The 55691-nt window shown below is 69.0% G+C and carries 62 protein-coding genes; 26 read left to right on the forward strand and 36 right to left on the reverse strand.

Features of this window, described 5'->3' with window-relative positions; translation table 11 throughout:
- Positions 1–112 precede the first annotated feature (112 nt).
- The 3 genes from IE302_RS25115 to IE302_RS25125 all read right to left on the reverse strand — a co-directional run bounded on the left by IE302_RS25115 (position 113) and on the right by IE302_RS25125 (position 2451).
- Positions 113–1393 (reverse strand): DUF418 domain-containing protein, encoded by a 1281-nt coding sequence (locus tag IE302_RS25115; protein WP_191256952.1) that lies wholly within the window; start codon positions 1391–1393, stop codon positions 113–115.
- A gap of 115 nt (positions 1394–1508) precedes the next feature.
- The gene (locus IE302_RS25120; RefSeq protein ID WP_005167610.1) at positions 1509–1739 is read right to left on the reverse strand and encodes a DUF3107 domain-containing protein; all 231 of its coding nucleotides are present in this window, start codon (positions 1737–1739) and stop codon (positions 1509–1511) included.
- A gap of 58 nt (positions 1740–1797) precedes the next feature.
- Entirely contained in the window at positions 1798–2451 is a 654-nt protein-coding gene (locus IE302_RS25125) for a ferritin-like fold-containing protein (protein ID WP_191256953.1), read from the reverse strand.
- A 462-nt stretch (positions 2452–2913) separates the two neighbouring features.
- Here IE302_RS25125 and IE302_RS25130 point away from each other — a divergent pair, with 462 nt between their 5' ends.
- Both IE302_RS25130 and IE302_RS25135 read left to right on the forward strand, forming a co-directional pair.
- Positions 2914–4503, forward strand: a complete 1590-nt coding sequence (locus IE302_RS25130; protein ID WP_191256954.1) for a DEAD/DEAH box helicase — start codon at positions 2914–2916, stop codon at positions 4501–4503.
- Positions 4504–4536: 33 nt separating this feature from the next.
- Positions 4537–5931 carry an Rv3212 family protein gene (locus IE302_RS25135; protein ID WP_191256955.1) on the forward strand — a complete coding sequence of 465 codons (1395 nt, stop codon included), beginning with the start codon at positions 4537–4539 and terminating at the stop codon, positions 5929–5931.
- A gap of 40 nt (positions 5932–5971) precedes the next feature.
- Here the strand turns inward: IE302_RS25135 and IE302_RS25140 are convergent, their stop codons facing one another.
- From IE302_RS25140 to IE302_RS25170, 7 genes are all read right to left on the reverse strand, one after another.
- A complete protein-coding gene (locus tag IE302_RS25140; protein WP_191256956.1) occupies positions 5972–6619 on the reverse strand; it encodes a hypothetical protein in 648 nt (215 codons plus the stop codon).
- 111 nt (positions 6620–6730) lie between these two features.
- Positions 6731–7075 (reverse strand): hypothetical protein, encoded by a 345-nt coding sequence (locus tag IE302_RS25145; RefSeq protein WP_191256957.1) that lies wholly within the window; start codon positions 7073–7075, stop codon positions 6731–6733.
- A gap of 34 nt (positions 7076–7109) precedes the next feature.
- Positions 7110–7970, reverse strand: coding sequence for a RecB family exonuclease (locus IE302_RS25150; RefSeq protein ID WP_191256958.1), 861 nt, complete (start codon positions 7968–7970; stop codon positions 7110–7112).
- Between the two features lie 510 nt (positions 7971–8480).
- Positions 8481–9110 carry a MarC family protein gene (locus IE302_RS25155; protein ID WP_016331481.1) on the reverse strand — a complete coding sequence of 210 codons (630 nt, stop codon included), beginning with the start codon at positions 9108–9110 and terminating at the stop codon, positions 8481–8483.
- Positions 9107–9970, reverse strand: a complete 864-nt coding sequence (locus tag IE302_RS25160; protein WP_191256959.1) for a PHP domain-containing protein — start codon at positions 9968–9970, stop codon at positions 9107–9109. The genes IE302_RS25155 and IE302_RS25160 overlap by 4 nt, the downstream gene beginning before the upstream one ends.
- Before the next feature lie 51 nt (positions 9971–10021).
- Positions 10022–10582, reverse strand: coding sequence for a PH domain-containing protein (locus IE302_RS25165; protein WP_016331479.1), 561 nt, complete (start codon positions 10580–10582; stop codon positions 10022–10024).
- A gap of 23 nt (positions 10583–10605) precedes the next feature.
- Entirely contained in the window at positions 10606–10776 is a 171-nt protein-coding gene (locus tag IE302_RS25170) for a hypothetical protein (RefSeq protein WP_085939772.1), read from the reverse strand.
- 177 nt (positions 10777–10953) lie between these two features.
- On the opposite strand from IE302_RS25170, the gene IE302_RS25175 reads away from it, so the two are divergent.
- Positions 10954–11382, forward strand: a complete 429-nt coding sequence (locus IE302_RS25175; RefSeq protein ID WP_191256960.1) for an NUDIX hydrolase — start codon at positions 10954–10956, stop codon at positions 11380–11382.
- 104 nt (positions 11383–11486) lie between these two features.
- Here the strand turns inward: IE302_RS25175 and IE302_RS25180 are convergent, their stop codons facing one another.
- On the reverse strand, positions 11487–12596 hold the full coding sequence (locus IE302_RS25180) for a DUF2332 domain-containing protein (protein WP_191256961.1): 1110 nt from the start codon (positions 12594–12596) through the stop codon (positions 11487–11489).
- A gap of 34 nt (positions 12597–12630) precedes the next feature.
- The gene (locus IE302_RS25185; RefSeq protein WP_034313413.1) at positions 12631–13134 is read right to left on the reverse strand and encodes a MaoC family dehydratase; all 504 of its coding nucleotides are present in this window, start codon (positions 13132–13134) and stop codon (positions 12631–12633) included.
- A gap of 324 nt (positions 13135–13458) precedes the next feature.
- On the opposite strand from IE302_RS25185, the gene corA reads away from it, so the two are divergent.
- The 3 genes from corA (at position 13459) to IE302_RS25200 (ending at position 16209) form a co-directional block, all read left to right on the forward strand.
- Positions 13459–14547, forward strand: coding sequence for a magnesium/cobalt transporter CorA (gene corA / locus IE302_RS25190; protein WP_005167582.1), 1089 nt, complete (start codon positions 13459–13461; stop codon positions 14545–14547).
- A gap of 178 nt (positions 14548–14725) precedes the next feature.
- A complete protein-coding gene (locus IE302_RS25195) occupies positions 14726–15373 on the forward strand; it encodes a metallophosphoesterase family protein (RefSeq protein ID WP_191256962.1) in 648 nt (215 codons plus the stop codon).
- On the forward strand, positions 15370–16209 hold the full coding sequence (locus IE302_RS25200) for a ParB N-terminal domain-containing protein (protein WP_191256963.1): 840 nt from the start codon (positions 15370–15372) through the stop codon (positions 16207–16209). Before IE302_RS25195 ends, IE302_RS25200 begins: the two co-directional genes overlap by 4 nt.
- 76 nt (positions 16210–16285) lie before the next feature.
- On the opposite strand, the gene IE302_RS25205 is transcribed toward IE302_RS25200, so the two are convergent.
- Positions 16286–17809, reverse strand: coding sequence for an MFS transporter (locus IE302_RS25205; RefSeq protein ID WP_191256964.1), 1524 nt, complete (start codon positions 17807–17809; stop codon positions 16286–16288).
- A 122-nt stretch (positions 17810–17931) separates the two neighbouring features.
- Between IE302_RS25205 and IE302_RS25210 the strand changes: the two genes are divergently transcribed.
- Complete coding sequence (locus IE302_RS25210; protein ID WP_191256965.1) at positions 17932–18609, forward strand: TetR/AcrR family transcriptional regulator; 678 nt, start codon at positions 17932–17934, stop codon at positions 18607–18609.
- Positions 18610–18688: 79 nt separating this feature from the next.
- On the opposite strand, the gene IE302_RS25215 is transcribed toward IE302_RS25210, so the two are convergent.
- Complete coding sequence (locus tag IE302_RS25215) at positions 18689–19615, reverse strand: hypothetical protein (protein WP_191256966.1); 927 nt, start codon at positions 19613–19615, stop codon at positions 18689–18691.
- A 199-nt stretch (positions 19616–19814) separates the two neighbouring features.
- Between IE302_RS25215 and IE302_RS25220 the strand changes: the two genes are divergently transcribed.
- Positions 19815–20015, forward strand: coding sequence for a PspC domain-containing protein (locus IE302_RS25220; protein WP_005155361.1), 201 nt, complete (start codon positions 19815–19817; stop codon positions 20013–20015).
- 22 nt (positions 20016–20037) lie between these two features.
- On the opposite strand, the gene IE302_RS25225 is transcribed toward IE302_RS25220, so the two are convergent.
- From IE302_RS25225 to IE302_RS25250, 6 genes are all read right to left on the reverse strand, one after another.
- Positions 20038–21219: an ABC transporter ATP-binding protein gene (locus tag IE302_RS25225; protein WP_191256967.1), complete on the reverse strand. Its 1182-nt coding sequence runs from the start codon at positions 21217–21219 to the stop codon at positions 20038–20040.
- A gap of 3 nt (positions 21220–21222) precedes the next feature.
- Positions 21223–22065 carry a carbohydrate ABC transporter permease gene (locus IE302_RS25230; RefSeq protein WP_191256968.1) on the reverse strand — a complete coding sequence of 281 codons (843 nt, stop codon included), beginning with the start codon at positions 22063–22065 and terminating at the stop codon, positions 21223–21225.
- Positions 22065–23015 carry a carbohydrate ABC transporter permease gene (locus tag IE302_RS25235; RefSeq protein ID WP_191256969.1) on the reverse strand — a complete coding sequence of 317 codons (951 nt, stop codon included), beginning with the start codon at positions 23013–23015 and terminating at the stop codon, positions 22065–22067. Before IE302_RS25235 ends, IE302_RS25230 begins: the two co-directional genes overlap by 1 nt.
- The gene (locus tag IE302_RS25240) at positions 23012–24334 is read right to left on the reverse strand and encodes an ABC transporter substrate-binding protein (protein ID WP_191256970.1); all 1323 of its coding nucleotides are present in this window, start codon (positions 24332–24334) and stop codon (positions 23012–23014) included. The genes IE302_RS25235 and IE302_RS25240 overlap by 4 nt, the downstream gene beginning before the upstream one ends.
- Positions 24335–24579: 245 nt before the next feature.
- Positions 24580–25095 (reverse strand): YflT domain-containing protein, encoded by a 516-nt coding sequence (locus tag IE302_RS25245; RefSeq protein WP_005155368.1) that lies wholly within the window; start codon positions 25093–25095, stop codon positions 24580–24582.
- A 60-nt stretch (positions 25096–25155) separates the two neighbouring features.
- Positions 25156–26352 (reverse strand): acyl-CoA dehydrogenase family protein, encoded by a 1197-nt coding sequence (locus IE302_RS25250; protein ID WP_191256971.1) that lies wholly within the window; start codon positions 26350–26352, stop codon positions 25156–25158.
- A 157-nt stretch (positions 26353–26509) separates the two neighbouring features.
- On the opposite strand from IE302_RS25250, the gene IE302_RS25255 reads away from it, so the two are divergent.
- Genes IE302_RS25255 through IE302_RS25265 form a run of 3 tightly spaced genes read left to right on the forward strand, consistent with a single transcriptional unit; the run spans position 26510 to position 27992 of the window.
- A complete protein-coding gene (locus tag IE302_RS25255; protein ID WP_191256972.1) occupies positions 26510–26827 on the forward strand; it encodes a DUF4190 domain-containing protein in 318 nt (105 codons plus the stop codon).
- Positions 26828–26860: 33 nt separating this feature from the next.
- Complete coding sequence (locus tag IE302_RS25260; RefSeq protein WP_191256973.1) at positions 26861–27253, forward strand: DUF4190 domain-containing protein; 393 nt, start codon at positions 26861–26863, stop codon at positions 27251–27253.
- Positions 27254–27302: 49 nt separating this feature from the next.
- Positions 27303–27992: a DUF4190 domain-containing protein gene (locus tag IE302_RS25265; protein ID WP_191256974.1), complete on the forward strand. Its 690-nt coding sequence runs from the start codon at positions 27303–27305 to the stop codon at positions 27990–27992.
- Positions 27993–28408: 416 nt separating this feature from the next.
- Here the strand turns inward: IE302_RS25265 and IE302_RS25270 are convergent, their stop codons facing one another.
- Positions 28409–29245, reverse strand: a complete 837-nt coding sequence (locus IE302_RS25270) for a slipin family protein (RefSeq protein ID WP_191256975.1) — start codon at positions 29243–29245, stop codon at positions 28409–28411.
- Positions 29246–29333: 88 nt separating this feature from the next.
- Between IE302_RS25270 and IE302_RS25275 the strand changes: the two genes are divergently transcribed.
- Genes IE302_RS25275 through IE302_RS25290 form a run of 4 tightly spaced genes read left to right on the forward strand, consistent with a single transcriptional unit; the run spans position 29334 to position 33254 of the window.
- On the forward strand, positions 29334–30245 hold the full coding sequence (locus IE302_RS25275; protein WP_191256976.1) for an aminoglycoside phosphotransferase family protein: 912 nt from the start codon (positions 29334–29336) through the stop codon (positions 30243–30245).
- Positions 30246–30289: 44 nt separating this feature from the next.
- Positions 30290–31597 carry a magnesium transporter MgtE N-terminal domain-containing protein gene (locus IE302_RS25280; protein ID WP_191256977.1) on the forward strand — a complete coding sequence of 436 codons (1308 nt, stop codon included), beginning with the start codon at positions 30290–30292 and terminating at the stop codon, positions 31595–31597.
- Complete coding sequence (locus tag IE302_RS25285; RefSeq protein ID WP_191256978.1) at positions 31590–32099, forward strand: DUF1003 domain-containing protein; 510 nt, start codon at positions 31590–31592, stop codon at positions 32097–32099. The genes IE302_RS25280 and IE302_RS25285 overlap by 8 nt, the downstream gene beginning before the upstream one ends.
- Before the next feature lie 9 nt (positions 32100–32108).
- The gene (locus IE302_RS25290; RefSeq protein WP_191256979.1) at positions 32109–33254 is read left to right on the forward strand and encodes an Mrp/NBP35 family ATP-binding protein; all 1146 of its coding nucleotides are present in this window, start codon (positions 32109–32111) and stop codon (positions 33252–33254) included.
- A 97-nt stretch (positions 33255–33351) separates the two neighbouring features.
- Here IE302_RS25290 and tatB read toward each other — a convergent pair whose 3' ends face one another.
- Positions 33352–33771, reverse strand: a complete 420-nt coding sequence (tatB, locus tag IE302_RS25295; RefSeq protein ID WP_191256980.1) for a Sec-independent protein translocase protein TatB — start codon at positions 33769–33771, stop codon at positions 33352–33354.
- 55 nt (positions 33772–33826) lie between these two features.
- Positions 33827–35368 carry a S1C family serine protease gene (locus tag IE302_RS25300; protein WP_191256981.1) on the reverse strand — a complete coding sequence of 514 codons (1542 nt, stop codon included), beginning with the start codon at positions 35366–35368 and terminating at the stop codon, positions 33827–33829.
- A 161-nt stretch (positions 35369–35529) separates the two neighbouring features.
- On the opposite strand from IE302_RS25300, the gene IE302_RS25305 reads away from it, so the two are divergent.
- Positions 35530–36195: an LppU/SCO3897 family protein gene (locus IE302_RS25305; protein ID WP_191256982.1), complete on the forward strand. Its 666-nt coding sequence runs from the start codon at positions 35530–35532 to the stop codon at positions 36193–36195.
- 9 nt (positions 36196–36204) lie between these two features.
- On the opposite strand, the gene IE302_RS25310 is transcribed toward IE302_RS25305, so the two are convergent.
- Both IE302_RS25310 and sigE read right to left on the reverse strand, forming a co-directional pair.
- The gene (locus IE302_RS25310; protein WP_191256983.1) at positions 36205–36882 is read right to left on the reverse strand and encodes a zf-HC2 domain-containing protein; all 678 of its coding nucleotides are present in this window, start codon (positions 36880–36882) and stop codon (positions 36205–36207) included.
- A complete protein-coding gene (gene sigE / locus IE302_RS25315) occupies positions 36879–37499 on the reverse strand; it encodes an RNA polymerase sigma factor SigE (protein ID WP_039917094.1) in 621 nt (206 codons plus the stop codon). Before sigE ends, IE302_RS25310 begins: the two co-directional genes overlap by 4 nt.
- 178 nt (positions 37500–37677) lie before the next feature.
- On the opposite strand from sigE, the gene IE302_RS25320 reads away from it, so the two are divergent.
- Positions 37678–38328 (forward strand): O-methyltransferase, encoded by a 651-nt coding sequence (locus IE302_RS25320; protein ID WP_191256984.1) that lies wholly within the window; start codon positions 37678–37680, stop codon positions 38326–38328.
- Between the two features lie 13 nt (positions 38329–38341).
- Here IE302_RS25320 and IE302_RS25325 read toward each other — a convergent pair whose 3' ends face one another.
- Positions 38342–39601: an MFS transporter gene (locus IE302_RS25325; protein WP_191257377.1), complete on the reverse strand. Its 1260-nt coding sequence runs from the start codon at positions 39599–39601 to the stop codon at positions 38342–38344.
- Positions 39602–39706: 105 nt separating this feature from the next.
- On the opposite strand from IE302_RS25325, the gene IE302_RS25330 reads away from it, so the two are divergent.
- Complete coding sequence (locus IE302_RS25330) at positions 39707–40591, forward strand: LysR family transcriptional regulator (RefSeq protein WP_191256985.1); 885 nt, start codon at positions 39707–39709, stop codon at positions 40589–40591.
- Between the two features lie 70 nt (positions 40592–40661).
- Positions 40662–41273 carry a phosphatase PAP2 family protein gene (locus tag IE302_RS25335; RefSeq protein ID WP_191256986.1) on the forward strand — a complete coding sequence of 204 codons (612 nt, stop codon included), beginning with the start codon at positions 40662–40664 and terminating at the stop codon, positions 41271–41273.
- Positions 41274–41281: 8 nt separating this feature from the next.
- Here the strand turns inward: IE302_RS25335 and IE302_RS25340 are convergent, their stop codons facing one another.
- On the reverse strand, positions 41282–42757 hold the full coding sequence (locus tag IE302_RS25340) for a leucyl aminopeptidase family protein (RefSeq protein WP_191256987.1): 1476 nt from the start codon (positions 42755–42757) through the stop codon (positions 41282–41284).
- 90 nt (positions 42758–42847) lie between these two features.
- Entirely contained in the window at positions 42848–43015 is a 168-nt protein-coding gene (locus tag IE302_RS25345) for a DUF3117 domain-containing protein (protein ID WP_005155393.1), read from the reverse strand.
- A 196-nt stretch (positions 43016–43211) separates the two neighbouring features.
- Here IE302_RS25345 and IE302_RS25350 point away from each other — a divergent pair, with 196 nt between their 5' ends.
- Both IE302_RS25350 and IE302_RS25355 read left to right on the forward strand, forming a co-directional pair.
- A complete protein-coding gene (locus tag IE302_RS25350; RefSeq protein WP_191256988.1) occupies positions 43212–44006 on the forward strand; it encodes an enoyl-CoA hydratase-related protein in 795 nt (264 codons plus the stop codon).
- 111 nt (positions 44007–44117) lie between these two features.
- Positions 44118–44597: a hypothetical protein gene (locus IE302_RS25355; protein WP_191256989.1), complete on the forward strand. Its 480-nt coding sequence runs from the start codon at positions 44118–44120 to the stop codon at positions 44595–44597.
- Here the strand turns inward: IE302_RS25355 and IE302_RS25360 are convergent.
- From IE302_RS25360 to IE302_RS25390, 7 genes are read right to left on the reverse strand one after another with little or no spacing between them, the layout of a single operon-like run.
- Entirely contained in the window at positions 44594–45163 is a 570-nt protein-coding gene (locus IE302_RS25360; RefSeq protein WP_191256990.1) for a DNA-3-methyladenine glycosylase I, read from the reverse strand. The genes IE302_RS25355 and IE302_RS25360 overlap by 4 nt on opposite strands.
- Positions 45156–45605, reverse strand: coding sequence for an SRPBCC family protein (locus IE302_RS25365; protein ID WP_191256991.1), 450 nt, complete (start codon positions 45603–45605; stop codon positions 45156–45158). Before IE302_RS25365 ends, IE302_RS25360 begins: the two co-directional genes overlap by 8 nt.
- On the reverse strand, positions 45602–45904 hold the full coding sequence (locus IE302_RS25370) for a DivIVA domain-containing protein (RefSeq protein WP_039917099.1): 303 nt from the start codon (positions 45902–45904) through the stop codon (positions 45602–45604). Before IE302_RS25370 ends, IE302_RS25365 begins: the two co-directional genes overlap by 4 nt.
- Entirely contained in the window at positions 45901–46572 is a 672-nt protein-coding gene (locus tag IE302_RS25375; RefSeq protein WP_191256992.1) for a permease prefix domain 1-containing protein, read from the reverse strand. Before IE302_RS25375 ends, IE302_RS25370 begins: the two co-directional genes overlap by 4 nt.
- A complete protein-coding gene (locus IE302_RS25380) occupies positions 46569–47225 on the reverse strand; it encodes a permease prefix domain 1-containing protein (RefSeq protein ID WP_191256993.1) in 657 nt (218 codons plus the stop codon). The genes IE302_RS25375 and IE302_RS25380 overlap by 4 nt, the downstream gene beginning before the upstream one ends.
- Positions 47222–47884 carry a permease prefix domain 1-containing protein gene (locus IE302_RS25385; RefSeq protein ID WP_191256994.1) on the reverse strand — a complete coding sequence of 221 codons (663 nt, stop codon included), beginning with the start codon at positions 47882–47884 and terminating at the stop codon, positions 47222–47224. Before IE302_RS25385 ends, IE302_RS25380 begins: the two co-directional genes overlap by 4 nt.
- A 43-nt stretch (positions 47885–47927) precedes the next feature.
- On the reverse strand, positions 47928–48245 hold the full coding sequence (locus tag IE302_RS25390; RefSeq protein WP_007031837.1) for a helix-turn-helix transcriptional regulator: 318 nt from the start codon (positions 48243–48245) through the stop codon (positions 47928–47930).
- Positions 48246–48385: 140 nt separating this feature from the next.
- Here IE302_RS25390 and IE302_RS25395 point away from each other — a divergent pair, with 140 nt between their 5' ends.
- Genes IE302_RS25395 through cydC form a run of 4 tightly spaced genes read left to right on the forward strand, consistent with a single transcriptional unit; the run spans position 48386 to position 53679 of the window.
- Positions 48386–49564, forward strand: coding sequence for a cytochrome ubiquinol oxidase subunit I (locus tag IE302_RS25395; protein WP_191256995.1), 1179 nt, complete (start codon positions 48386–48388; stop codon positions 49562–49564).
- A gap of 3 nt (positions 49565–49567) precedes the next feature.
- Positions 49568–50560, forward strand: coding sequence for a cytochrome d ubiquinol oxidase subunit II (locus IE302_RS25400; RefSeq protein ID WP_191256996.1), 993 nt, complete (start codon positions 49568–49570; stop codon positions 50558–50560).
- Positions 50561–50569: 9 nt separating this feature from the next.
- Entirely contained in the window at positions 50570–52129 is a 1560-nt protein-coding gene (gene cydD, locus IE302_RS25405) for a thiol reductant ABC exporter subunit CydD (RefSeq protein ID WP_191256997.1), read from the forward strand.
- Complete coding sequence (cydC, locus tag IE302_RS25410) at positions 52126–53679, forward strand: thiol reductant ABC exporter subunit CydC (RefSeq protein WP_191256998.1); 1554 nt, start codon at positions 52126–52128, stop codon at positions 53677–53679. Before cydD ends, cydC begins: the two co-directional genes overlap by 4 nt.
- Here the strand turns inward: cydC and IE302_RS25415 are convergent.
- On the reverse strand, positions 53665–54570 hold the full coding sequence (locus tag IE302_RS25415) for a glucosyl-3-phosphoglycerate synthase (protein ID WP_191256999.1): 906 nt from the start codon (positions 54568–54570) through the stop codon (positions 53665–53667). The two genes, cydC and IE302_RS25415, sit on opposite strands and share 15 nt — an antisense overlap.
- 51 nt (positions 54571–54621) lie before the next feature.
- Between IE302_RS25415 and IE302_RS25420 the strand changes: the two genes are divergently transcribed.
- Complete coding sequence (locus tag IE302_RS25420; RefSeq protein WP_191257000.1) at positions 54622–55296, forward strand: lysophospholipid acyltransferase family protein; 675 nt, start codon at positions 54622–54624, stop codon at positions 55294–55296.
- Positions 55297–55691: the final 395 nt, after the last annotated feature.

The raw sequence follows: 55691 nt of genomic DNA on the forward strand, positions 1-55691 counted from the left end.
TGAGGCGACCTGTCCCTGCGGATCTCGAACAACACACAACCCCTGAACAACTCAGGTGTTGCAACCACCGCTAGAACCCAAGGGGAAGGGGGCCTTCACGCGCTACAAAGCTTCAGCCTCGCCGCTGAGCGGGCACCTCAGCGCGCGGCACCAGGTACTTCGGCCAGCTCGACAGCTTGTTCATCGCCCATTCCAGCGGGCCGCGCCCGACGAACTTCCGCCACAGCACCGCGGCGGTCAGCGCCACCACCGAGAACTCGACGAAGTGCAGCACGCTGAAGATCGAGTCGCCGTCGCTCTCGTCCCACAGCAGCGCGATCGCCACGAAATGCAGCACGTACGCGCTCAGCACCCGCCCGCCCAGGTCCGAAAGCGGCCGCAGCACTCTCTCGAACTTCGGCATCAGCAGCTGGCAGCCCCCGATCACCGCCGCCGCGATCCCGATCGAGATCAGCAGGTCGAACGGCGTGTACGAGGTCCCCGTCGGCAGCAGCTCCCAGGCCCAGCTGGTGGTCGGCGGCGTGCCGTGGATCCAGGTCTGGTGCAGCCGGAAGAACTCCTGCGGCGTCATCCCCATCTGCGCGGCGGCCGGTTCCAGTGACCGGTAAACGGCCTGCATGCCACCGAGCGGCCCGGTCGCGATCCAGGACACGAGGTAGCCGCCCACCGCGAGCGCCGAACCGCCGAAGAACAGCCGGCGGCACACGCTGCGCGAAGTCAGGTCCATCCGCCCGATCGCCATCCCCGCGAACACGTACGCCATCAGCGTCAGCGCGGGGAAGGTCCCGGTCAGGACGAGGACGGTCGCGGCCTTCAGCAGCCCCGTCGACGTGACGTCGTCCGCGGTCAGGTCCGGCGCGAAGAAGAGCAGGTCACGGGGCAGCAGCTGGATCCGGATCAGATGCGAGAGCAGCGGGCCCGCCACGGCGACGACGACCGCCGCGATCGCCAGCGCCTTCGCGCCCGCGCGCAGCCAGGGGATCGCGAAGAGGAAACAGGCCCCGTAGTAGGCCAGGATCACCATGTAGCCGGTCTCGAGGCTGGTCAGCCACAGCCCCAGCGCCACCAGCAGCGGGGCGCGGGTCGCCAGCTTGAGCGCGACGCGCGTCCGGTCGCGCCCCACCTTCGGGCGGCGCCCGCCGGACATCAGCGCGATCGAGACACCGGCCAGCACCGCGAACAGCGCCGCGGAGTGGCCTTCGAACGGTTTGAACAGCACCCCGACGCCGCCTTTGGCGGGTTCGGGGCCGACATGCACCGCGTACATGCCGAGTACGGCCAGGCCGCGGGCGACGTCGATGCCGGTCAGCCGCCCCGCGACCCGTTTGCCTTGTCCGGGAACAGTTCGCACGCCGTCGAGCAGCGCGCGGTCCATCACAGTGACGCCGTCCACCTCATTTCTCGGCTAGCCCCCTGACCGTCCCCGCCTTAGCGTGACGATCAAATCTGAGAGCGAGCTGAGACGCAGCGGTGACGCCACTGTGACATGCGACTATGACCCGATCGGGTCAGCCACCGACGGCGAAACCGACCTTGCGGACGTCCGACGGCGCGATCTCCACGTAGGCGATCCGGTCGGTGGGCACGATGTACTTGCGGCCCTTTTCGTCGTCGAGGCGGAAGATCCCGTCGCCGGCCCTCAAGGCGTTCGCGACCAGTTCCTCGACCTCGTCGGGCGACTGGCTGCTGGACACCACGAGCTCTCGCGGCGTGTCCTTGATGCCGATCTTGACCTCCACGTGGGACCTCCGCTTGAAAGTTCGAAATTCACTGGTCCGCCAAGGCTAGCCGAAGGCCTCAGCCGAGCCCCAGCACCTGCATGCGCTTGGTGTGCCCCTGCTGCAACCGGCGGAACAGCGCGGCGATTCCCGAAAGGTCGCCCGAACCTTCGACGATCAGCTCGGCGAGCCCGTCCCGCTCGGCGACGACGTACTGGGCCTGCGTCAGCGCCTCGCCCAGCAGGCGGCGTCCCCACAGCGCGAGCTTGTCCCGCGCCTTCGGGTCGGCCTCGATCCCGGCCGCGACCTCACGCTCGGCGAACGCCGAATGCCCCGTGTCGGCGAGCACGGTGAGCACCAGATCCTTGGTCTCGGGGTCGAGCCAGCTGGCCATCTCGCGGTAGAGGTCCGCCGCGAGCCCGTCGCCGACGTAGGCCTTCACCAGCGACTCGAGCCAGGAGCGCGGCGCCGTGGAGGCGTGCCAGGCGTCGATGTGCCCGACGAACGGCCGCATCGCGTCCTCGATCGCGACGCCGTGCCCCGCGAGGTGCTTGGCGAGCAGGTCGTAGTGCCCGATCTCGGCGGCCGCCATGGACGCCAGCGCGGCCCGTCCGGCCAGCGTCGGCGCGGTGCGCGCGTCCTCGGCCATGCGATCGAATGCGGACAATTCCCCATAGGCGAGTACGCCGAGCAAATCGACTACGCCTTCACTGATCTGCTTTGCCTCCGTCACGGCGGAAAGAGTATCGCCGAACACACCTTCGGGGCGGTGAAGAGACCGATCCCACCCTGCCCGGCGCGGCGGGGACTTTCCTAAAACCGCAGACCAGGTACACTGACGGCCGGATACGACGGATCTTCCGTCCCGGATCGGGGTGCTGCTGCGGCTGAAGGACAGCCGGTGCGGCCCCGGTCAGCACAAGAATGATGTGCGTGCACGCCATCCTGCGGCATTCCCACGAAGGGCCGCTTCAGCGCCAGTAGCGCGGAGCCGAGCGAATTTTCGTGGTCGAGTGTCGATCGGTGACCAGGGCAGTGCGCGCTGGTCACGAGAGAGGCGAGCACCCTGACCACGAACGAAACCACAACCGAACAGAACACCACCACCGGCGTCCCGGCCGCCGTCGCGCTGGAGCACAGCGAGACAGGCCCGGCCGCGCTGGACACGTCGCACCCGCTGCAGGCGGGCGCGCCGGTGGAACCCGAATCCCCCACCTTCGCCTCCTTCGGCGTCAAGCCGGAGATCGTGAAGGCCCTCGGCGAGGCCGGCATCGAGCGGACCTTCGCCATCCAGGCGCTGACGCTGCCGCTGGCCATGGCGGGCGACGACCTGATCGGCCAGGCCCGCACCGGCATGGGCAAGACGCTGGGCTTCGGCGTCCCGCTGCTGCACCGCGTCGAGGTCCCCGGCGACGGCACCCCGCAGGTGCTGGTCGTCGTGCCGACCCGTGAGCTGTGCATCCAGGTCGCGAACGACCTCAAGGGCGCGGGCAAACACCTCGGCATCCGCACGCTGGCCATCTACGGCGGCCGCCCGTACGAGCCGCAGATCGAAGCGCTCCGCAAGGGCGTCGACGTCGTCATCGGCACCCCGGGCCGCCTGCTGGACCTGGCCGAGCAGCAGCACCTGGTGCTCGGCAAGATCCGCGGCCTGGTGCTGGACGAGGCCGACGAGATGCTCGACCTGGGCTTCCTGCCCGACATCGAGCGCATCCTGCGGATGGTCCCGGACGCGCGGCAGACGATGCTGTTCTCGGCGACCATGCCGGGGCCGATCATCACGCTGGCCCGCACGTTCCTGAACCAGCCGACGCACATCCGCGCCGAGGAGAACGACGCCGGCGCCATCCACGAGCGCACCACCCAGTTCGTCTACCGGGCGCACTCGATGGACAAGCCCGAGCTGATCGCCCGCGCGCTGCAGGCCGAGGGCCGCGGCCTGACGATGATCTTCACCCGCACCAAGCGCACCGCACAGAAGGTCGCCGACGACCTCGTCGAGCGGGGCTTCGCGGCCGCCGCCGTGCACGGTGACCTGGGCCAGGGCGCCCGCGAGCAGGCACTGCGCGCGTTCCGCTCCGGCAAGGTCGACGTGCTGGTCGCCACCGACGTCGCCGCCCGCGGCATCGACATCGACGACGTCACGCACGTGATCAACTACCAGACGCCGGAGGACGAGAAGACCTACGTCCACCGCATCGGCCGCACCGGCCGCGCGGGGCGCACCGGTGTCGCGATCACCCTCGTCGACTGGGACGAGGAGCCGCGCTGGAAGCTGATCTCCGACACCCTGGGCCTCGACAAGCCGGAGCCCGTCGAGACGTACTCCTCGTCGAAGCACCTGTTCAGCGACCTGAGCATCCCCGAGGGCACCACCGGGCGCCTCCCGCTGTCGAAGCGGACCCGCGCCGGTCTTTCGGCCGAGGCCGAGGAGGACCTGGGCGGTAAGCGCCGGGGCCGCGGCCAGGGCCCGAAGGACGAAGAGGCTCCCCGCAAGCGCAACCGCGCGCCGCGCAAGCGGACCCGCGGCGGCGCCAACGCGGCCGCCAAGATCGAGGCGGCCGACGCCGCGGCCGCCGCTTCGGCGGAAGGCACCGAGACCGAGGGTGCTTCGGAGGGCCGTACGCGGACCCGTCGCCGCAGCCGTGGTGGCGCGAAGCCGAGCCCGGAGGTCAGCGGTCCGGCGGTCGAGAAGGAGGCAGGCGACAGCGCCGAGCGTCCGGCTCGCCGACGCCGCCGTCGCCGTCCGTCGGCGACTTCTGATACACCTGCGTCGGCAGACTGAGCTTTCATCCGCGGACGTGGGGGTCAAGGGCACGTGAGCGAACGCTGGGACGCCGCGCCGGACGAGGATCCGGCGCGGCCCGTGCCCGCCGAACCCGAGCAGACGTCGAACGGCGTCGAGCCGGACACGACGGCCTCGATCGGCACGGAAGACGTGCTGGACGCCGATCCCGCGCCGGTGGCGGACACCAAGCCGCCGCTGGCCGGGAAACGCGCCCGGCGCTCGCCGTGGAACCGCACACGGGATCGCGTGATCGCCGCGGCGATCGTGGCCCTCGTCGCGGTCACGGGCGTCGTCATCGGTGTGAACAGCGACAGCGCGGCGACGGTCACGCAGGTCGCCGCCACCCTGCCGCCCGCGCTCCCGCCCGCACCGGCGCAGGTCCCCGGCTCGCTGACCGAACTGTGGCAGGCGCCGAGTTCGTCGACGCCCGTCCCGATCGGCGAGGCCAACAGCGTCGTCACCGCCGAGCAGGGCGAGGTCCTCGGCCGCGACCCGAACACCGGCGACGTCCGCTGGCGCTATTCCCGCGATCTCGAGCTGTGCACCGTCGCGCTCGCCGGGGTCAAGGTGGACGCGGTGTACCGCAAGGACACCGGCTGCAGCGAGGTCACCCAGCTCGACGCGGGGACCGGGCGCCGCACCGCGCAGCGCAACGGCGACGCCGAACTCGGCACCCGGCTGGTCGTCGACGGCTCGCACGTCACCACGACCGGCAAGAAGCTGCTCAACACCTGGCGCGACGACCTGGTCAAGAGCATGGAGTACGGCCAGGTCCCGGCCATCGTGAACGCGAACAAGCAGCCGAGGACGGGCTGCACCTACGGCACGGTGGCCGCCGCGGCGGGGAAGATCGGCGTGATCGAACGCTGCCCCGGCGATCCGGCCGACCGGTTCACCGTCTACCGCGCGACCAACGACGAAGCCGACGACCCGAAGGTCGACTACAGCACCGTCCTCGCCGGGAAGAACGCGAAAGTCGTCGCGATGTCCGGCGATCTCGCGCTGATCGTGCTGCCCGAACAGAAACTGCTGGTCATCTACGGCGGCGACGGCACGCAGAAGTCGGCGTACCCGCTCGACGTGCCCGCCGCGGACCTCGCGCAGGATCCGGAAGGCGGCATCATGACGACTTCGTGGACCGCGCAGGGCGTCTACTGGTTCACCGGCTCGAAGACCATGGCGTTCTCGCGGGACGACCTCACTCCGCGCTGGACGCTGAACAGCTCCGCCGGTCCTGGTGTGACCTTCGGGGAACAGCTGGTCGTGCCGATCCAGGGCGGGCTCGCCGTGCTCGACGAGCAGTCCGGCACCACGATCCGCACCGTCGGCATCGACCGTCGCGGTTACCGCGGCCCGGTGCAGCTCTCGTCGGTCGGGCCGGTGCTGCTGGAGCAGCGCGGTCCCACCCTGGTCGCCCTCAAGTGACCGGCAGGCGATAGCAAAGGTCCCTTGCTATCGCCGGACGTCAGCGCGTCGTCGAGGTCGAGGTCTTCGTGCTGCGAAGGCGGCCGATTTCCTTCCAGCACCAGTTGCCGCCCTCGCTGGCGAGGGTGCCGGAGGCGGTGCGGGATCGTCCTTCGACGCTCACCGTGACGCCCACCGTGTACTCGGTCTCGGAGACCTTCGTGATCTCGCCGAGCGTGGCGCTCGATACCTCGCCGACCTGCTCGATGGCCTGCGTGACGTCCTTCTCCGCAGTGCTGCATTTGAGCGCCGTCAACGCGGTCCGGTCGTGGGCGTTGATGCCGTCGACGATCGCCTGCGCGGTCGCTTCGGGGCCGGACGCCTTGTCGGCCTTGTCGTCACCGAGGAAGAAGCCAGGAGCGGCGAACCCGGTGATGGCCAGCGTCACCAGCACCACGACAGCGGCGGCGATGCCCACCAGCAGACCGGTGTTGCTCTTCTTCGGCGGCGCGGGCGGCCCGCCGAAACCCTGTCCGTACTGCTGGTACTGACCGGGGTACTGCTGGCCATAGCCGGGATACTGCTGCTGAGGCTGCTGGGAGTACGCGCCGCTCTGGTCGTAACCGGCCTGCGGGTACTGCTGCTGCTCCGGGTGTTGCTGCCCGCCTTGGCCGTACTGGGGCTGTTCTGGCTGGGGTGGGTAAGTCATCAGCGGCGCCTTTCGTCCTCGCTGTGCGGCGACGTGCTTGAGACGCGCCCAGTGAGTTCAAAGTTTCGCCGGACCGGGGCCCTTTTCCGGTCGTTTGGCAGTTTGCTGCCGTCAGTTCCACCAGAAAAGGCTCAGAGCCGCTGTCACGCTCGCGACGACCAGAACTCCCGCGTAGCCCGCGACGCGGCCGTTGCGGGTATCGGCGACCCGCTGGGCCAGCAAGGCGACCACCGCCGCGATCGGATGCCCGATCAGCATCAGCGGCCCGGGCCCGGGGGCATCGGTGAACAGGCAGATCCCGGCGATCGCGAGGACGATCACCGCGAGCACGACCATCCCGGCCGCGAGCGAACCGGTCAGCCCGCGCCAGAACCGGCCACGTTCGGGCGCCACGGGCTCACCCGGCTCCGCGGGTGGCGGCGTGGTCGCGAGTTCTTCGGTGTCCGGTGACGACACGTCCTCGCCTGTCCAATCGTCGGGTCTCGGGAATCTAGGGCGCCAGCAACTCCCACGGCTGAGCCGCGGGCCCGGCCTCCTGGCCCGCCGCGCAACTGGGCCGGAAGTCGCACCACGAGCATCGGCGGCCCGGGCGCGCGGGGAACAACACGTCCTCGTCGCCGCCGGCGTTCAGGGTATCCGTTGCCAGGCGCAGGTCCCCGGCGGTCTCGTCGGCTCGTTGGAGATGCCGTTTGAGGCTCTGTTCGGTGTGCTCGGCGGCCGCGACGGTGCCGGTGGGCACGTGGTGCAGCTCGACCTGGTAGCACGGTGTCCGGAGCGTCCTGGCGGCCGCGACCGCGTACAGCGCCAAGGCCTGCGAGGAGCGCGCCTCGTACTCGTCCGGCTCGCGACGGCCGGTCTTGTAGTCGATGATCACCAGTTCCCGGCCGCGCTGGTCGATACGGTCGGCGCGGCCCTCGATGATGAGGCTGGGCCCGCTGCCCGGTTCGAGCGTGACGGGCGCCGAAACCCAGCGCTCCAGCCCGACCGGATCGATACTGACGTCGTTGTGCTCGACGTACTCCGCGACCCACCCTTTCGCCCGGGCGCGGTACCGGGCCGCCTGATCGGCGTCCTCGAACCCGGCGTCCTTCCAGTGCTCGGCGACGAGCGCCATCGCCCGCTGCGGCACGCGCTTGATGACCGGCAGGTCGAACAGCGCCCGCAAAGCGTTGTGCACCACCGCACCCAGCGTGCTGTGCGCCCAGGCGCCGGTGCGTGTCGGGGACGGGCGGTCCAGGTACGACATGCGGTAGCGGCGCGGGCAATCTTCGAACGTCGCGAGGCGCGCGGGCGAGACCTTCGTCAGCTTGCGCGGCGCTTCGACGCCGAAGTCGAAACCAATCTGCTCCATCGGATCACCCCGTCCGCAACGCTACGCACCCCCACCGACACTTTTCGAGGGGATCCCCGCCTACGAGAGCAAGGGACCTTTGCTATCGCCCGCGTCTGGGCGCCGGTGGTTCGGTACATGAAGGCCCCCTTGCTTGCGCCTGGCTCCGTGAAGGACCCCTTCATGTACTTGGGCCTGGCGTGAAGGGCGAGTTTCCTCGGCTGAGCCGCGTGAAGGGGGCCTTCACGCGCACCCGCCGTGACGTGTGGGGTTGCTGGGGGTTTTGGGGTTCCTGGGGTGAGGTGGCGGTCCGTGAAGGACTCCTTGAGGGACCCAGGGTCCGTGAAGGCCTCCTTCGCTACCTTCAGGGTAGGCAAGGAGGCCTTCACGGACAGCCCGCGCAATGAACGGTCCTTTCCTTGCAGAATTTGCAAGGAAAGAGCCGTTCCTGGCATCGGCGAGGAACGGCGCCAGGGAGACGGCAGGAGCCCGAGAGAAGCAGGGGACCCTTGCTATCGCCCCCCACCTCGGTCAAGTGCCCGAGATGAAGCCCTTCACCGAGTTCGCCACCAGCTCGACGGCGATGGCGGCCAGCAGCAGACCGGCGATCTTCGCCAGCAGCGTGATCCCGCTTTCCTTGATCAGCCGGATGACCACGCCCGAGTACCGCATGCACAGGTACAGCACGAAGTGCACCGTCACGATCGAAAGCGCGAGAGCCACGTACGCGCCGACGTGACCATCGGCCTGCCGCACGAAGACGATGGTCGCGGCGATCGCGCCCGGGCCGGCGAGCAGCGGCGTCCCGAGCGGCACGAGCGCGACGTTGACGTCGTCGCCCGCCGCCTCGGCCTCGCCGCCGGTCTTCCCGGTCAGCAATTGCAGCGCGATGAGCAGCAGCAACAGCCCGCCCGCGCCCTGCAGCGCCGGGATCCCGATGCCGAGGTAGGACAAGATCGCTTGTCCCGCAACGGCGAACAGCGAGATCACCAGCAGCGAGACCAGCACCGCCTGCCGCGCGGCCTTGGCGCGGAACGCCACCGACTTGCGGCCGGTCAGGCTCAGGAACACCGGCACCGTGCCGGGCGGGTCCATGATGACGATCAGCGTGATCGTCGCGCTCATGAACAGGCGCGCGTCGAAGAAGTCCGTGATCGTCACCGGGTCACGACCTGGTAGCCGGTCGACCGCGCGACGAGTTCTTCGAGCGCGAGCGGGTCGGTGGTCTCGTCGCCGAGATCGATGGTCTTGTTCGTGCCGTGGTAGTCGCTCGACCCGGTGCGCACGAGCCCCAGCTCCCCCGCCAGCCCGTGCAGTTGTACCCGGGTCTCTTCGTCGTGGTTGGGGTGATCGACCTCGACGCCGGTGAGCCCGTGCGCGGCCAGCCCGGCGAGGACGTCGACGGTGATGGTCGCGCCCCGCGTGTAGGCGAAGGGATGCGCGATCACGGTGACCCCGCCCGCCTCGGCGATCATGTCGATCGCGTCCTCCACGAGCGTGTCCTGCCGCGCCACGAAGTACCCGCTTCCGTTGCCCAGGTAGCTGCCGAAGGCCTCGTTCACCGACGCGACGACACCGGCCCGCACGAGCGCCTGCGCGAGATGCGGCCGTCCGGCCGAACCGTCCTCGGGCAACAGCGACATGACCTCGTCGGGATCGACCGGCAGGCCGTCGGCGGCCATCCGCTCGGCCATCACGCGCAGCCGCCACCGCCGCTCCGACCGCAGCCGGGTCTGCTCGGCGACGACCGCCTCCGACTCGGGGTCGAAGAGGTACGCGAGCAGGTGGACACTGACGTGCCGTCCGGACACCGGGTCCACGGAGATCGTGGACAGCTCGGCGCCGGGCACCAGGGAAAGCCCCGGCGGGAGTGCCTCGGCGGCCGGGGCCCAGCCGGCCGTGGTGTCGTGATCGGTGATCGCGACTACGTCGAGGCCCGCCTTCGCGGCGGCAGCGACGAGCCCGGCAGGGCTGTCGGTACCGTCGGAGGCGGTGGAATGGGCGTGCAGGTCGATGCGCATCAAGGATGAGTATCGAGGATGCGCCAGGTCACAGCGACTTCGGGACCTGCGCTAACCGACCTTCTTCTTGCCGCGTGCCGCACGCTGCGCCTTGATCATCGAGAAGCGCTCGGCCTGCTTCTGCTTGTCGCCGAAGACGAGCTCGGAGATCGTGTCGTAGAACTCTTCCGGCTTCGGCAGGTAGTCGATGCGGTTCAGCGCCTGGATCTGACCGGCCGACTCGACCACCATGGTCCCGTACCCCATCATCCGGCCCCACGCCGAACGTTCGTAGGTGAGGTCGGTGACCTTGGTGATCGGCATCATCAGCACTTTGGTCGTGTAGACGCCGGTGGTCATCACGAAGCGTTTGTCCGTGACCACCAGCCGCTCGACCCACCACTCCATCACCACGTACGCGAAGCGCAGGATGACGAGCAACGCGGCGTACCAGAGGATGTTCTGGATCACCCACGCAGCGGGCGGCAGAAGGTAGGACACCAGGACGCAGATGGCCAGCAAGGCCACCGCCTCGAAGGTGTCCCACAACAGCACAGCCCAGTGGCGGCGGATCCTGATGACCCGTCGCTCGGTGTCGAGGAGATACTCGTCTGGATCGCGTGGGGCGAACATACCGATAGAGTATCCGCCGTCCGCTAGCTGAAGACGTTGCTGACGAAGGTGATCACCGATTCGGCCGAGTCACGCAGGAAGCCGATGATGTTTCCCACGAGGCCCGCGGCCTGACCTGGCTGCGCGATCACGAAGAACAGCACCAACGCGATTCCTGCGAAAGTGAGTAGCTTTTTCGCGTTCACGGCGATCAATCCTGTCTCTTACGGTGACTGACTGCGGATACTGGCTATTCATTTTGTACCGCACCTTCCACCGGCACGGGAGGGAAGTCCCGCGCTTGGGTCAGCCGGCGAGGTGAAGTGTACCGTACGGCTACTCTCCGTGTACAGGACAGCCGTTGTCAGGAAGCCCGCGTCTACCATTCGGGAATGAACACCGTTTCGGACAGCACCGTCCGCTGTGTCGGCGGCATCGTCCACGACCACCACGGCCGGATTCTGCTGATTCAGCGCGCGAATGAACCCGGACGTGGACTCTGGTCGATCCCCGGCGGACGCGTGGAACCAGGCGAAACGGACGAAGCGGCCGTCATCCGGGAGATGCGCGAAGAGACCGGTCTGGACGTGATACCGGGCACATACGTAGGCAACGCCCTTCGCGGCACGTACGACATCCACGACTACGCCTGCGCGGTCACCGGCGGCACTCTCCGTGCCGGGGACGACGCCGCGGACGCGCGGTGGATCGACGCCGAAACCTTGATCGAACTCGACAAAGGCGGTCGGCTGGCCGAACTCCTGTTCGTCACTCTCCGCGACTGGGGGGTGCTGCCGTCCGGGTCCGCGCCGCGGCCCTGACACGTGCCGTGCCCGATTCGGCGAATATCGCGGGGATAAAGCACCGGGTGAGGTGAAAATTATCCTCACCGATGCTTTCCCGACATGTCCGAAGTGCCGAAAAGCTAAACCGGGAGCCAGGTCATCCGCTGTCCATGCGGAGCCGTCCTGGCCAGCGCGCGCACGTCCGGGACGCCGTCGTCCCACCGGACGAGCCCGAGCACGGCCTGGTCCGCCGGTTCGGCCAGATCGGTCCTGCCGGGCACCAGCGGCTTCAGGGCGGCGCCATAGAACTCCTCGCTGACCCACCACAGGGGCCGGTCCGCGGCCAGGTTCCGCAGCGCTTCGAGGAAGTCCTGCCGCCGCTCCCCCAGGTACGCCAGCACATGGCTGGTCAGCACGACGAGAGGAGCGTCCGAGGGCAGGGTGGCGGCCGCCGACGCGAGATCGTCGACGGCGTCGCCGGTGATCAGGTCCGGCCGGTGCTTGCCCTGCGCCGCCGCGGCCGTGCGCAGCAGGCGGATCCGGTCCGGCTGGTCGGCCCAGACGCAGGCTTCGAGCCAGGCGAGCTCGTCCTCGTCCGCGAGGTCGACCGGGGCGCGGTCGAGGCCGGCGCGGGCGGTGATGGTCAGCTTCTTCGGCACCTTCGGCGTGACGGCGCCGATCGCGAGGTCCAACGCGCAGTGCAGGCCGACGGCGGTCTTCGCGGGCCCGGCGGTGAGCTGTTCGCCACCGTCGCACTGGTAGCGGTAGCCGTATTTGTCCAGGCCGAGGAGCAGCCCGGCGCTACAACCGACCTCCAGGAGCGCGATCTTGCCGCCCGCTTCCTTCGCCGCCGCCGTCACCGCGGGGTAGAGCAGCGCGGCCCGGCGGACCTCATTGGTCTGCGTGTACCGCGACGAGATGATCGCGCGCGCCTTGTCCGCCCGCTCCAGCAGAAACGAGCGGAACAAGGGCCACGTCTCCGAGTCCACGCCGTCGAAACCGCCGACGGACGGGTAGTACCGCGAGAGCGGGTGGATGGGGTCTGCCTGGATGAGGCGGTGCGCGGTCGCCATGAGCAGCGTTCCGCGTGCTTCACCGTCACCGCCGCGGGCGTCGGTCAGCAGCCCGGCGACGTCGTCGTCCTCGGCCGCCTTCGCCGCCAGGTGCTCGTACAACGGCGAAACACCGGCCGCCTCGACCGTCGCGAACTTCCGCAGGCGGCTCTTGATCTCATCCAGCCCGATGGGCATCGGCGCGCTCCCTCTTCCCCGTTCGTGACAGCCGTCATTCGTGCGGCACGGGACGGCCGGGCTGTTCGCCGCCCCTGCTGTCACCGTAGGACCGCTTCGGCACCATCACCTTGCGACGGAACACACACACGATCGTGCCGTCCTGCTTGTAACCGCGGGTCTCGACGTAGACGACGCCGCGATCGTCCTTCGACTTCGACGGCGTCTTGTCCAGCACCTCGGTCTCGCCGTAGATGGTGTCACCGTGGAACGTCGGCTTCACGTGTTTCAGCGATTCGACCTCGAGGTTCGCGATCGCCTTGCCGGACACGTCCGGCACCGACATGCCCAGCAGCAGCGAGTAGATGTAGTTGCCGACCACGACGTTCTTGCCGAAGTCGGTGGTCTCCTCGGCGTAATGCGCGTCGAGGTGCAGCGGATGGTGGTTCATGGTGATGAGGCAGAACAGGTGGTCGTCGTACTCGGTGACCGTTTTGCCCGGCCAGTGCTTGTAGACCGCACCGACCTCGAACTCTTCGTAATAGCGACCGAACTGCACCCATTCCTCCTGCACGAGTAACGCGGCGTGAGCCTGGGACGACAGGCATTCGTGTTGAGGAGTACCCTCGACCATTGGTGTCGGGTCGTCAACGCGACCCACACCACTGCGTAACCGTCCGCCGAGCCGAAGGAGGTGAGGAACCCGATGTCCAGTGGCGATAGTCCGCTTCCTAGTAGTCGCAGCGTTTCCGCCTTCACGTCTCGCCGGATCCCCACCTGGCAGGGCTGACGAAACCGGGAACGCTGGCCTAGCCGAGCGGCCCCCCGACCGCTTGGCCCGTCGTCTTCGCGCACAACGCACGACGTCTGCCCAGGAGATCCCATGCCTGCCATTCCCTCGCTCGGCGGCCTTCGCGGCCGGAGCAACGGCCGCGCCAAGAGCGTCCCCGAACGCCCGCTGCCCGTCCCCCTTTCGGCGTACGTCGTCGATTGCGCTGTGTACGTGGACGGCAAGCGCCTGCCCGGCCGTTGGACGCACGCCGAGGCGATCAAAGAGGTGCGCAAGCGGCACGCCGGGTTCGTCTGGATCGGCCTGCACGAGCCGGACGCCGTCCAGATCCAGGGCATCGCGGAGACCTTCGGCCTGCACGAACTGGCCGTCGAGGACGCTCTCGAAGCGCACCAGCGGCCCAAGCTGGAGCGCTATGACGACACGCTGTTCATGGTGCTGAAGACCGTCCGCTACGTCGAGCACGAGTCGCCCGCGACGGCGAACGAGATCGTCGAGACCGGCGAGCTGATGGCCTTCCTCGGCCGCGACTTCGTGATCACCGTGCGGCACGGGAACCACTCGGGGCTCGCCAGGCTGCGCCGCGAACTCGACCAGGACCCGGAAAGGCTCGAACTGGGGCCGTCCGCGGTGCTGCACGCGATCGCGGACCACGTCGTCGACCACTACCTCGACGTCACCACCGCGATCGAGTCGGACATCGACGAGATGGAGACGCACGTCTTCGCGCCGCGCTCCAAGGTGAGCGCCGAGCAGATCTACTTCATGAAGCGCGAGGTGCTGGAACTGCGCCGCGCGGTCATGCCGCTGGGCACTCCGCTGCAGCGGCTCGCCGAGGGCTACACGCGGCTGATCCCGGACGAGGTCCGGTCGTACTTCCGCGACGTCTCCGATCACCTCACCACGGTGGCGGAGCGGGTCGCGAACTTCGACGAGCTGCTGACCACCCTGGTGGACGCGACACTGGCGAAGATCACGCTCCAGCAGAACACCGACATGCGCAAGATCACCGCGTGGGCGGCGATCATCGCGGTCCCGACGGCGCTGGCCGGCATCTACGGGATGAACTTCGACTACATGCCGGAGCTGCATTGGCGCTTCGGCTACCCGCTGGCGATGACGATCATCTTCGGCGTGTGCATCCTGCTCTACCGAATATTCCGGAAGAACCGCTGGCTCTGACCTTTTTCTTCCCTTCGGTGGTTTCTGGAGTTCCTCATGCCAAGGATGCTGACCAACCTCAAGTTCTGGGCCCTGGCCTTCTGCCTCGTCTGGCTGGGCATCGTGATCGCGATCATCGCCAAGGACCCCGCGTTCGCGCACGGCACCAAATAGCGCCTCCGGCATTACGCTGGAGCGCGTGAAAGCGCTGGTCGTCGCGGACGAGGTCGAAGAGCGGTTGTGGACGTCCGCCGTCCACAATCACCCGGCCGACCTCGTCATCGGCGCCGGTGACCTGCCGTACGCGTACCTCGAATTCCTGGCGAGCGCGCTCGACGTGCCGTGCGTGTTCGTCCCGGGCAACCACGATCCCGACCTGTCCGGCTACACCCGCTACGGCGGACTGTCCATGAAGGACGGTTTCCCCGCGGTGTGGCCCGGACCGGCGGGCGGGGTGAACGCGGACGGCCGGATCGTCGACGTCGGCGGGCTCCGCTTCGCCGGGCTCGGTGGTTCCGTCCGCTACAACGACGGCCCGAACCAGTGGACGCAGCGCCAGCAGGCACGGCGTGCCCGTCGGCTGGTGCGCCGGGCCCGGTTCCGCCGTTGGCGGGACGGGCGGGACGTCGACGTCCTGCTCACCCACGCGCCGCCGCGGCACTGCGGCGACCGCGAGGATCCGCCGCACCGCGGGTTCGACTGCCTCCATCGCACGATCGAGTCGTTGCGGCCGAAATGGTTGCTGCACGGGCACATCCACCCGCACGGTGAACCCGTGCCGGACCGGGTGATCGGCGGGACCACCGTCCGCAACGTCGTCGGGCACCGGATCATGGAGTTACTGTGAAGGACACCGGTTTTCCCCGGGCGGACGCGGAGCACGACTTCCTCCGCGCGCGAAGGCGTCAGGTGTTGTCGCGGCTGGCGAACTGGCTGCGCGGTGAACCCGACGACGTCAACATCATGCTGCCGTTCCACGAGGTGGTCGACGCGCTCGGCTACCTCGGCGAGCGGAAGATCGGGCCGCGGGTGATCCGGCTCGATTCGATCGTCGGCAGCGTCGACCGCGGCCGCGACTTCGACCGCCGCTTCCGCCCGACTTCGGGCCGGGTCCGCGAACGCTGGGAACGGCTGGCGCTCGCCACCAGGCGCGGCGAAGCGATCCCGCCGATCGAGGTGTACCGCGTCGGCGAGCTGCATTTCATCATCGACGGGCACCACCGCGTTTCGGTGGCGCACGCGATGCGACTGTCCACAATAGAGGCGATGGTCACCGAGGTGCGGACCAAACTGGACCCGAGCGGAATCCGGTATCGCGGCGACCTGATCGTGAAGGACTACCGGCGGCTGTTCCTGGAGCGCGTCCCGCTTTCCGGGCACGCGCGGGCTTCGGTGGTGTTCACGGATCCGTGGGACTACGCGCGGCTCGGCGAGCACGTGGAGGCTTGGGGTTTCCGGCTGATGCAGGACGAAGGAACCTTCTCGGACCGCGCGACGCTGGCGCAGCGGTGGTTCGACGAGGAGTTCGTGCCGGTGGTGGCGATGCTGCGGCAGGCGGACCTGATCGGCTCGCGCACGGACGCCGAGGCCTATCTGTGGGTCGCCTGCGAACGGTACCGGCTGATCCGGACGCACCGGTGGGACGACGAGGTCTTCGAAGCCGTGCGGTCACAATCCCGCTGACAACCCTTCCGCGTGTCATGAAAGGGCCGTTCGGGACATCTTTTGTCCTGAACGGCCCTTTCATGACATCCGCGACCTACATGTGCACCGCGACCGGAGTGCCCTCCGAAGCGCCTTCAGGAGCGCGAGCCGGGGCACCGGACCGCAGCAGCAGCCCGCAGATCACCGCACCGATGACGAAGATCCACCCGCCCCAGACGAAAGCGGTCGTGTAGCTGTGCACGGCCGCCTCGGCCGCGAGCTGCGGCGTCGGCACCTTCCCGGCCACGAACGACGTCGCCGCGTTGCCGGCCAGCGTGCTCAGCAGCGCGGTCCCGATCGAGCCGCCGACCTGCTGCGCGGTGTTGACCGCCGCGGACGCGACACCGGCGTCGTGCGTGTCGACGCCGAAGGTCGCGACGCTCATCGCGGGCGCCATGGCGAGGCCGATACCGACACCCATGACCATCAGCGGGAACAGCACCCCGCTCGCGTACGTGCTGGACGTGTCGATGGCCGAGAGCCAGAAGAGTCCCGCTCCGGCGGTCAGCATTCCCAGTGACACCAACGGTTTCGCGCCGAACTTCGGCAGCAGCACGGCCGTCGCCGACGTCGCGCTGGCCATCAGGGTGGCCACCATCGGCAGGAACGCGACCCCGCTCTGCACCGGCGTGAACCCGAGGTTCAGCTGGATGTAGAAGGTGAGGAACAGGAAGATCGAGAACATCCCGATGGCGAGCAGGAACATCGCGAGGTACGAGCCGCCGCGGTCGCGGTCGAGCAGCACGCGCAGCGGCAGGAGCGGGTGTTCGGCCCGCTGCTGGATCGCCACGAAGGCGGCGAGCAGCACGACACCGGCGGCGAGGAAACCCCACACCGAGATCGAGGACCACGAGTCGCGCTCGGCGTTCGCGAAGCCGTAGACCAGCGCGAACAACCCGGCCGACGCGGTGATCGTGCCCGGGATGTCGAGCTTCGGGCGAGGGCCGTCGGTCTCGGAGTTCTTCAGCAGCACGAACGAACCGGCGAACGCGATCACCGCGAAGATGATGTTGACGTACATCGACCAGCGCCAGTCGAGGTACTCGGTCAGCACGCCGCCGAGCAGCAGGCCGATCGCCGCGCCGCCACCGCCGATCGCGCCGAAGACACCGAAGGCCTTGCCGCGTTCCTTCGGGTCGGTGAACGTCGTGGTCAGCAGCGAAAGGGCCGCCGGAGCCAGAAGGGCACCGAAGACACCCTGCGCGGCGCGGGCGACGAGCAGCATCTCGATGCTGGTGGCGGCACCGCCGATCGCGGACACGATGGCGAAGCCGGCGAGCCCGACGAGGAACGCGCGCTTGCGGCCGAAGAGGTCCGCGAGCCGGCCGCCCAGCAGGAGCAGGCTGCCGAACGCGAGCGCGTAGGCGGTGACGACCCACTGGCGGGCGTCGTTCGAGAAACCGAGGTCCTGCTGCGCCGACGGCAGCGCGATGTTCACGACAGTGGCGTCGAGCACCACCATCAGCTGGGCGAGGCCGATCATCACCAGGATCAGCCATCTCCTGGCGTGGTGCGGGTTGGAGTGCTGCGCGGCCGCGTCCCCCGGCGGCACGGCGACAGCGGTGGATGACTCAGACATACGGGCGGTTTCCTCACCGATAGTGACGGAGAAGCTATGTGGAGTAGGTATCTCCCCTTTCGCCGCCCAAGGTACACAAGAAGTGGAGAACTGTCCTCTACTTCATTTGTTAAGCTGGACGGATGGCTCGGGACCTCGCTCCCGCCGCACCGGCGCGGCCGCTGCGGCGCGACGCTGAACTCAATCGGCAGCGCATCATCGCGGCGGCACGCGATGTCTTCGGCGAGCGCGGGCTCGAAGCGACTCTCGACGACGTCGCGCATCACGCCGGCGTCGGCGTCGGCACCGTCTACCGCCGCTTCCCGAGCAAGGAACACCTGGTCGAGGCCATGTTCGTCGACCAGTTCGAGACGATCCGCGAGTTTGCCGAAGAGGCGCTTCGCACCGAAGACCCATGGGAAGGCTTCGCCGGTTTCACCTGGCGAGCCGCCGAACTCCACGCCGGTGACCGCGGGTTACGAGAGGTCATGCTGTCGAACGTCTTCGGCCAGGAGCGTGTCGCCGAGGCGAAGGCGCGCATGGTGCCGCTGATCACACAGCTCGTCGAGCGCGCTCAGTCGGCGGGGGTCCTCCGCGCGGACATCGTGCCGACGGACATGCCGCTACTGCACCAGATGATCGGCTCGGTCATCGAATTCACGCACGGTATCCAGCCGGATCTGTGGCGCCGCTGCCTCGCGATGCTGCTGGACGGCCTGCGCGCCGAACCCGGCCGCGCGACCCCGCTGCCGCATCCGCCGCTGGACGTCGAGGCGCTGGAGGAGGTCATGTGCTCCTTCCGCCTGCCCAAACTCCGCTGACCCACGCGTTTCGTCCTCTGAATGCGGTACTTGCACGCGCAAGTACCGCATTCAGAGGACGAAACGCGGCGTAGAGGACTCAGGGGAGCTTCGGGAAAACCGCCACGGCGACCTCCCGCGCGGCCGCGCACGTGGCCTCCTCCGGCGCGCCGTCGACGCCGACGACCGAGAGCGTCGCCTGCTCGACCCGGTCCGGGGTGCCCGGGATCGGCCGGTGCGTGGTCACCTGGCAGAACGCGCCCGACGTCGTCACCTGGACCTGCCGTCCGCCCAGCGCCTCCGTCGCGCCCGGCGTGGTGTCCGACACCACCGACAGCGAGAAGCTGACCTTGCCGCGGATGCAGTTGTGCCCGGACAGCGCCGGGGCGGGTTTGGTCTCGGGACCGGCGGCGTCGTCGAGTTCGTGCTGGTCGAGCGGCGCGCACGGGGCGACGCGGCCCCACGAGCGCTGGTCGAGGTTCAGCCGCCCGACCTTGCGCGTGGTGATCACCTCCGCGGCGCCGGCGACCGTCGCGTCGGCGACCCGGCAGCGATCGAGCTGGTCGGCCGGGGCCTTGTCGTCGGAGGTGACGGTGATGGACAGCCGGATCCCGTCGGCGAAGGTCAGCAGCCGGGTGCAGGTGGTGTCCTCGTTGAAACTCGACTGCTGGACGCTGACGCCCTCCGGCAACGGCCCGGCGTATTCGTAGGGCCGGTTGTTCCGGTCCTGCCCGGAAGTGATCGGGCCGGTGATCACGGTGTAGCGATTGGCGCCTTCGACGAATTCCAGCCGACAGGACTCGAATGAGCTCAACGGCGGTTTGACCGCGTTTCCGCCGCCGACCACTTTTCGCTGGTCGACCAGGCTGCAATAGTCGAGCGACGGGTATTCGCCGAGCGCCTCGGACGCCGTCAGGGCCTCATCACCCGTGGTGGTCGGCGACGGCGCCGCCGCCGGGTCCGGTGTCGAGCAGGCCGCGGCGAGGAACAGGCCGCAGAGTCCGGCGATCAGTCTCTTCGGGGGCACCGGAGAAGTATCGTCAAAAGATCCCGGAACACCACCCCCTACGGGCGAAGAACACAGGGTCCGCCCCGTTTTCCCAGGTGACCGCTTCACCGCGATTTCACGCCCTTAGGGGTGCGTTTCGTTCCGCGGTGGGATGCGGCCGGGCCGTCACGCGACGAAAATGGGTTTCACACAACGTGACGACAGAGAGGGAAGAACCGTGAGCCACCCCGTAGCCGCCCGCCTGACCCGACCGCGCCAGGGCCGCATGATCGGCGGCGTCTGCGCCGGGATCGCCAAACGCTTCGGCACCACGCCGGGCAAGGTCCGCCTGCTCGCCGTGCTGTCCTGTCTGCTGCCCGGCCCGCAGTTCATCGTCTACCTCGTGCTGTGGCTCGCCCTGCCCGAGAGCGAGTACTGATCCCGGGCAGGACGAGCGCCGGTCACCCGGTGTAGGTCAGGTTCTTGCCACTGGCCCCGTCGAACAGCTTGATCTTGTCCGCGTCGAACCAGAGGTCGACATTCTGGTTCTCGGCGGCCGAAGACGCCGCGGACAGCCGGGCCACGATCTGCGACTCGGCACCCGGGACGTCCGAGGATCCGCTGTCGGCGGCGAGATCCGCGAGGTCGGACGACGACGCGGCCTCACCTTCGACCGAGAAGTGCGCGAACTTCTCCGAACCCATCGATTCGAGAACGTCCACGTGGGCGGTGAACGTCGCCCCGCCTTCGCGAGCGGACGCGTCCACCAGCGCGGCGTCCTCGAAGTGCTCCGGCCGGATGCCGACGATGACCTCACGCGGCGCGTCGGCGGCCTCGACCAGCTGCCGCACCCGGTCGGTGAGCGGGATGTCGCCCAGCGCGCTGCGGGCGGTGCCGTTCTCCAGGGTGGCCGGCACGAAGTTCATCGACGGGCTGCCGATGAACCCGGCCACGAACAGGTTCGCCGGGTTGTCGTAGAGGAACTGCGGCGACCCGATCTGCTGCACGTAGCCCGCCCTCAGCACGACGACCCGGTCGCCGAGGGTCATCGCCTCGGTCTGGTCGTGCGTGACGTAGAGCGTCGTCGTGCCCAGCTGCTTCTGGATCTTCGACACCGAGGTCCGCATCTGACCGCGGAGCTTCGCGTCCAAGTTGGACAGTGGTTCGTCCATCAGGAACGCCTTGGGGTTGCGGACGATCGCGCGCCCCATCGCGACGCGCTGCCGCTGCCCGCCGGACAGGTTCGCCGGCTTGCGGTCCAGATGCCCGGTCAGATCGAGGATCTGCGCGGCCTCCTCGACCTTGGACCGGACGATCCGGTCGTCGACCTTCGCCAGTCGCAACGGGAACGCCATGTTCTCCCGCACGCTCATGTGCGGGTACAGCGCGTAGGACTGGAACACCATCGCGATGTCACGGTCCTTCGGCGCCTTCTCGTTGACACGCTGACCGTCGATGCGCAGTTCACCGGAGGAGATATCCTCCAGGCCCGCCACCATGTTCAGGGTCGTGGACTTGCCGCAGCCGGACGGGCCGACCAGGATGATGAACTCACCGTCGGCGATCGTGATGTCCACTTCGGACACCGCGAGTGCGCCGTCGGGGTACTTCTTGGACACTTTTTCGAGAACGATTTCAGCCATGGGTCAGCCCTTCACCGCACCGGACGTCAGCCCCGCCACGATGCGACGCTGGAAGAACAACACGAACAGGATGATCGGGACGGTGATCACCACGGCGGCCGCGGAGATCGTCCCGGTCGGGTCTTCGAACTGCGAGGACCCGGTGAAGAACGACAGCGCCGCCGGGACCGTGCGCGAGGCCTCGGTCGAGGTCAGCGAGATCGCGAACAGGAAGTCGTTCCAGCAGAAGATGAACACCAGGATCGCGGTGGTGAACACCCCCGGTGCCGCCAGGGGCGCGATCACCTTCCGGAACGCCTGCGCCGGGGTCGCGCCGTCCATCTTCGCCGCTTTTTCCAGCTCCCACGGGATTTCCCGGAAGAACGCCGACAGCGTGTAGATCGACAGCGGCAGCGCGAACGTGATGTAGGGCAGGATCAGCCCCGGCCAGGTGTCGAACAACCCCAGCTCACGTTCGATGTTGAACAGCGGCGTCACCAGCGAGACCTGCGGGAACATCGCGATCAGCAACGACATCCCGACCAGGACCTGCTTGCCGGGGAAGTCCAGCCGCGCGATCGCGTACGCCGCCATCGTGCCGAGGACGACCGCGATCACCGTCGCGATGATCGCGATGCCGATCGAGTTCACCAGTGCCCGGATGAACTCCGTGGTCTCGAAGATGTCCGCGTAGTTCTGCCAGGTCCATTCCGTCGGGATGAAGCTGCCGTCGTTCAAGGTCTCCTTGGTCTTGAACGAAAGCGAGACCACCCAGAGCACCGGGAACAGCGCGAACACCAGGACCAGGATGTCGACGAGGCCCCATTTGACCTTGCGGCCGGGAGTGACCGCTCCACCGATGGCCATCAGCGCTTACCCCCATTGTCACTGCCGGGTGCGGCCGTGCCGAACACCTTGATGAAGATGAACGCGATGATCGCCACCGTGATGAAGATCAGCACCGCCATCGTCGACCCGATCCCGAGGTTCAGCCCCTTGACCAGGTTGTTGTAGGTCTGCATCGACACCGACGACGTGTCCTGCGCGCCGTTGGTGAGCACGAAGATGTTGTCGAAGATGCGGAACGCGTCCAGGGTGCGGAACAGCAGTGCCACCAGGATCGCCGGTTTCATCACCGGCAGCATCACCTTGGTGAACCGCTGCCACGCCGTCGCCCCGTCCATCGCCGCGGCCTTCAGCAGGTCGTCCGGCACCAGCGCCAGCCCCGCCATCAGCAGCAGCGCCATGAACGGCGTCGTCTTCCACACCTCGGCGAGCACGATGATCGCCAGCGACGGCCAGTACTCGGTCAGCGGCGCGCTGTCCGGGAAGAACAGGTTGGCCAGGTAGCCCGTGTCCGGTGTCCAGGCGTAGTACCAGGAGAACGCCGCGACCACGGTCACGATGCCGTACGGGATCAGGGCGACCGTCCGCACGAGGCCCCGTCCGACGAGCGTCCGGTGCATGATCAGCGCCAGGCCCATGCCGAGGACGAACTCGATCACCACCGAGACGATGGTCAATCCCATCGTCGTCCCGAACGCCGTCCACCAATAGCCGTTGGACAGCACCGAAACGTAGTTCTCCAGGCCGACGAACTCCTGCTGCGCCGGGAACCGGAGGTCGTAGCGTTGCAGGGAAAGCCAGATCGAGTAGATGATCGGGTACCCGGTGACGGCGATCATCACGAACGCCGCCGGGGCACACAGCCAGAGGCCCAGTCTGCGCTCGGCCTTCTTTCCTTCGCTGAGAACGGGTTTCGCCTTCTTGCCCGGCTTGCTCTCGGTCGCCGGACCGGCGGTTTCCTGCACGGTCACGGGATCACTCCCTTCGACTGGAGCGCGTCGGCGAGCTGTTCCTTCAGCTTCTCCGCCGTCTTCTGCGGATCGATTTCAGAAGGCGGGGAAAGCACCTTCGACAACACTGTCGAGGCGTTCTGGTACGCGGGCGTCAGCGGGCGCACCGCGGCGTCCTTGAGCGCGTCCAGAATCGTTTCCCGCATCGGGTACTTCGTGTCCATGCTCGGGTTGTCGTCGCTCACGCCCGCTGTCGCGTCGAGGGGGACCGTGTCGGTGTAGAGCGATTCGAGCGTGGGCGGGACACCGTCCTTGAGCGCGGAGAACTTCTGGTTCTTCTCGTTGCGCAGGCACAGCGCCGCCTCGTAGGCCTCGGCCTTGTGCTTCGACGTCGAGCTGACCGCCAGGTTGTAGCCACCGATCGTGGTCTTGGCGGGCTTGCCCGCGTCGAACCGCGGATAGGTGGTCCACTTGAAGTGCTGCAGCTCGTCCTTCTTCTCCTTGGCGTAGGAGGCGTAGACGAACGGCCAGTTCAGCTCGAAGGCGGCGTTGCCGCGCTGGAAGGCCTGGCGGACCTCGTCCTCCTTGGAGTTGGTCAGCGACGGGTCGGTGATCCCGGCCGTGGTGACCTTCTTGAGCATCTCCAGCGCCTTGATCGCGCCCTCGTCCATCACGACGGACTTGCCGTCGTCGGAGAGGATCTTGCCGCCGGCCGACTCGACGAGCGTGTTGTAGATGACGACGAGGCCTTCGTACTGCGCGCCGGTGAACACGACGTTCGCCGGTTTGCCCTGTGCCTTGAGCGCCTTGGCCTGGTCGATCATCTCGTCCCAGGTCTTCGGCGGCGACGGGGTCAGCCTGTCGTCGTACCAGAGCAGCTGGACGTTGGTGTTCTTGGTCGCCGCGTAGAGTTTTCCGTTCCACGTGGCGGTTTCGAGCGGCCCGGGCAGGACGCCCGCGGTCGCCTCGGCCTTCGCTTCACCCGTCCATTCGTCGACCCAGCCCGCCTCCGCGAACTCGGACACCCAGGTGACGTCCAACCCCAGGACGTCGAGCGAATCGTCCCCGGCGGCCAGGCGGCGCACCATCTGTTCCCGCTGGCCGTCGGCCGGTCGCGGGAGCTTGTTGTAGACGACCTCGTACCGCCCGCCCGAGGCCTTGGTGCAATCGTCCACAACGGACTGGAAGTTGTCTTCGGGCGCGTAGTAGACGTTGATCTTCAGGCCGGCATCCGAACCGCAGCCCGCCAACAGGCCGACCGTCAGCGCTGTCGCGCCGAGTAGCGAGCCGGTACGGCCTGGTGAGCGGCCCCTTCGGCTCGCGCTCATCCTCTTCCCCATGAGGCCTCCTCACCCGCGCACGTCCGGGACGCGACGGCACTAGGACGCGTTGAAGAAGCCCGCGCGCAAGCACCCCGACGTGCTAGTGCTCGGGCGGACACGCTGGAGTACATGACCGCCCGACTGGTGTTGTGCAACCTATTCCGGGCGATCACCGCCCGCAAGCAGTATCGGTAACGATTCAGCGGATCGCACGACGAACAGGTGAACCAGTACCGCCGAATGTCAGTGACCCGGCTCCCGCGTCATCCGGCCGGCCTGCCGCCCAGTGCGAGCTGGGCGAGGAGCTCCCGGCCCTGTTCGGCCGAACGCGGCTGGCAGAGCACGTCGTAGCGGCCGGCGACCAGCTGGCTCGCGGAGGAGAAGTCGCGGCGGGACATGCTGTAGCTGATGGCCGCGAAGACCGTCCACGCCAGGATGCCGAGCACGAGCCCGCCGATCATGGGCTGCCAGGCGAAGCCCTGGTTGTTGAACATGCCCAGCAACAGCCCGATGATCAGGCCGAACCAGGCGCCCGACACCGCGCCGGTCCCCAGCACCCGGCCCCAGCTCAGCCTGCCGAGGATGCGCTCGACGAGCATCAGGTCGACGCCGACGATGGTCACGTCGGCGACCCCGAATTCCTTCTCCGCGAGAAAGTCGACGGCGTGCTGCGCTTCGCCGTACGTCGCGTAGGAGCCGATCGGCCAGCCGGAAGGCGGGGTCGGCAGCCTGGGCAGCCCACCCGCGGCCCGGCCGCCTCCGCCAAAGGGAGCACTCACGTAATCACCTCTCGCCCGTCCCTGTCCATCTTCTCAAGGACGGGCGAAAGGCGCGAACGTTCAGGAGCGGGACTTGTACTCGCGGAGCAGGCCACGGCTGATGATGGTCTTCTGGATCTCGCTGGTGCCCTCGCCGATGAGCAGGAACGGCGCCTCGCGCATCAGGCGCTCGATCTCGTACTCCTTGGAGTAGCCGTAGCCGCCGTGGATGCGGAACGAGTCCTGGGTGACCTCGGCGCAGTACTCGCTGGCGATCAGCTTCGCCATGCCTGCCTCGACGTCGTTGCGCTCGCCGGAGTCCTTGAGCCGGGCGGCGTTGACCATCATCAGGTGCGCGGCCTCGACCTTGGTCGCCATCTCGGCGAGCTTGAACGCCACGGCCTGGTGCTCGGCGATCGCCTTGCCGAAGGTCTTGCGCTGCTGGGCGTACTCCACCGCCAGCTCGAACGCGCGGATCGCGATGCCGCAGGCGCGCGCGGCGACGTTCACCCGGCCGACCTCGACACCGTCCATCATGTAGGCGAAGCCCTTGCCCGGCGCTTCGCCGAGGACCTTGTCGGCGCCGATCTCGTAGCCGTCGAAAACGGCCTCGGTGGTGTCGACGCCCTTGTAGCCCATCTTGTCGATCTTGCCGGGGATGGTGAGGCCGGGCGCGACCTCGCCGAAGCCCTCGGGCTTCTCGACCAGGAACGTGGTCAGGTTCTGGTGGGCCTTCTCGGCGCCCTCGTCGGTCTTGACGAGCAGCGCGATCAGGTTGGAGCTGCCGCCGTTGGTCAGCCACATCTTGGAGCCGTCGATGACGTAACCGTCGTCGGTCTTGCGGGCGCGGGTCTTGATCGCGGCGACGTCGGAACCGAGGTCCGGCTCGGACATCGAGAAAGAGCCGCGCACCTCACCGGTCGCCATCCGCGGCAGGAAGTGCTGCTTCTGCTCCGGCGTCCCATGACGGGAGATCATGTGCGCCACGATGAAATGCGTGTTGATCACGCCGGAAACGCTCATCCAGCCGCGCGCGATCTCCTCGACCACGAGCGCGTAGGTCAGCAGCGATTCGCCGAGACCGCCGTACTCCTCCGGGATGGTGAGCCCGAACAGGCCCATCTCCTTCATTCCCTCGACGATGTCGGAAGGGTAGGTGTCGGAGTGCTCGAGCTCCTGCGCGCGCGGGATGACCTCCTTGTCCACGAACTGGCGGACCGTGGCCAGGATCTCGGACTGCACGTCGGTCAAGCCGGCGGTCTGGGCGAGGCGAGCCATCGCTGCTCCCTAAATTCGCGCGCACCGGGCTCCCGGCGCTGGGTTACCGGTGAGTATGACGCCTGACCGGGGACCTCGCTATGAGCGCAGTCACGCGTACACCATCCGTGCCATCGCACTACAGTGACAAGCCGATCACAGTCCGAGGGGGACGAACGTGGCTCAGCAGCCCTTTGGTGGATTCCCACCGCAACAGCAGTACGCCTTCCCGAACCAGGCCCCGGCACGGAGCAAGGACTCGGGCCTGGCGATAGCCGCCCTGATCTTTTCACTCTTCGGGCTGATCGGACTGGTGTCCGTGATCCCGGGGATCGTCTTGGGGCACGTCGCCTTCGCGAAGGCCCGGCGCGGCGAGGCGGGCGGCAAGGGCATGGCGCTGGCCGCGTTCATCGTCGGCTACCTGATCATCATCCTGTACGCCATCGCGATCCCGGTCCTGCTGAACGTGGCCGCGAAACACGGGGCGTTCCGCTGACGACTACGGTCCGAAGCCGACGAGGGGGACTCAATGACGAATCCGCACGACCCGTACGGGCAGCAACACCCTTACGGGCAGCAGCAGCCTTCCGGGCAGTTCGAGCAGCCGTACGGTCTCCAGCCGTATCAGCCTCCGCAGCAGTACTACGTCCAGCAGGCCTACGTCCGGCCGCCGGACCAGGGCATGGCGGTGGCGTCGCTGGTGTGCTCGCTGATCGGGCTGATCATGTGCTTCCCGGCGATCCTGGGGATCATTTTCGGGCACATCGCGCTCGCGAAGGCCAAACGCGGTGAAGCGGGCGGCCAGGGCATGGCGCAGGCCGGGATGATCATCGGTTACGTGATCACCGGGCTGTGGCTGATCCCGATCATCCTGTGGTTCGTTTTCGTGGTGTTCGCGGTCGGTGCCGCGGGCATCTCGTGACCCGTTCCCGGATACGGTGGGGGCCCGCACGAACCAGGGGGCCAACCGGATGAGCAGTCCCGACTCGCAGGACACACCGTCGACGTCGTCCTACACCGACTCGAACACCTTTTCGGACCCGACTTCTTCGGCTTCTTCCTCGCCCGAACCGATGTCGAGCCCGTCGCCCGCGGAACCGCAGCAGTTCCAGCCGCCGGCGCCGTTCACGCCGCCTCCGGCGTTCGAGCCGCCCGCTCCGTTCGAGGTGCCTTCGGCCGATGCCCCGGCGCCTGCTCCTGCACCGGCTCCCGTTCCCGGGCCGGATCCGGTGCCGGTGCCTGATGAGACGTACGGGCAGACCATCGACCCGCTGACCGCCGAGCCCGTCCCGCCGTCCTTCGCGGCACCGGACTCTTCGGCTCCTCCGGTGTACACGCCGACGCCTCTGCCTGCCGCGTACCCGCCGCAGCCGTACGGCCAGCCGTACAACCCGTACGCGGCAGTGGCGGCGCCGCGTTCGCAGGACAACGGGATGGCGATCGCCGGGCTGGTGTGCTCGCTCGTCGGGCTCTGCTCGTGCGTGACCGTGATCGTCGGGGTGATCCTGGGGCACATCGGGCTGGCGAAGGCGAACCGCGGCGAAGCGGGCGGACGCGGCATGGCGCTCGCGGCGGTGATCATCGGCTACGTCGTGATCGCGCTGTACGTCGGCTTCTTCGGGACGTTGATCATCTTGGGCGTCAACGGCGAACTCGATTAGCGGAGTTCGGTACCGTTTCGACGAACGCCCCAGTGCCGCCTCTGATCGCAAGCGCCTGGGGCTTCGTTACGTCTCGGACCACATGTCCCGAGCGCCACGCTGGGGACACTCACCGTCCCGAACGTGGCGCTCGCGACGTACTGCTTGATAGTCGGTACTGCACATCCAGGCAGGCGACACCGGAGCACCCTGGGCCGGGGTGGGTCCCGGCGCCCTCGCTCGCCTGAGGTACATGAAGGCCCCCTTCCTTGCGCTAGGCGCAAGGAAGGGGGCCTTCATGTACTTGGGAAGGTGTGAAGGTCGAGTTTCCTCGGCTGAGCCGAGGGAAGGGGGCCTTCACGGAACGGACTTGTGATCGACCGCAGCCACATCCAGTAGGTACCTGAGACCCGCTTGGTTAGAACCCGAATCGCCACTCACGAGCCTTGAGCCGCGTCGTCCGGTTCCCGGGGCGCCGGCGCCACCTGACCGTTGGACTCCGAAGCCTCGGGCGCTGCCTTCTTCGGCGTGTTCGCGTCCAGGAAGCGCAGCAACTCCACCGGGAACGGCAGGACCAGCGTCGAGTTCTTCTCCGCCGACACCTGCACGACGGTCTCCAGCAAGCGCAACTGCAAGGCCGCCGGGGTGTCGGCCATGGTCGCGGCCGCCTGCGAGAGTTTGTACGACGCCTGGAGTTCTCCGTCGGCCGAGATGACCCGCGCCCGCCGTTCGCGTTCGGCTTCGGCCTGCCGTGACATCGAGCGTTTCATCGACTCCGGCAGCGCGACGTCCTTGATCTCGACCCGGTCGATGTGGATGCCCCAGTCCAGCGCGGGGCTGTCGATCATCAGCTCCAGGCCCTCGTTGAGCCGTTCGCGGTTGGACAGCAGGTCGTCCAGGTCGCTCTTGCCGATGATGGACCGCAGCGAGGTCTGCGCGACCTGGCCGACGGCCGAGCGGTAGTCCTGCACGTTGACCGCGGCCAGCACCGGGTCGATGACCTTGAAGTACACGACGGCGTCCACCCGCACGGTGACGTTGTCGCGGGTGATGCCGTCCTGCGCGGGGATCGGCATCGTGACGATCTGCATGTTGACCTTCTGCAACCGGTCCGCGAACGGCACCAGCATCGCCAGCCCCGGCTCACGGATGGCCGGGCGCACCCGCCCGAACCGGAACACGAGACCGCGTTCGTACTGCTTCACCACGCGAAGGCTGGCCGCGACCCAAGCACCGCCCGCGACGGCGACCGCACTGAGAATCTCCACCACCATGGCTGCTCCCGGGGTTGTTCTCGCTGTTCACGGTACGCCCGGCGGGTCACGGGCGAAACACGGTGGACAGGCCTGCCAAGGTGGGTTCGTGACCGGTTTCAAGATCCCGCCCAAGTTCCTCGACCGCGCCGCCGAACTCGGCCCCGGGGCCGCCGAATGGCTCGACTCCCTCCCGTTCCTCGCCGAGAAGTACACCGACAAGTGGCAACTCGAGTACGACGGCGAGGCCATGCACGGTTTCGTCGGCGTCGCCCAGCCCGTGCGCCGCGCGGACGGCTCCCCCGCGATCCTCAAGCTCGGCTGGCCGCACGAGGAATCCGACGACGAGCCGCTCGCACTGTCCACTTGGGCCGGTCAGGGCGCGGTCCTGATGTACGACAACGTGTCCGAGGACGGCGTGCTGCTCCTGGAGCGGCTCGACGCGACCCGCTCGCTCGAAACGGAGCCGATCCAGCAGGCCGTCGAGACGATCGGCGCGCTGGCGCGACGGCTGGCCGTCCCCGCTCCCGAAACACTGCAACGATCCCTGCGTGACGAAGCCGCGGAGCTGGTCACCGAACTCCCGGAGACCTGGAGCGAACTGGGCGAGCCGTTCGACCGCGAGTACATCGACGCGGCGGTGGAGATCTGCGGGAACCTCGGGCCGGAAGCCGGTGAGCTGATGGTGAACGAGGACCTGCACTTCGAAAACGTGCTCGCCGGGGAACGCGAACCGTGGCTGGTGATCGACCCGAAGCCGCTTTCGGGTGACCTGGAGTTCGGCGCCATCTCGATCCTCTGGAACCGCCACGAAGAGTCCACAATGGACGACAAGATCAAGTGGTTCAGCGCGGCCGCCGGGGTCGACGCCGGACGCGCGCGGGCGTGGACGCTCGTGCGCGCGGTGCAGAACTGGACCTGGCTGTACGAAGACCTCGCCGAGGGCGCCTCGCCCGCGAGCCTCGCCGAGGACCCGGCTTACGCCGCCGTCCCCGGAATCGCCGCCTGGGCATTGCGGTGATCACACGAATCGTCGCGGGCCCCGGGAGCCGATAGCCTTCGGGCATGGCAGCCGTGAACAGGGTATTCGCAGCTCAGCTGGCCGGTTTGCCGGTTTTCGGGCCCGATGGCGAATCGATCGGCAAGGTACGGGACCTGGTGGCGGGCCTGCGCCTGGACCAGCAACCGCCGCGGATCCTGGGCCTCGTGGTCGAGCTGACGACGAGGCGCCGGGTGTTCGTGCCGATGTTGCGCGTGACCTCGATCGAGCCCAGCGCGATCACGCTCGCCACCGGTTCGGTGAACATGCGGCGGTTCCATCAGCGGCCCAACGAGGTGCTGGTGGTCGGGCAGCTGTTCGACGCGTACGCCACGCTCGCGGGTTCCGACACCAGGATCACCGTCGTCGACGCCGCCATGGAACCGACGAGGACACGGGACTGGGTGCTCGCGAAGCTCGCGATCCGCGAACGGTCGAGCAGGCTCGGCCTCGGCAGGCGGCGTTCGGCGATGCAGGTGCTGCCGTGGTCGGAGGTGTCCGGGCTGGGGCTCACCGACCTGACCGGCCAGACCCAGGGCGCGGCGCAACTGCTGATGCTGTTCGACACCATGCGCCCGGCCGATGTCGCCGCGACGGTCCGTGACCTGCCGCTGAAGCGGCGGCACGAGGTCGCCGACGCGATGGACGACGAGCATCTCGCCGACGTCATCGAGGAACTGCCCGAGGACGACCAGAAGGAACTGCTGTCCTACCTCGCCGAGGAACGGGCCGCCGACATCCTCGAAGCGATGGACCCCGACGACGCCGCGGACCTGCTGTCCGAACTGGCGCCCGCCGAGCAGAGCCGGTTCCTGGAGCTGATGGAACCCGAGGAGTCGGCGCCGGTGAAGCGGCTGCTGGAGTACTCCTCCGACACCGCGGGCGGTCTGATGACGCCCGAACCGGTGGTGCTGACGCCGGACGCGACGGTCGCGGAGGCGCTCGCGCACATCCGCAACGCGGACCTCCCGGTGGCGCTGGCGAGCATGGTGTTCGTCTGCCGTCCGCCGACCGAAACGCCGACAGGGCGCTTCGTCGGCGTCGTCCATTTCCAGCGGCTGCTGCGCGAACCACCGGCCGAGATGGTGGCGAGCGCCATCGACTCGCAGCTGCCCGCGCTGCGGCCGAACGCCACGTTGTCCGAGGTCACCCGCTATTTCGCCGCCTACAACCTCACTTGCGGGCCGGTGGTGGACGCCGAGGACCACCTGCTCGGCGCGGTCACCGTCGACGACGTGCTCGACCACCTGCTCCCGGAGGACTGGCGCGAGACCGGGCTGCACGACATCACCGGCGACATCACCGAAGAGACCGAGGAGGCCGAACGTGCCTGAACTGACGTCCGGGCGGCGGCTGGACCAGCCCCGCGGCCAGAGCCGGTTCAGGCTGAACATCGACCCCGACTCGTTCGGCCGGTTCACCGAACGGGTCGCGCGGTTCCTCGGCACCGGCAAATACCTGTTCTGGCAGACGCTGATCGTCATCGTCTGGATCGTGCTGAACCTGGTCGCGGTCTCGCTGCAGTGGGACCCGTACCCGTTCATCCTGCTCAACCTGGCGTTCTCGACGCAGGCCGCGTACGCCGCGCCCCTCATCCTGCTGGCGCAGAACCGGCAGGACGACCGCGACCGCGTCTCGCTGGACGAGGACCGGAACCGCGCCGCGCAGACGAAAGCGGACACCGAATACCTCGCGCGGGAGCTGGCGTCGCTGCGGATCGCGCTCGGCGAGGTCGCCACGCGGGACTTCCTGCGGGGCGAACTCGACCGGCTCCGTGAAGATCTTGATGCCAAGCCGCGCAAGGCCAAACCCGACCGCACCGCTACCGGTACGTAACATGGACGTGTGACCAGTACGCAGCAACTCCCCAGCGTCGACGATGTCCGCACCGCGCTGAAGGCCGTGTACGACCCGGAGATCAAGAAACCGATCACCGAACTCGGCATGGTCAAGGACGTGGAGGTCGGCTCGGACGGTGTGGTCATCGTCGGGATCTACCTGACGGTCGCCGGTTGCCCGCTGAAGGCGACGCTGACCAACGACACCACCGAAGCCGTCAAGAAGCTCCCCGGCGTCAGCGACGTCCGGGTCGAGCTCGACGTGATGAGCGACGAGCAACGCACCGAGCTGCGAAAATCGCTGCGCGGGGACGCCACCGAGCCGGTGATCCCGTTCGCGCAGCCGGGCTCGCTGACCCGCGTCTACTGCGTCGCGTCCGGCAAGGGCGGCGTCGGCAAGTCCTCGGTGACGGTGAACCTCGCGGCCGCGATGGCCGAACGCGGGCTGTCCGTCGGCGTGGTCGACGCGGACATCTACGGGCACTCGGTGCCGCGGATGCTCGGCGCGCGAGAGAAGCCGACCAAGGTCGACACCATGATCATGCCGCCGCAGGCACACGGCGTGAAGGTCATCTCGATCGGCATGTTCACCCCGGGCAACACCCCCGTGGTGTGGCGCGGGCCGATGCTGCACCGCGCGCTGCAGCAGTTCCTCGCCGACGTGTTCTGGGGCGACCTCGACATCCTGCTGCTGGACCTGCCGCCGGGCACCGGCGACATCGCGATCTCGGTGGCGCAGCTGATCCCGAACGCGGAGATCCTGGTCGTCACCACCCCGCAGCAGGCGGCCGCCGAGGTGGCCGAGCGCGCGGGCTCGATCGCGTTGCAGACGCGGCAGCGGGTCGCCGGGGTCATCGAGAACATGTCGTGGCTGGAGACGCCGGACGGTCAGAAGATGGAGATCTTCGGGTCCGGTGGCGGGCAGTCCGTCGCGGACTCGCTGTCGAAGTCGGTCGGCTCGACCGTGCCGCTGCTCGGGCAGGTCCCGATGGACCCGCGCGTGGTCTCCCACGGCGACTCGGGCACGCCGATCGTGCTTTCGGAGCCGGACGCGCCGGCGTCGCTCGTGCTCAAGGAGGCGGCGAAGAAGCTGACCGTCCGGGCGCGCGGGCTGGCCGGGATGATGCTGAACGTCACCCCCGCGGGCCGCTGACCGTCCCCCTACTTAGGCATTTAGTCCTCTGGATGCGGTACTTGCGCACGCAAGGACCGCATCCAGAGGACTAAATGCATGGGGTCGAAGGCCTGGGTCAGGTGGCGTCCGGGTCGACCGGAGGGCGTTCACCCGGCTTCAGCGGCTCGGGCTGCGAAGCCGCCGCCGGGTGGCCGTTGGGCTTCGAAGCGCCGTTGGTCCCGTTGGAACCGTTGGTGCCGTTGACGTTGTTGAGCCCCAGCGGATCCGAGTCACCGTCGAACAGGTGCTGGGTCACGACCCGCTTCGGGTCGAAGTTCCGCAGGCCTCGCAGGTCCTCCAGCGGCTTGCGCAGCTGGTCGAACTCCGGGCCCATCTCCTCACGCAGCTGCGTCTTGGCCCCGGTCGCGAAATCGCGGACCTTGCGGACGCTCTTCGCCACCCAGGCCGCCGCTTCCGGCAGCCGTTCCGGACCGAGGATGAAAAGACCCGCGACGACGATGATGAGGATCTCTCCCCAGCCGACACTCTCGAACACCCGTGTGAACCTCCGCCTCGGCGTCTTCCCCGTTCAGGGTACCCGCACGGACTCGCTAGTCCGAGGCCAGTTTCACGTCGACGACGAGTGAAGACCCATCCCGGACAAGCCGGACAGGAACCACTTCGCCGACTTCGCGCGCGCGGACCGCGACGAGCAGTTCCGCCGAGTCGCGTACCAGCCGACCAGCGACTTCGGTGATCACGTCGCCTTCCTTGATCCCGGCCGAGGCCGCGGGACCGCCGGGGGCGACGTTGCGCACCTGCGCGCCCATGGTGCTGGAACCCGCGACAGTCGACGAGGCGTTGATGCCGATGTCGGGGTGGACGACCTTGCCGTCCTTGATCAGTGTTTTCGCGATCTTCACCGCGTAGTCGCTCGGGATGGCGAAGCCGATGCCGATGCTGCCGCCTTCGGCGCTGGAGGAGCGGATCGCCGAGTTGATCCCGACCAGCGCGCCGGTCGAGTCGACGAGCGCGCCACCCGAGTTTCCGTGGTTGATCGCGGCGTCGGTCTGGATGGCCTCGTAGATCACCGGCGCGCTGCCGCCGTCGCCGCCCGCGGTCACCGGGCGGTTGAGCGCGCTCACGATGCCGGCGGTGACCGAGTTCTGCAGCGCCAGCGGCGAACCGACGGCGATCACCGAGTCGCCGACGGCGAGGTCGGCCGACTTCCCGACCTGCAGCGCGGTCAGGTTCTTGACGTCGACCTTGACCACGGCCAGGTCGGTTTTGGCGTCGGCGCCGACGACCTTCGCCTCGACACGCTTGCCGTCGAAGAACACCGCGGTGACCTTGGTGGCCGCGTCGGCCGTCGCGGCGGAGATCACGTGCTCGTTCGTGAGCACGTAGCCCTGGTTGTCGATGACGACGCCGGAGCCCTGCTGGCCGGCGTCGGCGCCGGGTTTGAACACCTCGAGCGAGACGACGGCGGGCGCCACCCGGTGGGCGATGTCCGCGATCGAGCCCGCCGGGCGTTCCTTGGCCGCGTCGGCCTCGGAGATGCTGGCCTGCCCGGTCAGTTCGGTGCCAGTGTCGGCGAACCACCAGCCGATCAGCCCGCCCGCGGCGCCGATGACCAGCGCGACGGCGGCGAGCATCGCCAGCGCCTTCGTCTGCACACGCCGCCCGAAGAGGACCTCGGGAAGGCTCAGCAGCGCACCTTGCGGGCGCTTCGCGTCCTTCTCCTCTTCCGAGTCCTGCTGCACGGCGGGCCCGGCGAGCACCGCGCCGGAGCCGGGGTCGCGCCACGGGTCCGAGGTCTTGGTCCAGAGCGGGTCCTCGGCGCCGTTCGCGGACGGTTCGGAGCCGTTGGTCCCGTGCGGCCGCTCCAGCACGACACCTTCCGCGCCCGGCGGGCGGCGGAAGGCTTCGGCGAGCGATTCCGGTGTCGGCGGTGCCAGGTTCAGATTCGGCGCGGCCTGGCCGTTCGAGCCGGGCTGGTACAGCTTGTCGAAGGCGCCGTCGACGCCGCGCGGCCTGCCGAACGTGGCCGCCTGCGCCGGATCGACGGCGGGCCGGGCCAGCGGGCGCGGCGCCAGCCGGTCCCCCGCCGGGTCACCAGGCTGCTGCGGATTCGCGTTCGGCTGCTCGGTCATCATTCCCCGGGGCTGAGATCAGGTTGGCCGGACGCGAGAGTACGCCAAGCCTCGACCTCGATTCTGCCGTGACCACGGTGAAGTGCGCGTTGATTCCCCGGAACGGCCAAGAAATGTGACACTTGAGGCAACCATGTATCACTTGTGGCAGTCTAACGGGCATGTCGGAGAACCCGGGGGCTCCTTTTCCGCCCCAGAACGCCCCTCACCACCAGCAATGGCCACAGCAACAGCAGCAGTGGCCCCAGCAGCAGGGCTGGCCGCAGCAGCCGCCCAAGAAGAAGGGCCTGTCCACCAAGGCGAAGGTCTTGCTGCTCGTCGCGGCGCTCGTCGTGGTCGGCGGCGGGCTCGGCCTGGTCTTCGTGCTGAAGGCGGCCGCCGGGCCGGAGAAGCAGGCGGGGAAGCTGACCGAGGGCGACTGCGTGGTGCTGACCGGCTCAGGCAAGGAGGCCGACGCGGTCAAGACGCCGTGCGACTCGCCTCAAGCGCCGTACGCGGTGAGCCTCACCGGCTTGAACAAGGGCGATTGGGACTGCAAAGAGGGCTTCTACAAATACGCCGTCGAGACGCCGCTGCGCGGGGAGGGCGTCGCCCTGTGCCTGGCGATCAACGCCAAGGTCGGGTTGTGCTTCGACGACATCGAGAGCAAGACCCCGCCGCCGCTCAAGGACTGCGGCTCGGCGCGGCTGAAGATCAGCGAGGTGTTCGGCCAGGCCAGCTACGTGAACAGTCCGTGCAAGGAGGGCACAGAAGAAGTGATCTCCTACTCGGCGTACGGCGCGACGCAGAAGTTCAAGAGCGCGACGATCTGCTTCGTCAAACCCTGACGAAGCGGATCAGCGAATCGACGCGGGCACGGGCACGCTCGACGTGCTCGGGCTCGGCGCGGTGCTGCGCGGCGGTTCCGGTTTGGCGCCGCCGCCCAGCTGCGCGGGCAGCAGACCGGCGTTGACGCCCTGCGGCGGCACGAGGCCGGTGTTCGGCTGCTCTTCGCTGCCGTCACCCGAGGTCGCGACCAGGGCCAGGGCGCTCAGCACCAGACCCGAAACGACGACTCCGGCGCCCTGCGCGTACTTCCGCCGGGCGAGGCCGAACCGCCCGCCGCCGAGGACGTTCGGCGACTGGCCCAGCGGCGCCGATGATCCCAACGGCGCGGTACCGCCCAAAACCCCGGTGTCACGAAGACCGGCGACCCTGTCGGGCCGCTGGATGGCCACGAGCTGGCCGTCCGCGGTCATCGCCAGGTTGTCCGGCGTGCCGGGAAGTTCGGTGTTCTGCGGGATGGAGCACAGGCTGGCCAGGAAACCCGCCGACATCGACGGGGCTCCCGCCTGCTTCACGGCCGCGACGGCCTGACGCTGCGCGGCCACCTCGGCCGCGCACGCCTGACAGCGGGCCAGGTGTGCCGAGGCACGGTCCTGGGCGCCGAGGGTCAGTTCGCCGTCCACGAAGGCGACGATGGCGTCCGGAAGCAGATGCGACTCGGGGAGTCCCCAACCTCGCGGTGCGGTCATACCCCCACCTTCGCAGACTCCTGCGCCGCGGCGCGACGACGCTCCAAAGAAACACGAAGCGCCTGGCGGCCACGGTGGATCCGGCTGCGCACGGTGCCGAGCTTGACACCGAGGGTGGCGCCGATCTCCTCGTACGAGAGGCCTTCGACGTCGCACAGCACGACCGCGGCGCGGAACTCGGGCGGCAACTCGTCGAGCGCGGCCTGCAGGTCCGGGTCGAGGTGCGTGTCCGAGTAGACCTGCTCGGGGCTCGGGTCGTCGCCGACGATGCGGTCGGTGTCCTCGGGGAGGCCTTCCATCCGCACGCGCGAGCGGCGGCGGGCCATGTCGAGGAAGAGGTTCGTGGTGATGCGGTGCAGCCAGCCTTCGAACGTGCCGGGCTTGTAGGACGCGAGCGAGCGGAAGACCCGGATGAAGGTCTCCTGCGTCAGGTCCTCGGCGTCGTGGGCGTTACCGGTCAGGCGGTATGCCAGCCGGTACACGCGGTCGGCGTGCTCACGCACGACCTCGTCCCACGAGGGCGGCGTCCATGCGGCCTCGTCCACCGTCACCGGCGTGACCTGGTCCGCGTGCTGGTCCTGCATCGTGTCCTGCATCGGGGAAGTAGGCACCTCCATCAGCGTCTTCTCCCAACTACTCCACCCAACGCGGGCGATGTGCACGGTGTTCCCGTTGTCGAGGACCAGTCTGTCCGGCCTGCTTATGTTTCTAGTGAGACTGGACTGAGAGGAGGCTGAGAAGTCGGTACCAGGGAGTCTTCGCTGATTTGTCCACAGGCAGCGCTAACCTCCGCGTGTGAATTCCGGGACGCATGCGGGCGCGGCTGCCGAGGCCGCCGACGCCGACCTCGTCGACGGGTACCTCCCCGACGACGAGGTACTGGCCTCCGCGCGGGCGCGGTCGGCCGATCTGGGGTGCGGTCCGCTGAGCGCGGGCGCGGGTGCGACCCTGCGTTTTCTCGCCACGACGCTGCGGGCGAAGGCCGTGGTCGAGGTCGGGACCGGGGTCGGAGTGAGCGGGTTGTGCCTGCTCAGAGGCATGGTCGACGACGGGATCCTCACCTCGATCGACATCGAGCCGGAGTACCACCGGGCGGCGCGGGCGGCGTTCCGCGAGGCCGGCTACCCGCCGGGGCGGACCCGGCTGATCATGGGCCGCGCGCTCGACGTCCTCCCCCGGCTCACCCCCGGCGGCTACGACCTGGTGTTCGTCGATTCGGCGCCGGTCGAGTACCCGAGTTGCTACGAGAAGGCCGTCGCGCTGCTCCGGCCCGGCGGGATACTGGCTTTCCACAACGTCTCCGGCGCCAGGGTGACCGATCCCTCACGACGCGATCCGGACACGCTCGCGCTGCGCGAGGTCGCGCGGGCCTTCCGGGAGGACGAACGGCTGGTCCCGGCGCTGCTGCCGGTGGGCGGCGGGCTGCTGGTCGCGGCCATCGCGTAGCAAGGGACCTTTGCTATCGCCGGGGGCTGAAGGACGCTTTCCCCACGTCCGACGCGGCGAAGGACGCTTTCACCCCGTGCGATGCGGGGAAAGTCCCCTTCAGCCGCGTCCCGGCCACCACGGCCACCGCGGCGAGGGCCAGCCAGCCGGCGGTGAGCACGATCAGCCAGGTCCAGCCGGAGTGCCCGTAGACGGTCGCGCCGACGGCACCGCCGATGCTGCTGCCGAGGTAGTACGAAAGCGTGTAGAGCCCGCCCACCTGGCCGCGGGCGTTCTCGGGGGCCTCGGCGGCGGCCCAGCCGTTGGCGACGGCGTGCGCGGCGAAGAACCCGCCGGTCAGCACCACGAACCCGGCGACGACCAGGGGCAGCGAGTCGGAGAGCGTCAGCGCGGCGCCGCCGATCGTGAGCAGCAGAGCGCCGGCGAGCGACCGGCGGCGGCCGAACCGGCCGACGAGCTTGCCCGCCGTCGCGGACGAGACAGAGCCCATCGCGTAGGCGAGGAAGACGAGCGACGCGATCGCGGGCGAGAGGTTCAGCGGCTCCCCGGTCAGGCGGAACCCGGCGGCGTTGTACAGCGCGACGAACGAGCCCATCGCGAGCAGTGCGACCGCGTACTGGACCAGCAAGACGGGTTTCCGAACCGCGGCCCCGAGGCCCGCCAGCACCGCTCGCCCTTGCTCGCGCAGCCGCTCTGACCTGGGACGATCCGCGGAAGTGATAGCAAAGGTCCCTTGCTCCCCCGGCGGCAGCGCCAGCACCGTGACCACGGCGCAGACCAGCCCGATCACCGCGACCACGATCAGCGCGCCGTGGTAGCCGAACGGGCCGGCGGTGAAACCGGCCGCGAGCCGCCCGATCATGCCGCCGACGGTGTTCCCGGCGATCATCGCGCCCACCGCCGCCGCGAGCCCGGCCTTGCCGAGCCGTTCCGCGAGGTAGGCCGCGGCCACTCCGGGGAACCCCGCGATGGCGACCCCTTGCAGCGCCCGCAGCACGAGCAGCGCCGGGTAGCTCGGCGCCAGCGGCAGCAGGAAACCGAACACGACCGACGCGACCACCGAAGCGACGATCACCGGACGCCGTCCCACGACCTCGGACAGCACCGCGATCGGCAGCACGGCGATCGCGAGCGCGCCGGTCGCGACGCTCACCGCGAGCGAGGCGCCACCGGGGTCGAGGTGGTACTGCTCCGCCAGCTGCGGCAGCACCGGCTGCGGCGCGTAGAGCAGGGCGAACGAGGAGATCCCGGCCGCGGCGACGGCGATCGTCACGCGGCGGGTGGTTCCGGTGGCAGGCACGATCTTGAAGCTAAGCCTAGCTAAACGATACGTCTAATACGATCATCTGCCACAATCGATACCGTGCTGAATGAAAGGATGACCGCCCAGCTAGCCCCTCAGCTCGCGCTGCTCACCGCACTGCGCCGCACGACGAACGTCACACGCGCGGCCGAACTGCTCGGCGTCCCGCAGCCCACGGTAAGCCGCCGGATCTCCGCGCTCGGCGAAGCTCTCGGCGCCCCGCTGACGGTCCCCGACGGCCGCGGCATCCGGCTCACCCGGGCCGCCGAACTGCTGGCCGACGCCGCCGAACGCGCGCTCGCCGACGTCGACGCCGGGGTCCGCCAAGCCCGCGAAGAGGTCGACCCCGAATCCGGGCACGTCGTCCTCGGCTTCCTGCACCTGCTCGGCCGGTCGCTGGTCCCCACCCTGCTCCGCGGCTACCGCGCGGACCATCCGGGCGTCCGGTTCACCCTGGTCCAGGGCTCACGGCAGGACATGGTCGACAGGCTGACCAGCGGGGAGCTCGACCTCGCGCTGCTCGCGCCCGCCCCCGTCGACGACCCGCTGCTCGACACGGCCGTGCTGTCGGAGCAGGAGATCTTCCTCTCCGTTCCGACGTCACACCGCCTCGCCGACCGGGAATGCGCGGCCATCGAAGACCTCAAGGACGAGGAATTCGTCCTGCTCGAAACCGGCTACGGCCTCCGCACCATCACCGACGAACTGTGCGCCGCGGCCGGCTTCGCACCGAAGATCGCCTTCGAGGGCCAGGAGTCCGACACGGTCCGTGGGCTGGTCGCGGCCGGGCTCGGGGTGGCGCTGCTCCCCCGGTTCGAACCCGGCAGCCCGGCGGGCGTCGCCGAAGTCCCGCTGGTGCCGTCGGTCGGGCGGACGATCGGGCTCGCGTGGCGCAAGGACGTCGTCCTGCCGCCCGCCGTCCTGCGGTTCCGGGAACAGGTCCGCGCTCAGCGGTGGTGACGATCGACAGGGGTGCTCCTTGACGAAGGTGCAAGGCGGCACGGCCATCGGTTTCGCTAACTTTGGGTGAATGTACGACGACATCGTGGAGATGGCGGGCGAGAGCCCCAGCTGGCTTCAGGCATCAGGCGTCCTGTTCACCGACGCGGGCATGCTGATCTTCGCCGCCTTGATGGTCTGGGTCGTTTGGCGGGCTCGCACCTCGCCCACCCGGCTCGCGGTGTCACTGCTGGCGCCTGCCGCCGCGGCGATCGCGTACGTGATCAGCGAAGGACTGAAGAGCGTGATCCGCGAGGACCGGCCGTGCCGGGGCCTCGTCACCCTCGTCGACTGCCCGGCGGTCGGCGACTGGTCCTTCCCGAGCAACCACTCCACGGTCGCCGCGGCGGCCGCCGTCGGCCTGGCACTCGCCTGGCGGCGACTCGCGCCCTGGGTACTCCCGGGCGCCCTGCTGATGGGCTTCTCACGGGTGTTCGTCGGCGCGCATTACCCGCACGACGTGCTCGCCGGACTCGTCCTCGGCTCCGTGACGGCGTGGCTCGTCTTCCGGTACCTCTCCGGCCCCGCGACCAGGATCGCCCGCCGGCTCACCGCGCATGCCGGGGACGCGCCGACCCAGCCCATGCCCAGGGTGCGCCCGCGCGGCGATAGCAAAGGTCCCTTGCTACCGCCCCGCAGGTGAACCGCAGGTCAGGCGTAGGAAGCGACCAGTTCGACCAGCGTTCGTGCCGCGAACCCGGTGGCTCCCGGCACGACGTCGGCGTAGGTCTTGTCGGCCCGCGCGGGACCGGCGATGTCGAGATGCGCCCACGGCACGTCGCCGACGAACTCGCGGAGGAACAGCGCCGCGACGATGCCGCCGGGGCCACCCGGCGCCTGCCGGATGTCGCCGAGCGAACCCTGCACGGTCTCGGCCAGGTCCTCCAGCAGCGGCATCCGCCACCACGCCTCGCCGACCCGCTCGCCCGCCTTCGTGACCCGCTCCGCGAGGACGTCGTCGGTGGCGAACACGCCGCCGGTCCGGACGCCGAGCGAGACCTTCATGGCGCCGGTCAGCGTGGCCGCGTCGATCACGGCGTCCGGCTTGTGCTTCTTGATGCCGTACGCGAGCGCGTCGGCCAGGACCATGCGCCCCTCGGCGTCGGTGTTGCCCACCTCGGTCGTCTTGCCGCCGTAGTGCCGGACGATGTCGCCGGGCCGGTACGACGAACCGGACACGTGGTTCTCGGCGGCGGGCACCAGCCCGGTCACCCGGACCGGCAGGCGCAGCGCGGCGATCGCGCGGACGGCGGCGATGATCGCCGCACCGCCCGCCATGTCGGTGCGCATGAGGTGCATGCCGTCGGCCGGTTTGATCGAAAGACCGCCGGTGTCGAAGGTGATGCCCTTGCCGACCAGCAGCAGATGCGTCGCCGCCCCGCGCGGCCGGTACTCCAGCTCGATCAGCCGCGGTGGCGCGGCGGAACCGCCGCCGACGGCGAGGACGCCGCCGAAGCCCTGTTCGGCCAGCCACTTCTCGTCCCGGACCGTCACGTTCAGGTTCGGGATGCCGCCGGACGCGCGGGCGGCCGTGTCCGCGAGCCAGGCCGGGGTCTTGACGTTCGACGGCGTGTTCGCCAGGTCGCGGGCGAACGCGGCGGCCGCGGCGAGTTCGCGGACCCGCTCCAGCGCCTTGTCGTACGCGGGCACGGCGCGCTCATGGCGGGTGAGCAACCGCACGGTCCGTAGGCCCGGCTTCGGCTCCTCGGCCGTCACCGTGAACCGGTAGCCGCCGAGCAGCAGCCCGAACGCGAGTTCTTCGAAGTGTTCGGCGCCCGCGTCCTCGGGCAGTTCGACGGCGAAGGCGCGGAACGCCTTCTGGCCCGCCTTGACGTCTTCCTCCAGCGCCGCCGAGACCGCGCGGACCAGCGCGGCACCGGCCTTGCGGTACTGCCGCGGTTCGCCGTCGCCGACCCCGGCCAGCCAGCGGACGCCGCCGGTCGGCACGGTCTGCACGTCACCGGCCTTGCCGGTGGGCCGCACGCCGCCGATCTCCGCGAGCCCGGCGTCACCGTCCTCTTCGGACGGCGCCGCGATCAGCGTGGCCAGCGGCGTACCGCGCCGCAGGTCGTCCGAGACTTCGAGTTCGAGCAGCTTCCCCGGAACGGGGGGTAGCGGGTTACGCACAGTGAGCGACCTCCGGGCGCAGATGAACCGCGACCCCGGCCTCCGAGGGGAGACCGGGGTGCGGGTGGTTGAACGTTGGTGCGGTCCGGCTCAGCCGGTGACCTCCTGCAAGGCCGCGCCGAGATCCTTCGCTTCTTCCGCGGAGAGTTCGACGACGAGGCGCCCACCACCTTCGAGTGGTACGCGCATCACGAGGCCCCGCCCCTCCTTAGTCACTTCGAGGGGACCATCTCCGGTCCGGGGCTTCATGGCCGCCATAGCGTGCTCCCTCCGTCTCAACCGGCGCGCCCGGGTCGCGCTCGTCAAAGCCAGCCGGGTCTACTGTCCATTGTCCCTCATCAGCGGCCGAGCGCGAACGCGGACCGATCTTTTGCCGCCGTATCGGTGCTGGTATGCGGCTCGCGAGGCTGAAAGACTCAGTATCGGACCGCAGTTTCGCCGATTAGGAGATCCAGTGACCACATCCGACGTTCTGCTGACCGTCGACGCCGATGGCGTGCGCACCTTCACGCTGAACCGGCCGCAGGCGTACAACTCGCTGACCGTCGAACTCAAGGAACTGCTGCTGGCGGGCCTGACCGAGGCCGCGGCCGACGACAGTGTCCGCGCGGTCGTCCTCACCGGTTCGGGCAAGGCGTTCTGCGCCGGGCAGGATCTGAAGGAGCACGTCGGACTGCTTCAAGCGGGTGACCCGGCGCCGCTACACACGGTCAAGGAGCACTACAACCCGATCGTCAAGACCATCGTCGGGATGCCGAAGCCGGTCATCGCCGCGGTGAACGGCCCGGCGGCCGGCGCGGGCGCCGCCTTCGCCTACGCGAGCGACCTCCGGATCGCGGCGACTTCGGCGAACTTCCTGATGGCGTTCGCGAACGTCGGCCTCGGCCCGGACTCGGGCGCGTCGTGGACGCTGCAGCGGCTGATCGGTCTCGGCCGCGCGGCCGAACTGATGCTGCTGGCGCGCACGGTCGACTCCGCCGAGGCGCTGTCACTGGGCCTGGTCAGCGAGGTCGTCCCGGACGAGGAACTCGCGGCCCGCGCGCAGAAGATCGCCGCGAAGCTCGCGGCGGGCCCGACGGTCGCGTACGCGAAGATCAAGAACGTCCTGTCCGTCGCCGCCGAGTCGTCGCTCGAAGAGGCGCTGGACGCCGAGGACGCGGCGCAGTCCGCGCTGGGCGCGACCGCCGATCACACGGAGGCCGTCGAAGCTTTCGTGGGCAAGCGCAAGCCGACCTTCCAGGGCAAGTAGCCCTCCCCGCAGCGTGAGATGAAGGACGCTTTCATAGCAAAATTTGCAATGAAAGCGTCCTTCATAGCGCTCTCGGGACCGGTACCCGACCGGCGCGGTTAGCGTCCCGCGGTGATCCCGCCCCACCTCAGGACGCAAGCCGCGAAGAACGACCTCGGCGAGTTCGTCCGCCGCTACCGACGCCGCCCAGGCGTCGTCGGCACCTTCATCGCCTTCGCACCACTCGTGGGCACGCTGGTCCTGGGGATCCGGGAAAGCGACCCGACGACGACCCTGGGAATCCTGCTGTTCCTGTGGCCGCCGCTGTTCCTCACATGGTGCGTCTCCACGCGAAGGCGCCTCGACGGCGGCATCTACCTCTTCACCGGCGGTTTCGCGGAGGTCCACGGCCGCAAAGTCCGGTATGTCGTCCCGTGGGCCCGAGTCCGCGAAGTGCGCTACAAAAGCGTCGAGCACTGGCTGAACTTCATCCCCTTCGCCTACGTCGCGAAGTGCGTGATCGCCCTGGACAACGGCGGGGTGATCGAACTCGACGGCAGCTACCGGCCCCTCGAACGACTGGCGAGGGACCTCCACGCCCAGGCGCGCTAGACAGCCCGGAAGCAGTCCTTCACGTGGTCGTCGACCATCCCCGTCGCCTGCATCAGCGCGTAACACGTCGTCGGCCCCAGGAACACGAAGCCGCGCTTCTTCAGTTCCTTCGCCATCGCCTTCGACTCGTCGGTGATCGCCGGGACGTCCGCCATCCGCCGCGGCCGGGCATGCCGCGAAGGCGCGAACGACCACAGCAGGTCGTCCAGCGAACCGTCCAGTTCCGAGATCGCGCGGGCGTTGTTGATCGCCGCCAGGATCTTCGCCCGGTTCCGCACGATCGACGCGTCTTCCATGAGACGGGATACGTCGTCGTCGGTGAAGACGGCGACCTTCTCCGGCACGAATCCGGCGAACGCCTTCCGGAACGACTCCCGCTTCCGCAGGATCGTGATCCACGAGAGCCCGGACTGGAACGACTCCAGGCACAGACGCTCGTACAGCTCTTCGTCGCCGTGGAGCGGGACGCCCCATTCGGTGTCGTGGTACTCGACGTAGTCCGGGGCCGAGTTGCCCCACGAACACCGCTTGATCCCGTCCGCCCCCAGCAGACCCGCCTCAGCCAACCCGGTACCCCTCCGCGTACTTCACGAATTTCTGCAGGCACAGCCGCAGTCCCAGTTCGAATCCCGGTTTCGCGACCGGCCAGCCGAGCCGTCCGACGACGCCGAACGGCGGCCGCAGATGCTCCGCCCAGACGAACGTCGACGCGTGCGGCCCCTTCTCGATCACCTGGAACACCCCGGTGCCCTGCACGATCTTGCCGAGATGTGTCACCACGCACCGCAGCGGCGGTTCCCAGGTGGTGATCTCCATGGTGTCGGTGAACCCGATCCCGGCGACGCCGGTGAAGGCCGACAGCTTCGAGCCCACGCTGCGCCCGTTGCCCTCGATGACCTTGACCTCGGTGCCGAGCATCCATTCGCCCTGGCGTGCCCAGTCGGTCAGGGCGAGCCAAGCCGTCCCGGCCGGTACCGCGACGTCGACCGAGACGACGACATCGGTCACCTGGCGCCCTCGCGCTCGGCCTCCAGTTCGGCCACTTTGGCGCGCAGTTCCTCGATCTCGACGCCGAGCCGCCGCATCACCCAGTCCACTTCGGACATCTTGTAGCCGCGCAGCACCATCTGGTAGCGGACGGCGTGGACGTCCTCGGCGGTGATGTCCTCGGCGGGCAGCCTGGTCGGCGAACTGCCGGGCGGCAGCGGGGCGAGCTCCTCACCCCTGCCGAACACCACGGCGGCCAGCAGAAACACCACCGCGGCCACCAGCAGCATGACTACGAGATAGATCAGGGCGGTCGTCACGCCACGATCGTGGCACACGAACGCCACGATCGTCGCGCCAGCAACGCGAGTCGCACGCTGACCACCACCCAGAGGACCATCAGGATGCCGCACGGCACCGACAGGAACAGCCTCGAAGCGTCGATCAGCCCGGTGGCGATCACCAGCAGCGCCACCGAAAGCAGGTTCAGCCCGACGGCCTCGCCGATCAGCACGCCGGCGGTCTTGACCAGCTTGGCGCCGTCCATCCGCCGGGAAAGCCAGCGCATGCTGACCAGGGCGATCACCCCCAGCACCGGCACGATGAACACCGAACCGTGGGTGAACTGGGCGATGTAGCGGTACCAGCCCGGGGTCGGCGCGAGCTGCGACCACTCGCCGAAGGTCCATTTGCGGGCGAGCTCCCAGGCGAGCTGCATCATCGGCACGCCGAGGATCAGCTTCCAGAGCGTCCGGGTCCCGCTGTGCATCCCGAGTTCGGCCTGGTAGTCCCGCGCGATCAGGTGCACCGGCCCGAAGTCTTCGACGGCGCGCCGCTGCGCGTCGTGCTCGCTCCAGCCGCCGTCGCGATAGGCGTCGGCGGCGTCGTTGAGCCCGTCCCGCGCCTCGCGCAGCAGATCCCGCTTCGCCGACACGGGGCCGTCCAGCCTCGTGCGCAGCTCGCCGAGATAGGCCTCGATCACCGTCATGCCGTCGCTCTCCGACTCCGCGCGGCGACCGCGAGCCGCGTGCTGAACAGGATCCACATCGCGGACAGGAGCGCGCACGGCACGCTGACGATCAGGCGGGCGGGCTCCAGCAGCCCGGTCGCGCCGCCGTAGGTCGCGACCGCGAGCAGGTTCAGCCCCACCGCCCCGGCCAAGGACCACGAGACCACGCGAGCGGTGGACGGACCACCCGGCCGTCGCGAAAGCAGCCGTGCCGCGATCAGCCCGGCGATCGCGATCATCGGGGACAGTGCCGCGAGAGTGTCGGCCGTGCCGATCGCCTGGTGGTACCAGGACGGCGGCTGCCCGAGCCGCGACCAGTCGCCGGAGCTGAACACCCGGGCGAGATCCCAGCCGAGGATCAGCAACGGCACCCCGACGATCAGCTCCCACAGGACGCGGATGTCTCGCCGTAGCCCCAGTTCCGCCTGGTAGTCACGGGCGATGAGGTCGGCGGGGCCGAAATCCGCGACGGCCCGTCGTTCCGCTTCCGCCTCGTCGACGCCGCCCGCGCGGTACGCCTCGGCCGCGTCGGTCAGGCCGTCCCGCGCCTCGGTGAGCAGATCGGCCTTCGCCCCCGCCGGACCGCTGAGCCGCCGGTCCAGGTCGCCGACGTAGTCCTCGATCGTGTTCATGCGGCGATCAGCGTCCGCGACCGGAAGGCCGGTGAGAGCAGCCAGAAACTGAACACCGCCCAGCCGATGGACAGCACGTTGCACGGCACGCTCATGTTCATCCTGGACGGGTCGAGGACGGCGGTGCCGACCGCGAGCAGGAGCATCGCGACCAGGTTCGCGATCGCCGAGGCCGCCACGGTCCAGCGCGCGAAGCCCGCCAAGCGAGTGCCGTCGAGCCTGCGCCCCAGCAGGCGGGTGCCCAGCAGCGCGATCGCCCCGATCACCGGTGAGACCACGACGAAAAAGCCCGAGAGATCGACGACGGACAGGTACCAGCCCGGGGGCGTTCCCAGGTTGCCCCAATCCCCATAGGTCCAAAGCCGCGCCAGTTCCCAGCTCACCTGGAACAGCGGGACGCCGACGATGACCTTCCACAACGTGCCGATGTGGCCGCGCAGCGCCAATTCGGCCTGGTAGTCCCGGGCGATCGTGGCGACGGGGCCGAAGTCCGCGACGGCCCGGCGTTCGGCTTCCGCCTCGTCGGCACCGCCCTCGCGATACGCCTCGGCCGCGTCGACCAGTCCGTCGTGCGCCTCGGTGAGCAGATCGGCCTTGGCCCCCGCCGATCCGCTCAAGCGTCTGTCCAGATCGCCCATGTAGGCATCGATCGCGCTCATGCCGTGCTCCCCCTAGCTCGAGCTGCTCTTCCCCGGCGAGAGCTCATTGGAAGAGCACGCCGCCGATCACAGTCGTGAACTCCTGCCACTCCGCCCGTTCCGCCGCCAAGGCCTTCTGCCCGGAGCGGGTGAGCTTGTACGTACGACGTTTGCGGCCGGACACGACGTCCCATTCGCTGGCGAGGAACCCGGCGCGCTCCAACCGGCGAAGCGCCGGGTAGACGGTGCCCGTCGGCAGGTCGAGCGCACCGTCACTGCGGAGCTGAAGCGCCTCGATGATGGCGTACCCGTGGAGCTTCCGGCCGTCGAGGACGGCGAGGAGCAACGCGTCGAGGTGCCCGCGCAGGCTGTCGGCCTTCATAGATAGACAGTCTACACATCGCCGATCAACAGGGTAGTCAGGTCTTTCCACTGGTCACCTCAGGGAATTACCCCGAGATCGCCCCGATTTCATAGATTTTGTGGCTACATGTAGGCAGACTACGTATACAGTGCATCGACATGGACGCACTCCCGATCGCGAGACTCCAGTTCGCGACGACGACCTCGTTCCACTTCCTGTTCGTGCTGCTCACACTGGGGCTCGTGACACTCGTCGCGGTGATGCAGACACGCTCCGCGTTCGGCGGCAAGCCGGAACTGACCCGGATGACGCGCTTCTGGGGCAAGCTGTACGTGATCAATTACGCGCTGGGGATCGTCACCGGAATCGTGATGGAATTCCAGTTCGGACTGACCTGGACCGGCCTGTCCGCGGTCGCGGGTGACGTCTTCGGCGCGCCGCTGGCCATCGAGACGCTGGTGGCGTTCTTCGCCGAATCGACCTTCCTGGGGCTGTGGATCTTCGGGTTCGGCAGGCTGAACAAGTGGGTCCACCTGGCGCTGATCTGGCTGGTCACGCTCACCGCGTACGCCTCCGCGCTGTTCATCATGGTGGCCAACTCGTTCCTGCAGAACCCGGTCGGCACCCACGTCGAGAACGGCGTGCTGAAGCTCGACGACTTCGGCGCGCTGTTCACCAACCCGGCGCTGGCCATGTCGCTGCCGCACGTGCTGAGCGCGGCCCTGATGACCGGCGGGTTCTTCGTGGTCGGCGTCAGCGCGTACCACTTCATCAAGCGCACCAAGGAGATCGAGTTCTTCCGGCGCTCCATGCGGATCGGCGTGCTCACCTCGCTGGTGGGCAGCACGATGGTGATCGGTTTCGGCTTCGCCCAGTTCGGCCCGCTCGGGGAGTACCACCCCGGCAAGCTCGAAACCCCGGATCCGCTGGTCGGCGCCCCGCTGGGGCTGATGATCCAGATCGGGTTCGTCGCCTTCCTCGCCTCGATCCTCGGCACGCTGCTGCTGTTCCGGAACTGGATCACCAAGGTGCGCCCGCTGCTGTACGTGATGGTGCTGGCGATCCCGCTGCCGTTCTTCGCCGCGATCTCCGGCTGGCTGGTGCGGGAGATCGGCCGTCAGCCGTGGCTGATCCGCGGCAGGTTGACCACCGCCGACGCCGTCGCGTCGATCCCGGCGGGGCAGCTCCTGTTCTCCTTCATCGCTTTCACGCTGTTGTTCCTGGTGCTCGCGATCGCCGACTGGGTGCTGATGTCACGGGTCGCCAAACGCGGCCCCGATCCCGAAGAAGAGGCGGCCCCGCCTCGCGCCGAACTTCCCGTCCTGAGCGGAGTCTGACCGATGGTGATCCTCTGGTGGTGTGTGCTCGGTTTCCTGATCTCGGGCTATTTCGCGCTGGCCGGCTACGACTACGGCGTCGGGATGCTGCTCGGCAGGCTCAGCCGTGACGAGGCCGGACGGCGGCGCGTGCTGGGCGCCTTCGGCCCGTTCTTCCTGGCCAACGAGGTCTGGCTGGTGGCCGCGGTCGGCGTCCTGTTCGGCGCTTTCCCGCATCTGGAAGGGAAAGTGTTCTCCGGGGCGTACCTCCCGGTCGTCGCCCTGCTGCTCGGGCTGGTCACCTTCACCGCGGCGGTGCAGTTGCGCAGCAGGCGCCCGGACGCGGGCCGCGGCGCGTGGACGCTGGCGATCACCGTCGGCGCCTGGGTGACGGCGGTGTCGTGGGGTGTGTTCCTCGGCAATCTCGTCCTCGGGCTCCCGCTCGACGCGGCCGGGAAGCCGGCGGGCGACGTCCTCGCGGTGTTCAGTCCGTACGCGTTGCTCTGGGGCGCCGGGTTCGTCGCGCTGTTCGCCTTGCAGGGTGCGGCTTTCCTCGCCGTGCGGGCACCCGCCGAGTTCACCGCCCGCGCGAACCGGATCGCCAAGGCCCTCCTCGCGCCCGCGCTCGCGTTCCTGGTCGTGGCCGTCGTCTGGGGTGCCTTCGAGACCTCCGCGTCGTGGTCGGTGGTGCCCGCGATCGTGCTGGCGTTCGGCGCGCTGGGCGCCGCGTCCTCGGCCTTGCGCGCGGGGCGGCACAAGGCCGCGCTCGTCGCCACGATGGTCCTGTCCGCGTCGCCGGTACTGGCCGTCGGGACCCTGCGCCTGCCGGCCGCGCTGACGTCCTCTGTGGACGGTGGATTCTCGCTGAGCCTGACGGAAGCGGCCACCAGCACCGAAATGCTCGGCCTGCTCACCTTTGTCCTGCCGCCCGCGCTGGTGGCGATCGCCGCCGTCCAGTGGGCGACCTGGCGCAGGCACGAAGGCCGCGTCGACCAGCGTTCACTGCTGCACTTCTAGGAGCCTGTGATGCCACCCCTTCCCGGACTGCGACGTCATTTCGGTGTACTGGGCGTCCTCGGAACGCTGACCGCCGCGGCGATCCTCGTCCAGGCGGACGGTCTCGCGACGCTGCTCACCGGCGGCGGCGTGACTTGGACCCTCGCGGCCGCCATCGCGGCCAGGGTGGCGCTCGCGGGCGTCCAGGGTTCCCTCGGCGGACGGTTCGCGGCGACGGTCAAGGCCAAGCTGCGCAAACGGCTTCTCGGCGCGGAAGCCGAGAATCCCGGCGAGGTCGCGACCTTGGTGACCAAGGGGATCGACGCGGGCGACGCCTACCTGACCGGCTACCTGCCGACGCTGGTGCTGTCGGCGATCGTGCCGATCGCGGTGGTCGTCCGGCTGTTCGCCGCGGATCTGTCGTCGGCGCTGATCATCACCGCGACGCTGCCGCTGATCCCGGTGTTCGCGATCCTGGTCGGGCAGCACACGAAGGCGAAGACGGCCAAACAGTGGCAGCTGCTTTCCAAGCTGGGCGGGCATTTCCTCGACGTCGTGCGCGGGCTCGGCACGCTCAAGGTGTTCGGCCGCGCCGAGGCTCAGGCGAAGACGGTGCGGGCGATGGCGGACGCGCATACGGACGCGACGATGCGCACGCTGCGGGTCGCGTTCCTGTCCGCGCTGGTACTGGAACTGGTGGCGACGCTTTCGGTGGCGCTCGTGGCGGTGCCGATCGGGTTCCGCCTGCTGGAAGGCGGGATGGTCCTGCACCCCGCGGTGCTGGTGCTGCTGCTCGCGCCCGAGGCGTACCTGCCGTTGCGGGCGGCCGGGGCGAAGTTCCACGCCAGCGCGGAAGGGCTCGCCACACTGCGGGAGGCGTTGGCCGTCCCGGCGGAGGACGTCGTCCGCGGTTCGCGCGTGGCCCGGCGCGGCGCGCCGAAGATCGTGCTGGAGAAGGTGAGTGTCGCGTACGGCGACGAGATCGTGCTGTCCGAAGTGGACATGACGATCGAGGCGGGCGAGCACGTCGCGCTCGTCGGTCCCAGCGGTTCCGGGAAGAGCACGCTGCTGGCGGTCCTGCTGGGCTTCGTCGCGCCGACGTCCGGCCGGGTCCTCGTCGACGGCGTCGATCTGCGAGAGCTGGATCCTGGCGCGTGGCGGGCCGGGACGGCGTGGGTGCCGCAACGGCCGACGTTGTTCACCGGGACCGTCGAGGACAACATCGCCATGGGCGGGGTGCCGGACGTCCAGGCGGCGGCCCGCGCGGCGGCGTTCGACGACGTCGTACGCGGGCTGCCCGACGGTTACCGGACGCGGATCGGCGAGCTGGGCGCGCCGCTTTCCGCCGGGCAGCGGCAGCGGCTCGGCCTCGCCAGGGCACTGGCCCGGACGGAAGCGGGCTTGGCACTGCTCGACGAACCGACCGCGCGGCTCGACGCGGGGACCGAAGCGGCCGTGCTCGGCGCGACCCGCGAACTGCTCACCGGCCGGACCGCGCTGCTCGTGGCCCACCGGCCCGCGATGGCCGGACTGGCCACCCGCGTCCTCGAAGTCCGCGAGGGCACCGTACGAGAACGGGAACTGGTGTGAACGTCTGGGGTGTGTCCACAAAGGACGTCGTCCGGCTGATCCGGGCCGGGCTGATCGCGGCCGGGGCGGAGCTGGCCGGGCTGGCGCTGATGGCCACCGCCGCGTGGTTGCTGCTCAAGGCGGCCGAGCAGCCGCCGCTGGCGTCACTCACGGTGGCGATCGTCGCCGTCCGGACGCTGGCGCTGCTACGCGGCGGACTGCGTTACGCGGAACGGCTCGCCGGACACGAGGTCGTCCTGCGGTATCTCGGCGCCCTGCGCACCCGCGTCTACACGTCGTTGCTGCCGCACAGGGTTTCCCGGCATTCCGGCGGCGACCTCGTCACGCGCCTGGTGTCCGATGTGGACGCCGTGCAGGACGCGATCCTGCGCTGTCTGCTGCCCGCCGGTGTCGCCGCTTTCGTGGGCGCGGTGTCGACCGCGGTCGCGCTCGTCCTCAGTCCGGTGGCCGGGCTCGTGCTGGCGCTCGGGCTCGCCGTCGCGGGAATCGGGTTGCCGTGGCTGTGCGTGCGGGTCACCCGCGCGGCGGCGGAGAAGAGCGCTCCGGCACGGGCCGACCTCGCCGAACGGTCGGTCGAGCTGATCACCGGACGACGCGAGCTGATCGCGTATGGCGTCCACGAGTCCACTGTGGACGCGGCGCACGGCGCCGTCGACGCCCTCGCCGTCCGGGACCAGGCGACGGCGAACCGGACCAGTCTGCTGACCGCGGCCGGGATGCTCGTCCAGCTGCTGACCTGCGTCACGATCGCGCTGACCGCCGGGGTTTCGCCGCCGCTGACGGCGGCACTGGCGCTGGGGGCGCTGGCCGTGTTCGAGCTGGTCCTCCCGCTGACCGCGGCCGCTCAGCGCTGGGTCGAGGTCCGGGCGTCGGCGGAACGCGTGCGCGCGCTGCTGACCGAGCCGTCGCCCGCGCGGGGCAGCGCGGTGCCCGAGCCGGGACACCTGCGGCTGGAAGGGGTCGGCGTCGTCTTCGAGGGCAGGGCTCCGGCGCTGGAGGGCGTCGACCTCGACCTGCCGCCGGGCAAGCGGGTCGGGATCCTGGGGCCGAGCGGGGCCGGGAAGACGACACTGCTGAACGTGCTGCTCGGTTCCGTGGCGCCGACGTCCGGCCGGGCTTCACTCAATGGCCGCGCGCTCGACGAGTACGACCCGGCGCTGCTGCCGTCGGTGGTCTCCGGCGCGCTCGCGGACGCGCACGTGTTCCACGCGACGGTCCGGGAGAACCTGCTGCTCGCGGCCCCAGGCGCCGCGGACACCGAGCTGCTCGCGGCGTGCGAAACGGCCGGTTTCGACCTGCCTTTGGACCGCGAAGTCGGCTCTGACGGAGACGCGCTCTCGGGCGGGCAGCGCCAGCGGCTCGTGCTCGCCCGGGCGGTGCTGGCCGCACCACCGATCCTGGTGCTGGACGAGCCTGTCGAGGGACTGGACCCGGAGCACGGCGACGCCGTCCTGGCGGACGTTCTCGCGGCCACGCGCGGCACCGTCGTCCTCGTGACGCACCGTGAAGCGCACGTGGCCGGGTTCGACGAGGTCCTACGACTCGGTTAGGCCGCGGACTTCCCGCATCGGCGGCCGGTCGCCGACCGAGATCTCGGCCACCTCCGGCAGCCATTCGTCACCTACCTGCGCGAACTGGGTGAGCTGGGCCGGGTCGTCGGACTTGATACCGCAGCGCGCGAGCGCCGTGCCGAGGATCTGCCGCGCCATCACGCCCAGCTGAAGCAGCGAACGGTTGCGATGCTTGCGTACGCCGAGGTTGACCTGCGCGAGCCCTTCGAGGCCGTAGCGCGCTTCGGCGTCGAGGATGAGGCCGATCTCGACGCCGTACCCGGCCGCGAAGGGCACCGACTCGAGGAACTCCCGCGTCGCGGCGTACTCACCGCCCAGGGGCTGGATGAGCCCCGAGAGCGACGGGCGCAGCGCCGAGAGGACCGGTCGCGCCAGCAGCTCGGTGACCCGGCCGCCGCCGCTGCTCTCCAGCCGCAGCGGCCGCCGGTAGAAGCCCTTGACCAAGTGGACACCGTCTTCGCAGAGCAGCGGCCCGAGCAGCGTGGGCACGAACGCCGGGTCCGGGTCGACGAGGTCGGAATCGAGGAACACGACGACGTCACCGGTCGTCGCGGCGAGCGACCGCCACAGTACCTCGCCCTTGCCCGGCACCGGCGGCAGTTCGGGGAGCACGTCCTCGCGGTGCACCACACGCGCGCCGGCGGCTGCCGCGAGCTCGGCGGTGGCGTCGGTGGACCCGGAGTCCATCACGATCAGCTCGTCGACGATCGTGCCCAGCAACGGGCGGACCGTGCCGACGACCTCGGCGACGGTGTCCTCTTCGTCGAGAGCCGGTAGCACGACCGAAACCGTCCGGTCACCCTTCGCAGCGACGATGTCGTCGAGCGTCCAACCGGGGTTCTGCCACGTACGCCGCTCGAACCAACTCATGAGTAGTGATCGTGCCATGCTGGAGTCCGACACCTTGTCGATGGAGGAAACTTGCTACCGCTGCTCGTCCGTTTCGTGCTGGGTCCGCTGGTCAGGGCGCTGTACCGCCCCGAGATCCGCGGCGTGGAGAACATCCCCGCCACCGGTCCGGTGCTGCTCGCGCCCAACCACCGGGCGGCCTTGGACACCGGCGTGATCACTTTCACGGCGATGCGGCAGGTCAAATTCCTCGGCAAGGCGGAGTACTTCACCGGCCGCGGGCTCAAGGGCAAACTGATGGCCGGTTTCCTGGGCGGCCTCGGCTACGTCCCGGTCGAACGCGGCAACGCGCAGGCCGGTCTCGCCGCGCTGGAGGCGGCGCGGAAGGTGCTCGACGCGGGCGGCGCGTTCGCGATCTACCCCGAAGGCACCCGCTCGCTGGACGGGCGGCTGCACCGCGGCCACACCGGCGTCGCGGCCCTGGCGCTGGCGACCGGCGCGAAGGTCGTCCCCGTCGCGCTTTCCGGCACCGAGAACCTGCAGCCCGCCGGGAAGCGGATCCCGCGGCGGGCGAAGATCACCGTCACCTACGGCGAGCCGCTGGACTTCTCGCGATACGAGGGGCAGGACTCGTCGCCGGCGATCCGGCGCTCGGTGACCGACGAGATCATGTACGCCATCCTGGAGCTTTCGGGGCAGGAGTACGTCGACTCGTACCACAAACGCCCTGATCAGAGCGCTGCCTGACGCTGTTCCGGTGCCGGGGCGATAGCAAAGGTCCCTTGCTCCCCCGGGCGCCCGCCGCCTCCCCCGACGCCTCTCTGCCGCCTCCCTCGCCGCTGCTAGGAACGGCTCTTTCCTTGCAAATTTTGCAAGGAAAGGACCGTTCATTGCACGGTCTGTCCGTGAAGGCCTCCTTGCCTACCTTGAAGGTAGTGAAGGAGGCCTTCACGGACTCTGGGTCCCTCAAGGAGGCCTTCACGGACCGCCTTACTGCCTCGGGAACCTCAAGAACCCCAGTAACCTCGCACGCCACGACGGGTGCGCGTGAAGGCCCCCTTCACGCGGCTCAGCCGAGGAAACTCGACCTTCACGCCAGGCCCAAGTACATGAAGGGGTCCTTCACGGAGCCAGGCGCAAGC

Origin of the sequence: Amycolatopsis oliviviridis (genome assembly GCF_014654365.1) — a bacterium.
Lineage (GTDB): Bacteria > Actinomycetota > Actinomycetes > Mycobacteriales > Pseudonocardiaceae > Amycolatopsis > Amycolatopsis oliviviridis.

Bases quoted from the DNA above. Each gene is read 5' to 3' on its own strand.
- IE302_RS25140 (WP_191256956.1), bottom strand. From the start codon at position 6,619: ATGACTTACCCACCCCAGCCAGAACAGCCCCAGTACGGCCAAGGCGGG.
- IE302_RS25150 (WP_191256958.1), bottom strand. From the start codon at position 7,970: ATGGAGCAGATTGGTTTCGACTTCGGCGTCGAAGCGCCGCGCAAGCTG.
- IE302_RS25160 (WP_191256959.1), bottom strand. From the start codon at position 9,970: ATGCGCATCGACCTGCACGCCCATTCCACCGCCTCCGACGGTACCGAC.
- IE302_RS25165 (WP_016331479.1), bottom strand. From the start codon at position 10,582: ATGTTCGCCCCACGCGATCCAGACGAGTATCTCCTCGACACCGAGCGA.
- IE302_RS25175 (WP_191256960.1), top strand. From the start codon at position 10,954: ATGAACACCGTTTCGGACAGCACCGTCCGCTGTGTCGGCGGCATCGTC.
- IE302_RS25180 (WP_191256961.1), bottom strand. From the start codon at position 12,596: ATGCCCATCGGGCTGGATGAGATCAAGAGCCGCCTGCGGAAGTTCGCG.
- corA (WP_005167582.1), top strand. From the start codon at position 13,459: ATGCCTGCCATTCCCTCGCTCGGCGGCCTTCGCGGCCGGAGCAACGGC.
- IE302_RS25205 (WP_191256964.1), bottom strand. From the start codon at position 17,809: ATGTCTGAGTCATCCACCGCTGTCGCCGTGCCGCCGGGGGACGCGGCC.
- IE302_RS25210 (WP_191256965.1), top strand. From the start codon at position 17,932: ATGGCTCGGGACCTCGCTCCCGCCGCACCGGCGCGGCCGCTGCGGCGC.
- IE302_RS25225 (WP_191256967.1), bottom strand. From the start codon at position 21,219: ATGGCTGAAATCGTTCTCGAAAAAGTGTCCAAGAAGTACCCCGACGGC.
- IE302_RS25230 (WP_191256968.1), bottom strand. From the start codon at position 22,065: ATGGCCATCGGTGGAGCGGTCACTCCCGGCCGCAAGGTCAAATGGGGC.
- IE302_RS25240 (WP_191256970.1), bottom strand. From the start codon at position 24,334: ATGGGGAAGAGGATGAGCGCGAGCCGAAGGGGCCGCTCACCAGGCCGT.
- IE302_RS25250 (WP_191256971.1), bottom strand. From the start codon at position 26,352: ATGGCTCGCCTCGCCCAGACCGCCGGCTTGACCGACGTGCAGTCCGAG.
- IE302_RS25260 (WP_191256973.1), top strand. From the start codon at position 26,861: ATGACGAATCCGCACGACCCGTACGGGCAGCAACACCCTTACGGGCAG.
- IE302_RS25265 (WP_191256974.1), top strand. From the start codon at position 27,303: ATGAGCAGTCCCGACTCGCAGGACACACCGTCGACGTCGTCCTACACC.
- IE302_RS25270 (WP_191256975.1), bottom strand. From the start codon at position 29,245: ATGGTGGTGGAGATTCTCAGTGCGGTCGCCGTCGCGGGCGGTGCTTGG.
- IE302_RS25280 (WP_191256977.1), top strand. From the start codon at position 30,290: ATGGCAGCCGTGAACAGGGTATTCGCAGCTCAGCTGGCCGGTTTGCCG.
- IE302_RS25300 (WP_191256981.1), bottom strand. From the start codon at position 35,368: ATGACCGAGCAGCCGAACGCGAATCCGCAGCAGCCTGGTGACCCGGCG.
- IE302_RS25305 (WP_191256982.1), top strand. From the start codon at position 35,530: ATGTCGGAGAACCCGGGGGCTCCTTTTCCGCCCCAGAACGCCCCTCAC.
- IE302_RS25310 (WP_191256983.1), bottom strand. From the start codon at position 36,882: ATGACCGCACCGCGAGGTTGGGGACTCCCCGAGTCGCATCTGCTTCCG.
- sigE (WP_039917094.1), bottom strand. From the start codon at position 37,499: ATGGAGGTGCCTACTTCCCCGATGCAGGACACGATGCAGGACCAGCAC.
- IE302_RS25330 (WP_191256985.1), top strand. From the start codon at position 39,707: ATGACCGCCCAGCTAGCCCCTCAGCTCGCGCTGCTCACCGCACTGCGC.
- IE302_RS25335 (WP_191256986.1), top strand. From the start codon at position 40,662: ATGTACGACGACATCGTGGAGATGGCGGGCGAGAGCCCCAGCTGGCTT.
- IE302_RS25345 (WP_005155393.1), bottom strand. From the start codon at position 43,015: ATGGCGGCCATGAAGCCCCGGACCGGAGATGGTCCCCTCGAAGTGACT.
- IE302_RS25375 (WP_191256992.1), bottom strand. From the start codon at position 46,572: ATGACGGTGATCGAGGCCTATCTCGGCGAGCTGCGCACGAGGCTGGAC.
- IE302_RS25380 (WP_191256993.1), bottom strand. From the start codon at position 47,225: ATGAACACGATCGAGGACTACGTCGGCGACCTGGACCGGCGGCTCAGC.
- IE302_RS25385 (WP_191256994.1), bottom strand. From the start codon at position 47,884: ATGAGCGCGATCGATGCCTACATGGGCGATCTGGACAGACGCTTGAGC.
- IE302_RS25390 (WP_007031837.1), bottom strand. From the start codon at position 48,245: ATGAAGGCCGACAGCCTGCGCGGGCACCTCGACGCGTTGCTCCTCGCC.
- IE302_RS25395 (WP_191256995.1), top strand. From the start codon at position 48,386: ATGGACGCACTCCCGATCGCGAGACTCCAGTTCGCGACGACGACCTCG.
- IE302_RS25400 (WP_191256996.1), top strand. From the start codon at position 49,568: ATGGTGATCCTCTGGTGGTGTGTGCTCGGTTTCCTGATCTCGGGCTAT.
- cydD (WP_191256997.1), top strand. From the start codon at position 50,570: ATGCCACCCCTTCCCGGACTGCGACGTCATTTCGGTGTACTGGGCGTC.
- IE302_RS25415 (WP_191256999.1), bottom strand. From the start codon at position 54,570: ATGAGTTGGTTCGAGCGGCGTACGTGGCAGAACCCCGGTTGGACGCTC.